The organism is Patiriisocius marinistellae, from assembly GCF_009014635.1.
GTDB classification, from domain to species: domain Bacteria; phylum Bacteroidota; class Bacteroidia; order Flavobacteriales; family Flavobacteriaceae; genus Patiriisocius; species Patiriisocius marinistellae.
In genome coordinates this window covers 57,672-115,342 of sequence record NZ_BKCF01000006.1, presented here as the reverse complement: position 1 = coordinate 115,342, position 57,671 = coordinate 57,672, and the positions used below count along the sequence as shown (strand labels likewise).

The following is a 57,671-nucleotide window of genomic DNA, read 5'->3' as shown; positions in this document are numbered from 1 at the left end:
TTGCAGAAAGACCACCACAAAGGTATTCACTTAGAACTGCAATCCCTTCTTGTAACGCATCATAGTTTGCTAAACCTGATGATAGTTGACTTAATGGTTGTTGTGCACCATTATAATATGTGAGGGCATGAGTGCCTATTTCATGCTGTATGAGGGCTCTTGCCCCTTTTCTTGTCATTGTATAATCTGATGGTAAATATAACTCACCTTTACTTACCATCATTATATTAACATCATCACGAATATGTACGCTACAGCCAAAATTTACATCTTGAGATTTAAAATACTCAAATTCATCTTGAGCTAGTTGCCCAAATTCTTTACTTGTAATATGTTCTTTTTTTTCTTCTTCATGATCTTCAGAAATATTCTGTAAAATCAACTCGGCTTCTGCTAAAACTTTTTTATCTAAGCCGTTATATAGCCTTACGCTACTATAAAAAAAATTTTTAGAACCACGCTCTTTAAGCATTGTTAACTCATGATCAATTTCTTCTCTTTTTTCATCGAAAAGATATGAGAGTGCTGGATCATCTATTTCGTCAATACGTAAATTATAAAGTTTTCTCTTAAGTATATCAGGATCGACAGGTAATAATCGATAATGATATTTATCTAATTTTTTAAAATGAGATTCAAAAAATTGATTTTTTAAAGATTGAATATTGACTGGAGCAACTAACAATAAAAATTGGTAGCTATTTTCTATTTGAGTTAATTGTTTGTCAATTTTAAATACTTCTTTATGAATTTCACGTTTTCCTAGTGCTTTATAATTATTTAAATTTGATGTGGTTTGAACCCTAATAAATTCGAATACGGCTTGTTGAATAGCGATTGTAAATTGGTCTCTAAACTTTCTAAAATAAACGGGATATACAGCACCTTCATCATCTTTATATACTGTTGGAACTTCTAACCCAATAAAAGTAGCTCCACAATTTTTCATTTCTTCAATATCAAAAAATGAATATTCTTCTTTAGGTGTTCTTTTTTTAGTTTGCTTTATATGAGCATTTAGAGTTACGTTATATTTTCTACTCTTAATGTTTTCTAGTCGTTCTTTTAGCACATCGAGGGATACAGGTAATTTATGGGAGGGACCTCTAATTATAAAGGAATTATTTTTATGCTCAGAACTATATATTTCTAATACAATGAATGCTCCAAATTTTTCAGACATTTTTCTTGTAAGATCGAGTACAAATTTTTTATAATATTCAAAATCTTCACGGCCTACTATCAAATACGACGCTCCACTCTTGACAAGTCTTCTTGTGGCTGTGTCATCTGAGATATCTCTGTAAATTAATAGCGAAGGGACATCGTGTTCTAAAAAAAGGTGTCCTCCAAATGGTAAAGAAACATTTGTTCTTTTTCCATCTTGAAGTTGTGGAATTAATGTGGCAATATCTGGAGCTGTATCAACATGCTCAATAGATGTGCTCATAAATGAATGCTTTTTGAAATGAAATTTTAAGATAAAAAAAACAGCCTGTTTCCAGACTGTTTTTTAGGTATGTTTAACAATAGAGTATTATAGTTTGTGATTTGTTTAGCGGTATTTAAATAGTATTCATATTTTTTTAAAAATTTAAGACTTTATAATTTTATTACTATTTAATTGTAATATAATCTTTCCGCTATTATTTATAAGCCTCATCGTGCACATTCGCTACAGCTCTTCCGCTAGGGTCATTCATATTTTTAAAACTTTCATCCCAGTCTAATGCAACTTGACTGCTACATGCAACACTTGGTACAGATGGTACCGTTAACGCGGCTGCATCACTTGGAAAATGTTCCTCAAAAATAGTACGATAATAAAACTCTTCTTTACTCTTTGGCGTTTGAATAGGGTAGCGGTATGCCGCGTTTGCTAATTGTTCATCCGTTACGTTGCTATTTACCATTTCTTTTAAAGTATCAATCCAACTATAACCCACGCCATCACTAAATTGCTCTTTTTGTCTCCACGCAACTTCAGCCGGCAGCATATCACCAAATGCCTCACGTAACACCCATTTTTCCATTGCTTGTCTATCTGTTGGACTAGACTGTCCTGCAATTATCATTTTGTCAGCCGGATTTAAACGCATTGCAACATCCATAAAATCTTTGTCTAAAAATGGAACTCGACCTTCAATACCCCATGAAGCTAGAGACTTATTAGCACGCAAACAGTCATACATATGCAGCTTATCTAATTTTCTTACATTCTCTTCATGGAACTCTTTAGCATTTGGAGCTTTATGAAAGTAGAGGTATCCACCAAAAATTTCATCAGCACCTTCACCGCTTAATACCATTTTAATTCCCATTGCCTTAATTGCACGAGCTAATAAAAACATAGGAGTTGAGGCTCTAATTGTAGTAATATCATACGTTTCTACATGATAAATTACGTCTCGTAATGCATCAATTCCTTCTTGAATGGTAAAATGGATTTCGTGGTGTACCGTGTCTAAATAATCAGCAACTTTTTTTGCTGCAATAAGATCTGGCGAACCTTCCAGCCCTATGGCAAAAGAGTGTAAGCGGGGATACCACGCACCTTCAGTATCACCGCTTTCAATACGTTTATCTGCATATTTTTTAGCTAATGCTGATGTGATTGAAGAGTCTAAACCTCCCGAAAGTAGTACTCCATAAGGTACATCACTCATTAATTGTCTATGTACGGCAGCATCAAGCGCATCTCTTAATTCTGAAATATTAGTCTCATTATCCTTTACATTGTCAAATTCCATCCAGTCACGAGTCCACCATCTTTTTAACTCGCCATCACGGCTATCCATAAAATGTCCTGGAGGGAATAATTCAATTTTAGTACAAACTCCCTCGAGTGCTTTTAATTCACTAGCAACGTAGAATGTGCCATCTTTGTCCCATCCCATATATAATGGTATAATTCCCATGTGGTCACGAGCAATTAGATACGAATCATTTTCAACATCATACAAAGCAAAACCAAAAATACCATTGAGCTCATCAAGAAAAGCTGTTCCTTTTTCTTTGTATAAGGCTAAAATTACTTCACAATCACTTTTTGTTTGAAACTTATACGTTCCTTTAAACTGTTCTCTTAAATCTATATGGTTGTAAATTTCACCATTAGCAGCTAAAACTAAATTACCATCTGCCGAGAACAAAGGTTGTTTTCCAGAAGTAGGATCAACAATAGCTAATCTTTCATGAGCTAGAATTGCCTTGTCATTATTAAAAATTCCACTCCAATCTGGTCCACGATGTCTAAGACATTTTGACATTTCTAATAATTGAGGGCGCAACTCCTCTGAAGATTTTTTTAATTCAAAAGCGCATACAATTCCACACATAATATTTTTATTTAGGTTAATTAGTTTTTGTTTAAAATACAGCAATAAAAAAACCGCCAAGTTTACAAAAACTTGGCGGTTCATTTTAGAGTACAAGTTTCTGTTACGTCTTTGCGTTGTTATTATTAAAATTATTATTTATAATAAACTGTAACATCTACTTTTTATATTCTAATTATAGTTTAAATGTAAATAATTATTATTAATTACAAGCGACTTTAAGTAAGAATTAATTTTTTAAGAGATTTTCATTCACCTTGTTTTCTATACGAATAGTACTGTTTATAGAGTTTCCAATGAGTTGTATGTTTGGTTTTGTTTCATTATTTCTATAATTAATAAGGTACTTTCCAGAGTCCATATTATTATTCTTAATTATTATTTTTGAAATACCACCTCCATTTTTTGAATTAAACCAGACTAAACTAGAGTTTTCATCTACATTTTTTAATTCATTGTTTTGAATAGTAACTTCACCTAAAGTATATTTTGCTGATGTGTTAGTAAAGTTGACAAACCTGCACATAGCGTCATGTAGTGATCTTATTTTCTTTGGATTTTTAAAATCATTCACTTCATTTCCTTCAATTAAAACAGGGCCAGTATTAAATGTTAGATTAATACATCCAGGGTATCGAATACCTTGAAATTTATTATTTTTAATAATCGAAATTTTAGTAGAAATAGAATCTTTACTTGTAGTTCCTAATTGAATAAGCTTTTGACCAGCATTTTTAAAATTGTTATTTTCAATTATAACTTCATTATTTCCGCCAGATATAAATCCATTTAATTTTTGATCAACCACTTTTTGTTGGTCATATGTATTATTTGTAATAAACCACTTTTGTTTAGATGAAGATTTGTCAGCAATTATATAAGAATTTCCATCACCTTTTATATTATTAAATGTATTCTTATCACAAAATAAGGTGCCTGAACTACTATAAATTACCGAGGTCATCACGTTAGAATTAATATTTTCTATTAGGTTATTTTTAAAATGTGTTTCCTTTAAACCGGTGCGCAACAATACTCTTACAGATTTTGTGCCGCTCATGCAACCATCAATTTTGTTATTTTCAAAATAGGTGTAGTCACTATTTTTGATTGCAATCACAAAAGATTTAAAATTTTTAATCACATTATCTTTCATTTCTAGTTTACTAGTGCTTAACTCTTTTGCAGCATAAAATACTGTGGTATTAGTAAATGAATTATAATTCATATCTATTCCTGCTATGTGTTGAGAACCCGTAGCAAGTATTGCATAATTTTTAGCGACTGGGGTTTTTGAAATATCAGCATGAATATCACAATTCAATATTTTTACTGTATCATAATTATCTTCTCCAATTAAATTAAGAAAAGGAGGGTTTGCTTTTACTTCGGAAATTGTAATGTCATTGAAATTTTCAAACTTAAAAAATGAATTTTCAGTAGCTAAAATTTCGGCTTTGCCTTGACCTTGAAATGTGATTACATTTTTATTTCTATTAATTAATGATGCTGAAATTTTATGCGTTTTTTGTAATATAACAGTACCATTACCATCATCTAACGCGCTTTGTATCGCTTTTGTATCATCTTTAATACCGTCTCCAATTGCTCCGTAATCTTTTACAAATTTTGTTTTTCCAAAATATTTTTTAGGCTTTACATCTTTATTTGATATAATTGTATTGTTAGTTGTAATACTTATTTTGTCTTTAGCTTCACCACAGTTAAGGAGCATTAATGTTATGAAAATGAATGTTATTTTACTCAAAATATAAGGATATTAAAAAGCCTTTCGTTTTATTTCGAAAGGCTCTTAGTTAAAGATATTATTAATTTTCAAAAACACATTAGTGTTTGAAAAACGCTTTTTTATTTATTCGCATTCATAAACGCAGGCAAAGCAGATGCACTTACCATTTTTCCATTTGCATCAAGGTAACTAGATTTGTTTGCATCATTAGCGTTATAAACTTTATATACTGTTTTATCTGGATTAAATAATGTGATTACATTTACTTTATCTTCACCATTATTAACTTTTGATTTAATAGAGGAAGGTAATGAAGCTATTGGAGTTAGTTGTGCATACATAACTCTTAATCCATTAATGTTATAATATGCAAAACGATTAGCTTGACCTTCAAAATCAAACTTAGCCATAAAAATTTCATTACTTAATGCTCTCCACTCAGTATTTGAGGAAGCGGGAAAATAGAAATTATGATTATCTGTAATAGACTCTGGAACTTCAATGTCTGTTGAAGTCATTACTTCTTGCGATATAGCAGTTGTTACAAAAATGAGTAACGTTAAACAAGTGATAATTAGATGTTTCATTTTTATGAATTTTTAAATTTCGGAATAAATATAATCAAATTGTAGTAATAAAAATTATGTTTAGTACTATCTTAACTTAGGGAAATCACTAGGATTTGCTTCATGCATCATGTCGTAAACTTTTTCAAAAATATCTTCTGCACTTGGTTTACTAAAATAATCTCCGTCAGTTCCATATGCTGGTCTGTGAGCCTTAGCTGCAAGTGTTTGTGGTTTACTGTCTAAATATTTGTAGCCGTTTTGATTGTCTAAAATTTCTGATAATATATAAGAGCTTGCCCCTCCTGGAACATCTTCATCAATTACTAAGAGGCGGTTGGTTTTTGCAACACTCTTTACCATATCTTTATTTAAATCTAACGGTAATAATGATTGAACGTCAATTACCTCAGCATCAATACCTACTTGTTGTAATTCCTTGGCAGCCTCTTCAACGATACGAAGTGTGCTTCCGTAAGAAACTAGAGTAATGTCATTTCCTTCTTTGATAGTCTCAACAACACCTATTGGAGTTTTAAACTCCCCTAAGTTTGTTGGCATCTTTTCCTTTAAGCGGTAACCATTTAAACATTCAACAATTAACGCAGGCTCATCGCTGGCTAATAACGTATTGTAAAATCCAGCAGCTTTAGTCATGTTTCTAGGCACTAGAATATACATTCCGCGGAGTAAGTGAACCAGTCCTCCCATTTGAGAACCACTATGCCAAACACCTTCTAATCTGTGTCCTCTTGTACGCACAATTAACGGCGCTTTTTGTTTTCCTTTTGTTCTATAACGTAATGTTACTAGATCATCGCTCATAATCTGTAACGCGTATAATATGTAATCAAGATATTGAATTTCGGCAATAGGGCGGAGGCCTCTCATTGCCATCCCTATTCCTTGACCAAGAATGGTTGCTTCCCTAATACCAGCGTCGCTCACACGAAGCTCGCCATACTTTTCTTGCATTCCTTCGAGCCCTTGATTTACATCACCAATCTTCCCAGCATCTTCTCCAAAAATGAGTGCCTCAGGATGCTTATTAAAAATAGCATCAAAATTGTCACGTAAAACCAAACGCGCATCAACCTCTTCGACATTTGTGTCGTAGGTTGGTTTTACTTCTTGAATTGTTTTTGCATTATCATTTTGCTCCGAATATAAATCTGAAGAAAATTTAGGTTGTATTGTTTCAATATAATTATTAATCCAATCTTGAAGTTGTCTCTTTTCGGCTGAATCCTCATTAGTTACATATCTCAATGCTTTTCTAGCTGAAGATGCAATGTTACGACGAAGAGGCTCTTTTTCATTAACTAATTCATTTTTAATCTTCTCAATAAAATTTTTATTTGTTGAAGATTCTGCAAGATTAGTTAATAAGGTTACCGCCTCGTTTTGTTCTTGTTTTTGAGGAGATAAAAATGCTTCCCAAGCAGCTTTTTTACCATCGCGAACTTGTTTTTTAATATCTTTTTCAATGGCAGTCAATTCATCCTCAGTTGCCATGTTATTTTCCAACATCCATATTCGCATCTGGTTGTTACAGTCGTATTCTGTTTCCCAAGCAAGACGGTCTTTACTTTTATATCTTTCGTGCGAACCACTAGTAGAATGTCCTTGTGGCTGCGTTAATTCGCGCACATGAATTAAAACAGGTACATGTTCTTCTCGTGCAATTTTTGAAGCTTTTTGATACGCTTCAATAAGCGCTGGGTAATTCCATCCATTTACACGAATAATCTCATATCCTTTTCCAACTTCATCACGCTGAAACCCTTTTAAAATTTCAGAAATATTTTCTTTTGTCGTTTGGTGTTTTGCATGTACTGAAATTCCGTATTCATCATCCCAAACATTGATTACCATAGGTACTTGTAAAACTCCGGCAGCATTTATGGTTTCCCAAAAAAGACCTTCACTTGTACTAGCATTTCCAATGGTTCCCCAAGCTACTTCATTTCCTTTTTCTGAAAAGTGACTTAAATTATCCAGTCCGTCTACGTTTCTAAAAATTTTAGATGCTTGTGCTAATCCTAGAAGTCTAGGCATTTGCCCAGCAGTAGGAGAGATATCTGCGCTACTATTTTTTTGAGCGGCAAGATTTTTCCAGCTACCATCTTCATTTAAAGAATGTGTTGCAAAATGACCTCCCATTTGGCGGCCTCCACTCATAGGATCTGCATTAATATCAGTATGCCCGTAGAGTCCAGCGAAAAACTGTTGTATTGTTAATTGACCAATAGCCATCATAAAGGTTTGATCGCGGTAATATCCACTACGCCAATCTCCATTTTTAAATGATTTAGCCCAAGCGAGCTGTGGCACTTCTTTACCATCCCCAAAAATTCCAAACTTTGCCTTACCCGTAAGTACCTCACGGCGTCCCAACAAACTACATTCCCTACTTGTTACGGCTATTTTATAGTCGTTTAAAACCTCGGTTTTGAAGTCTTCAAAAGATAAGTCGCTGTTGGTCTGAGGGTTTGTTTGCATAGTTTAAATTTATGTCATTTGATTACTCACAAAAGTAGCTAAAAACCACACAAAAAACAACGTTAAAATGTTGCAGTATTCTTAAAATTATAGCGTTAAATTTATTATTTTTTATTAAAAGCCCCTAATTTCAGCAAAACGATACGGATTAATAAAATAAATGGCGCTCCGTGTAATAAAACATCAAACCAGTCTTTGAGAACCATACCTTCTGCACCGCCAGCAATCCATTTGAGCTTTCCCCAAATATGTGGCTCTGGAAAAAATGGCGCTAGTCCTAATGTGAGACAAAGTAATAAGATAAGTTTTGGGTTGTTGAGCATTTTTGGGGAGGTTAAATGGTTGATCGAAATTTTGCATTTATTTTAAATTTCGTCAAGTCTTAATTTTTTTTTTGTAAAAGTACATTTATCTTTAAATATTTAATGAATTATATATTTTGCGCTTATATTTTGAAGCTATTTTAATTTTGAAACGGGCATGATAAAAACATAATCAGGGTACTTTAGTGTTGCTTCAAGTTCTAAGCATATAATTATAGGTTTCTTATTATTCACTTCTTTATACCTTATAACTTTTTAATTGTTTTGAATTGCTTCACTCAACTTTATTTTTTAAAAACTACTTTTAAATTTAGCTTCAACATATTTTTTTAACATCGAAATAAATAATCTGGATATAAAGTAATTTCAATATAACCTCCTTTATTTTTTTTGATTATAAATACTCTAATCTAGCAAGAAAGGTTGTAAATAATTAATATTTCCGAAGAGAATAACTAAAACAGACTAATACCACTCACGAGTAAACAATCCTAATAAAGTTTTAGGACTCAGCGTAACGGTAAAACGTATTTTCTGGTCGTAATTAGGCATGCCAGGTTCCCAACCTAAGTTTGAATATAGTGGGAAGTAGAGTTCAAAATAATCTTGTACTAAGTTGATACGAATCCCAGAATCAAAAACAGCTTTTGTGCCGCTCTGTGTGTTGTTTACTAACCCGGCATCTCCATAGACTAATATCCATCTCCAGATATTTGTACTTGCATTGATAGTTGTAATCCAGTTATTTGCAAATGCAGGCTGTAGTTGTGATTTAAAACCACCTTCAGCAACTATTAATTGCTGGCTAAAAATACCAGTGTCTTCACTTCTTCCGTAATAATTGTACTCAAAAAGATAATCTGTTGGGCGGTCTAAAGAGAAACTAAAAAAGTCCTCGCGCTCTCTTGTATCATTGAATAAAAAGGCTCCTGCAAATAGGCGAACGTTTAATTGACGGTTGTTTACAAATAACTTTCTGTAGTCAAAAGTGACAGATGCTTTTGAGAATTTTGATGAAATTTGATAATCAACAACTCCTCTAAAATAATTAATTAGGTTAGGGTTGCTATATACATATTGTGCATTAAAAACACTGTAATTAGGTTCTTGATTTGGGTCGTTTTCATTCTCATCTCTATAAACATTTACGGCTCTTAAATTTATATATTGCTTTTCATTATTTCTTAAATCCTCATTTCTGAAAGCAAACGTCATGTAAGGTGTATACCTGCGGTAAAATAGGTCATCATCATAGGAGTAGTAACTTCCGCTTAGGCCGTAGCGCATCGCATTTAGAGGACCACTGTCAAATTGATTTGTGTATTGAATATTTCCGTTTCCTATTAATTTTTTTGAGCGATACCCATATTGTGGTTCTAGTTTGTAATGAATATTTTTAGGCAACAAGGTTTTGTTGTATAATTTCATTCCGGTAGTGAATCCATCGTATAAGTTGAATTCAAAAATGGGCATAAAAAACAATTGATTGTACCGGTGATCTTCAGCATCTTGAAAAAGTCTAAACTGAAAAGGTCTATTAAATAATCCTGATACTTTTTTTGTATTGTTACGTCTATTAAATTCGGCTATTTCACCGTCGCGGTTTAGTTCTAAACTTCTTATTCCTTGGCTAGGTACTGTAATTGTTGCGATACTATCAATAGGAGAAGTCCATTTTTTGAACAAAACGGTATCTTTGTTTACACCATATATAGAAACAGGCATCACTGTATTTCGCTTATTTAAAATGGTAACATCTAGCGAGTCGCCCCTTTTTTTAATTTTTTTAATCTTAAAATCTATCGTGGAGCGTTCATTTACATAATCATTAAAAAACCACGAAACATCTTTATCTGTTTGTTGAGAGATTATATCTCTAAAATTTGAAACGTTTGTAGGCTTTAATTTGTACGTATCAAAATAAGACTTTATGCTTTTACCTAGCGTGTTATCCCTTAAAAAGTCTTTTAAATATTCTAATCCTTTTCCACCATAATAATCATTCGCAATATTCATATTAAATTTTACTAAAGAATCCCTAGGTGTTGTTAAAGGTTGATGAATATTGTTGCGTGCCATATTCATATACAACAATGGGTACTGGTCATTAAATTCTAGGTCAGAAACGTGTGACCATTTAATAATCCAAAAATCACTTAATGCGCCTAAAATTTTCATATTAGGATAATACGTATCCACGTATTCCATCATTAGATGAATTTGAATAGCGCCAATTAACCAAGATTCTTCTCGTTGGTTAAGCAATAATGTATTTTCAATATACTCACGGCTCATTGTTTTAAATTGCGCAAGGTCGTATTCAATCCCATTAGGAAACGGGCTTAAAAAACTAGGCAATTGATTGAGTCCATATACAGGATTGTTACGATTGTCTTCATCACTTACTACAATTTTTTTAAAAGGATATTCACCCAGCTTTTCTTCAAGAAAATGGACCACACGATCTACCATTATAGCGCGCACCGGTGGTGTAACTTTGCGTTGGTAAATATTTGTAACAACTTCAACTTTATCTGTAACTATTGATTCAAATAATGGTTCTTTGTTAATGAAAATTTCGGCTTTTATTCTTTGGTTGCTTTTCAGCGAAAATGTGGTAACGCCACGCACCGTTGTTTGATTAACCACATCTAAATTTGAAGTTAACTGTAGCCCTGACGGAATTCTAAATTTTACATCAAAGTTTGAAGGTTGTGTAAAAAGATCCTGTGTGTTTTTATTACTAAAAGCTTTCCAAGTTCCATCAAAAACTGCTGGCGAAATATACCAATAACGTAGTTTGTAATCTCCGTTATTATCAACCCCAAAACGTGTAAACTTGTCATCTGGTGCTTTTACACTATATTCAAATTTAAAAACTGAAGAGGCCCCAGGAGCAATTGGTTTTAATGGGATTACTTTTAAAATATCAACGGCTTCGCCCCGTTGCCACACTAAGCTTGTGTTTCCAGAATTAGTTACAGTGTTAATTGTTGTTCGACCACGATCCTCATCTCTTTCAAAATGAAATGGGGCATCATAATTTTCAGCAAATCTTATTCCCAATGGTGTTTTTTTGTGGCTAAAGCTATTTGCCCAATCATTGAAATAAATAGTATCTAACGCTTTTGTTGATGTATTTACAAATTCAATTTCTTGTATTATTGAAATTGTATGGTTTGTATGGTCAAGGGTTGCGTCTATAATAATAGTATGCTGCGACCACAAAGAAGAAGTGGTAGCGACAAGAATAATGCTAAGAATGTGATAGATGTGCTTCAAAAAGTCTTCAAGAATTTAATAGTTTGGGTGGAAGACTGGTTGTTTGTTAGGTAATAAACTCCTTGCGGAAGATGCGCTATGTTAATAACGGTGGTTGTTTGATTTTTATTTGATGTTTCGGTAATTTTCTGCCCTAAAGTATTATAAATACTAAATGTAATATCTGTATCACCCAAGGTTTCAATTTCTAAAATTTCAGAAACTATTGTGCTTTTTAAAATAAAATTTGTTGCAACTTCATTAACAGGCGTATTTAAAATAACAATTTCTTTATTTGTTTCTAGGCTCATTACTACAGGTAAATGGTCACTCATATTGTATAAACTACTGCGCAATTGTAAACTAAATTCGCCATCGCACTCAAAGGCATCAATACGATTGTTATAGCAATTTGCATTATTCCCAAAGGATTTGTAAGTGCCTTCAACATAGCGCAAGGTAGGGTTTGTTTGCATAGATTGAGACATTAAGATAAAATCAAACCTGTCATCAAGGCCACCTCCAGCACCAGCACCAAAACCACTTGAGCTTATTCGTGTACTTTGGGTGTGAATACCCGCAAAATCTTCGTTATTATTCCAAGAGCCTGGTGTGTCAATTGGGTCAACCATTACCACATTGTTAGTAGGGTTTAATAATGCACCATAGGCAGGTTCAGTTGACGTGTAAAGGTTAAAATCTCCCGCAAATAACACAAAAGCATTGGGGTCGAGTGACTCAATATCTTCTGTAAATTCTTGCACCATTTCAAGTCGTAGTGTTTGATTTGCACTACCTTGACTTGATTTTAAATGTGTAACATATGTATTAATAATTACTGGGTCTGTATCTCCATCTAGAGTGCTCAATTTTAGATCATATCTGTTAATATCACGCACTGGAGTTGTTATAATTGCTGTATTCTCTAATGTGAACATATTTTTACGATAGAATAATAATTGCTGTAAATCTGCACCGCTAGATTGATTTTCAAAATAAGGGGCTGCTGCAAAATCACTATCTTCATCATTAAGTGAGCTATTTAAAATTAAATCTGCTCCTTCTTGGCTCTGCAACTCGCAAATCATAAAAACATCTGGGTTGTATTCATTAAGAATATCCTTTAAAATAGCTTCTCTATTTTGGGGTAGTGCTTCAGGAAACTCTAGCAGGTTGTAAAACATTGTTTTGATTTCGGTTTGCCCAAAACTTAACAATGATGAAAAAACTAATGCTGTTGTAAAAATAAATTTTAACATTGAATAGGGGAGTTGTACTATTAAAAATTAGGGCTTAAATTATATTCATCATAGAAACTATTTAAAATTTCTAAAACTTCATCTTCAGTATCTACAATGTGTATCAAATCTAAATCGCCAGGGCTTATATTGTTATTTTGTTCAAGCACGGTATTTTTAATCCAGTCCATTAACCCAGTCCAAAAAGAAGTTCCTACAAGTATAATAGGAAATTTATCAATTTTATGTGTTTGTATCAAAGTAAAAGCTTCAAAAAACTCGTCTAGTGTTCCCATACCGCCAGGCATTACTACAAATCCTTGAGAGTATTTTACAAACATTACTTTACGAACAAAAAAGTAATCAAAATCAATACTTTTATCGCTGTCAATATATGGATTGTCGTGTTGCTCAAAAGGTAATGTAATATTTAATCCTACAGAAGTTCCACCTGCAAGGTGTGCACCTTTGTTTCCCGCTTCCATAATCCCAGGACCACCACCAGTAATAACTCCATAACCGCTTTCGGTAATACGTTTTGCAATACTCTCAGCTAGTTTATAATATTTATGATCTGGCTTTGTACGCGCAGAACCAAAAATTGAAACACAAGGTCCTATACGGCTCATTTTTTCATAGCCATTTACAAATTCTCCCATGATTTTAAAAATCGCCCACGAGTCATTTGTTTTTACTTGATTCCAGTTTTTTGGAGTTTGTTCGTTTCTCATACTAACTTCTTATTTCTTTTTTCTTCTGAAATATATCAGAATTAAACTTTATTTTTTAGTTAACAGCAACATGCATTTCCTTAGCTAAGAACTTAGCAGTGTAACTTTTTTTATTTTTGATTACTTGTTCAGGAGTTCCTTTTGCCATTACAGTTCCTCCATTTTTTCCACCCTCAGGCCCAATATCGATAATATAATCGACAGTTTTTACAACATCTAGATTATGTTCAATGATTAAAACTGTATTTCCTTTTTTAACAAGTTTTTGAAGTACAATCATTAATACTCTAATATCTTCAAAATGAAGTCCTGTGGTGGGCTCATCAAGAATATAAAATGTATTACCAGTATCTCTTTTAGAAAGTTCAGTTGCAAGTTTTATACGTTGTGCTTCACCACCAGATAAAGTTGTGCTTTGTTGTCCGAGTGTAATATAACCTAAACCTACGTCTCTAATTGTTTTTACTTTCCTAAAAATTTTAGGAATAGCTTCAAAAAAGTCGCATGCGTCATTAATTGTCATTTCGAGTACGTCAGATATCGACTTTCCTTTATATCTTATTTCTAATGTTTCTCTATTAAAACGTTTTCCTTGGCAGGTTTCACATTCAACATACACATCTGGAAGGAAATTCATTTCAATAACTCTTAATCCTCCACCTCGACAAGTTTCGCAACGACCACCTTTTACATTAAAACTAAAACGTCCTGGTTTGTAGCCGCGTATTAATGCCTCGGGCACTTTTGCAAAAAGGCTTCTTATTTCAGAAAATAAACCTGTGTAAGTAGCTGGATTTGAGCGCGGTGTTCTCCCAATGGGGGATTGATTAATATCAATTACTTTGTCAATATGGTCAAGCCCTTTAATTTTTTTATAAGGCATTGGTTTCTTAACACCGTTAAAGTAATAGGCGTTTAAAATAGGGTAGAGGGTTTCATTAATCAATGTAGATTTTCCACTTCCTGAAACCCCTGTGACTCCAACCATAACTCCCAGTGGAATTTTAATCGAAACATTTTTTAAATTATTTCCGGTCGCTCCAGTGAGCTCTAAAAATTTCCCGTTTCCTTCGCGTCTCTTTTCTGGAATCTCAATTTGTTTTGATCCATTTAAATACGCAGCAGTAAGTGTGTTGTGTTTTAAAATTTCAGCAGGTGTTCCTTCGCTCACAATTTCGCCACCATGTTTTCCAGCAGCAGGACCAATGTCAATGACGTGGTCTGCACTTTCAATCATATCTTTATCATGCTCCACAACAATTACAGAGTTTCCAATATCACGCAATGAAATTAACGAATTTATCAATTTTTGATTGTCTCGCTGATGTAGCCCTATACTAGGCTCGTCAAGAATATAAAGAACTCCCACGAGCTGAGAGCCTATTTGCGTTGCAAGTCGTATGCGTTGTGCTTCACCACCTGAAAGAGATTTTGAACTTCTGTCAAGAGCCAAATAGGTTAATCCTACATCAACTAAAAATTGTAAACGAGTACGAACTTCTTTCACAATTTCGCTTGCTATCTTTAGTTGCGTTTCGCTTAAATCTGCTTCAATATTTTCAAACCATGCTGCTAATTCTACAACATCCATGTGAGCAAGCTCGGCAATATTTTTTCCGTTTACTTTAAAATAAAGGGATTCTTTACGCAAGCGGCTTCCTCCGCATTCTGGACATTTAATTTTATCCATGTACTCTTTTGCCCATCTCTTTAAAGATGTTGTTTCTGCAGCGTCGTAAGTGTTTTGTAAAAAAGTTGCGACACCCTCAAACTCTATTTTATAATTGCGAGTGATGCCTAAGGTTTTTGATTCAACATCAAATTTGTCATTTCCGCCATGAAAAATTAATGTTTGTGCTTCTTTAGGGATTTTTGAAAAAGCATCTGTCAATTTAAACTTATAGCGCTGTGCAATTAACTCAAGTTGTTTGAAAATCCAATTATTTTTTTGAGGTCCGTGGGGTGCTAAAGCTCCATTTTTAATAGAAACAGAATCATCTGGAACAACTTTACTTAAATTAACCTCGTGTAATTCTCCTAGTCCTTTACAATTGGGACACATTCCTTTTGGAGAGTTAAAAGAGAAATTATTGGGTTCAGGATTAGGGTATGAGATGCCACTTTCAGGACACATTAAAGAGCGACTAAAAAATCGTGCTTCGTTTGTATCGTTATCAAGTACCATTAAAACATCATCGCCTTGATACATAGCTGTTGTAATACTTTCAGACAGTCGTTTACCATCATCACCATCTGTTGATGGAGTTATGGGTATTTTAAGACGGTCGATTACAGTTTCAATATCATGTGTTTTGTAACGGTCAATTTTCATCCCCTTTACAATATCTAGCACTTCACCATCAACTCGTACTTTGACAAATCCTTGTTTGGCTATTTGCTCAAAAAGCTCACGATAATGTCCTTTCCTTGAACGAATAATAGGAGCTAGAATACTTATTTTTTTGCCAGCAAACTCAGTTAAAATGAGTTCCTTAATTTGGTCATCGCTATAACTAACCATTTTTTTACCCGTATTGTAACTGTAAGCGTCACTAGCACGTGCATATAAAAGACGGAGGAAATCGTAAATCTCTGTGATTGTTCCTACTGTTGAACGCGGACTTTTACTCGTCGTTTTTTGCTCAATAGCAATTACGGGAGAAAGCCCCTCTATTTTATCAACATCTGGGCGCTCTAGACTACCTAGAAATTGTCTAGCATAGGCAGAGAAAGTTTCAATATAACGGCGTTGGCCTTCTGCATAAATTGTATCGAAAGCAAGTGATGATTTTCCACTACCAGAAAGTCCTGTAATAACTACAAGTTTTTCACGGGGAATAGTGACATCAATGTTCTTTAAATTATGAACACGTGCCCCTAAAACCTCAATAACATCTTCGTTTTTTGCCATAGCGTGCAAAGGTACTATTTATAGACTGAATTAAAAATGAGACAGTGTGTTAAGAAAGTGGGTTTTATGTTAAAAATAAGCATTGTTTTCTATTACTAAACAAAGAAGAGAAAGTTGCTATTAGTAAAACATTTGATAGGGGAAATTACTACTATTTAGTATGGAAATTTAATTTCTTTAATTTTTTAAAATTTCAGAAATAGAGAAAATTATTTAACCTTTTTATTAAAAATATAATTTACGGCCCAAGTACTTTTATAGAATAATAGGCTTATAATAATAGCATATGAAATTCCTAATACAATAGCAGGTAGTGATAATAGAATAGTAATTAATGGAATAATAATTCCTATTAAAACGATCATGGCAAATAAAATATAGAGAATTTCAATAGCGTTAGGCATCCCATTAGATTTTCTGTTTTGTATTTGTAATAATTGAGGGATGATTTGCTTGTTTATATGTTCGCCAAGTTTAGATAAAAAGACTTCATTAAAGGAAGAATCTTCAAAAACATTACTATCAATCTCATTAGCGAGAACTAAAATTTTGTCTTGATGGCGTTCAAACACTGCTTCTATATCAAAAACTTCTTTATAGTCGCCAAATCTATACCCAAAGTAATACCATAATCCACTACCGCATTTATGTTCTTGCCACTTTTTGAGAATTTCAACTTTATATTCTTCTGGAAGAGAATTTGTTTTGATGATTTTCTTTTGTTTAGGATCTTCTAATAGTAAAGATTTTAATTCTAAATAAAGTGTTTCTGTATCATTAAAGCTTTTTTTTTCTTGTAGGAATTCAATGGCAAGTTTTGATTTACCTCGATAAAATTCTTTTACTTCAAAATAGGTCAATCCATAGAACTCTTTATCTATAAACTCTTTTATTCCTGGGAGCCATATATTGCTGTCAAGCAAAATTTCAATAATAGATTGAACCTTATTCATTTTTTTAACTAGACTGGCAAAATCATTACTTGAAGAAATTTTATCTATATGTTTTGTATAAAGAGTAAAAACCAAATAACCAAAAACAATAGCACTCACAGATATACTTAATCCTATAAAAATAGGCGCTATGTCTTTTAATAATAAAATGAAAGCCTCCTCTTTTTGAATTTTCTGATAAAAAAGATAAATCAATACAAAGCATAATAGCCCTGATAATACTAATGGTATCAAGGATAGAACTTTTTTACTCAGTGCTTTGTTTTTCATAAGCGTATTTGGGGAAAGCGCTATATTGAATAATTATGTAATTTTAAGTACTCCAAATTTTAAGATGTGGAGAATACTGCAAATGTGTAGTATTTTACTTACATAAAGGGTGTGGTGAGTTTCTTTTAGTTAAAATGCGTGTTTTTTAGGATTAAACACAATAATTATACCTTTTTTTAAAAGCCTACAGCAGTATCATCACCTCTTTTATCAGCGCCACCTTCATAAGTCCCATCTGGTAGTGCAAGAATTGCATCAACTTTTCCAATAATGGGAGCAGAATTTTCATCAATAAAATAGCCATATTTTTCTAACTCGGTAAGAATTTTTTTATCAAAGCTTTCAGGTTCAAATTGAATAATATCTGGTAGCCATTGATGATGAAATCTAGGTGCATTTACTGCGTCCTGCATGGACATATCATATTCATAAACATTTAAAATTGTTTGTAGTACAGATGTGATAATTGTAGAGCCACCAGGTGTACCTACACTCATCCAAAATTTACCATCGCGTTCCACAAGTGTAGGTGTCATTGAGCTGAGCATTCTTTTTTGAGGTTCGATAGCATTTGCTTCGCCGCCAATTAACCCAAACATATTAGGCTCTCCTGGTTTTGCGCTAAAATCATCCATTTCATTATTCAAGAAAAAGCCAAGTTCTTTAACATATAATTTTGAGCCAAAAGCTGCATTAAGAGTAGTTGTTACCGCAATGGCATTACCAAACTGGTCTACAATAGAATAATGTGTAGTTTCCATACTTTCATAACCAAGCAATGAACCATGAGAAATTGTAGTAGAAGGAGTTGCTTTTTCAAAAGAAAAATTGTCCATTCTGGCTTTAAGATAATTTTTGCTAATTAGTGAATCAATTGGAATTTCAACATAATCTGGATCACCTAGAAAGTGACTTCGGTCTGCATATGCGCGGCGTTCAGCTTCAGTAATAACCTGAATCGCTTTTGTACTATTGTGTCCATAATCTGCGATGGGATAGGGTTCTATTGCTTTTAAAATTTGAGCAAGACAAATACCTCCGCTTGATGGTGGTGACATTGATATTACTTTTAAATCTTTGTAATTGAAAATTATAGGTTCACGCCATTCTGCTTCATAAGCATTAAGATCTTTCATATAAATAATGGCATCTCTTTTTTTTAAAAAATTTACTAGCTTCTCACCCACATTACCATGATAAAAAGCTGCTCTTCCTTTTTCTGAAATTTCTGTCAAGGTTGCTGCGAGTGCTTCATTTTTAAAAAGATCTCCGGTGTTATACGTTTCGGTATAAATAGAAGACTCACCATTTACTTCTTTAAATATAGGACCATATTTATTAAAGCGTATTGCTTGATCCTCAGTTAAAATAAAACCTTCTTTGGCGAGTTTAATTACAGGAGTTAAGATTTCTTCTATTGGTAAGGTCCCAAATTTTGAATGCGCTTCAAAAATACCAGCAATTGTACCTGGAATAGCGACGGCTAGACTTCCTGTCTTGCTTTTGCTAGCCATATAATTTCCATCATCATCAAGATACATATCTTTAGATGCTTTAATAGGCGCTTTCTCACGATAATCAAGTGCGCCAATCTCCCCATATTGTGTGCGATAAACCATAAAACCACCACCTCCCAGATTTCCTGCATAAGGATAACAAACAGCCAGCGCCATCTCTGTGGCTACCATAGCGTCAAAAGCATTTCCACCGTTTTTCATTATATCACTACCTATTTTTGAAGCTTCTTCTCGTGCCGAAACTACCATTGCATTTTTAGTGATTAATCCTATTTGAGGCTTATTTTCTTCGGAAATTTGTGCTGTTTCCTTTTGTTTACAATTTCCGAAGAAAATAAAAAATGGAAGTGCTATAAAAACTATCTGTTTAGTATTCATAACTGTTGTAGTTTATTTTTTGAAAAATCCTTTAAGTCTTCAAAAAAAGATGTGAACTCTGTTTCAAACTCGGTATAAAATTCTTCTAGCTCGATTACGGCAAAATTCATTCTTGATTTTCCTTTTGTGCGCACATTCATTCCGTCAAGTATTTTTGAAATTCCAGGGATTGTGGCGTAACTCAACAACCAATTGTCTGATACCATATATGGCATCAATCGTTGTATGCGCGTGGGTAATATTTCATAATTTTTACTGAGCATTTCATAAAAATCCTGTACATATTCATCTAGTGGTTGGTCATGATAGGTTTTCCAGTTTTTTGCTAAAAAATGATCATATAAAATATCAACGATGACACCGCTATAATGTCCATACTTATGATGGAGCCTTTTTGTGCTTTCACGTACAGTGGGATGATGATCTGTATAGCTATCTATACCACGGTGTAGTAGAATGCCTTTTTGGATTTGTGGCGGAAATTTAAGATATTTTTTACCTTTAATACCGTCAGCAATAAAATTACCAATGGTGATACCTTCATCTTCACCAGAAAGATAGATGTGTGCGAGAAAATTCATCTCTCAAAATTACAAAATAACGTACAACATTTTTGCTCAAAAAAACTATATTTGTCGCGTGTCTTAATTCACTTTAGTCCATTGATTTAATAGGCTTTAGCGATTATTTTGAGTAATTAAAAGATACGATTTTTACATAATTAAATATAAAACACACAATAGTAAATGACATTAATAAAATCTATTTCAGGAATTAGAGGAACCATTGGAGGAACTCAAGGAGATAACTTAACCCCTATTGATGCGGTAATGTATGCAGCGTCTTATGGTACATGGGTAAAACAACAACGTGATAAAAAAGAATATAAAGTTGTTGTAGGTCGTGATGCTCGTATAAGTGGTTCTATGGTACAGCAACTTGTAATGAATACACTAGTAGGGATGGGCATTGATGTGATTGATTTAGATTTATCAACAACGCCCACAGTGGAAATGGCTGTGATGATGGAACATGCAGATGGAGGTATAATTTTAACAGCAAGTCATAATCCTAAACAATGGAATGCACTTAAACTTTTAAATAATAAAGGAGAGTTTTTAAATGCAGCTGCGGGACAAGAAATTTTAGATATCGCTGCGGCTGCAGATATCAATTTTGCAGAAGTTGATGATTTAGGAGAAATATCTCGCAACGATGCTTATATAGATTTACATATAGACGAAATTTTACAATTAGACTTGGTTAATAAAGAAGCCATTGAGAAAGCAAATTTTAAAGTTGTTGTTGATGGAGTTAACTCTACAGGAGGGATTGCAATTCCTTTATTATTAAACGCTTTAGGGGTTGAGCCTGTAAAACTTCATTGTACGCCTAACGGCGAGTTTCCTCATAATCCAGAGCCTTTAAAAGAACATTTAGGTGATTTAATGAAAATGGTTGTTGATGAAAATGCAGATTTTGGAATCGTAGTTGATCCAGATGTGGATAGACTTGCATTTGTTGATGAGAAGGGAGAGATGTTTGGTGAGGAATACACACTAGTTGCCGTGGCAGATTACGTACTTCAAAACACTCCAGGTAATACTGTTTCAAACATGAGTTCTTCTCGGGCATTACGTGATGTTACTCAAAAATTGGGAGGGACATACACAGCAAGTGCTGTGGGAGAAGTGAACGTTGTTCAAACAATGAAAGATACAAAAGCTGTTATTGGTGGTGAAGGTAACGGAGGAATCATCTATCCTGAGTTACACTACGGAAGAGATAGCCTAGTAGGTGTTGCTCTTTTCTTAAGCTATTTAGCCGAAATTAAAACTTCTGTGAGTAGTCTTAAAAAACAATATACTTTATACTTTATGAGTAAAAAGAAAATTCAATTAACACCAGAAATTGACGTCGACGCCATTTTAAAAGGAATGGAAGAACGTTATGCTGCTGAAGAAATTAATACAGTCGATGGGGTTAAAATTGATTTTGATGAATATTGGATACACCTGAGAAAATCAAATACCGAACCAATAATCCGTATATATACAGAAGCTCAATCACAAGAAAAAGCAGATAGCTTAGCAGATGGAATTATAAAAGAGATTAAAGAAATTGCAGGAATTTAAATGAATGGATTTACAAGAGATTTTTTATTAATTATAATTTTACTCATTTCGGTAAGTGGTTTTGCCCAATTTAAAAAAGGGTTTATACATCTCAAAAATGGAGATACTTTAAATGGTTACGTAAAACTTAGAGAGAAAAATGTTGTTAAATTTCGGTTAGAAAAAAACGGAGAAACTGAGGTTTATGGCCAAGAAACTTTAAAAGGTTTTCATTACAACGATTTTGATAGAGATAAAACTTTTGAGTTTCTTGACATGAATGGAAGAGGTAAAATTAGATTGCTGGAGCGAATTTCAGAAGGTAAGATTTCTCTTTATGGCGTGCCTCGTGATAATTTGAGAGGGGCATCAGGTGGGGTTTATGGAACTTCTAATGGAGTTATTATTAACTCTCAGTCAACTTCTTCTTTGAAAGAGTTTAGAGCGTTTTATGTGCCAGATGATGATGGATATGAAAAGGTAAGTGCTCGTTTTAATGATGAGCATTTAGGGTTTTTAAGAGGCTGCCCAAAATTAGAAGAAGCATTTAAAGAATATAGAAAGTCAGATTACGGAGTAATTGAGGCTTTTGAGTATTATAACAATAACTGCGGAAATTGAACAACAACCAATTATGGAAGCTACGATACCCAAAACTGCTTTAGAAACTTATTTTGAGAAATACCGAAATAATATTCTAGGTATTGATCAATCATTTGTTTCACCTTATGGAGAGAAAAAGATAGTTTATACAGATTGGACTGCTAGTGGTAGGTTATATAGACCCATTGAGGAGAAGATGCTACATCTTTTTGGACCTTTTGTAGCAAATACCCATACCGAAACTACCGTAAGTGGGACCACAATGACCCGTGCATATCATGCAGCAAGAAAAATTATAAAAAACCATGTTAATGCTGGCGATAACGATGTTTTAATAACTACAGGAACTGGAATGACTGGCGTTATAAATAAATTTCAACGCATACTTGGTTTAAAAATTCCTGAAAACATGCGGGAGTATACAAATATTCCAGATTATTTAAGACCCGTAGTTTTTGTTACTCACATGGAGCACCATAGTAATCAAACATCATGGTTAGAAACAATAGCAAAAGTAGAAGTAATTCCATGTGATCAAGAAGGACTTTTTTGTATGAAAGAGTTTAAGATTTTAATAGAAAAATATAAGGAACACCCATATAAAATTGCATCAATCACAAGTTGTTCAAATGTCACAGGAATTAAAACGCCATACCATGAAGTTGCAAAAATAATGCACCAAAATAATGGTCTCTGTTTTGTTGATTTTGCATGCTCTGCACCATATATAAATATTGATATGCATCCTGAAGGAGATCCAGAAAGTTATCTGGATGCTGTATTTCTTTCTCCTCATAAATTTTTAGGCGGTCCAGGTACAAATGGTGTTTTAGTGTTTAATAAAAAATTATATAAAAATTTAATTCCAGATTGTCCAGGCGGCGGTACCGTAGCATGGACAACTCCTTGGGGTACTCATCAATATATAGAAAATATTGAAGAACGCGAAGATGGAGGAACTCCTGGGTTTTTACAGGTTATTCGTACTTCTTTGGCAATTAGGTTAAAAGAAGAGATGGGAGTTGATAATATTTTGAGAAGAGAAGAAGAATTATTAGAAATACTTTTTGAAAGATTAGGTAGTGCTAATGGAATTTCAATTTTAGCACCACATGTTAAAGATAGATTAGGAGTAATTTCGTTTAATGTAAATAGCTTGCATCATGATTTAACAGTAAAAATATTAAATGATAGATTTGGCATTCAATCTCGTGGTGGTTGTAGCTGCGCTGGCACATATGGTCATTATTTATTAGAGATAGATCAACAACGCTCTACAGAAATTATTGATTTAATGAATCAAGGATCTTGTGATTTAAAACCAGGTTGGGTGCGTATATCAATTCATCCCACAACCACTACGGAGGAGCTTAATTATGTGATTGATAGTATTATATTGTTATCTAAAAACTCAAATGAGTGGAAGGATGATTATAAATTTAAAAGCACAAAATTTGTGCACCACAATGAAACTTCAGAAAATTCAAGTGCGTTATGTGACTCGTGGTTTAATTTTTAAATTCTAAGTTTCCATCTTTTGTGCGACCATAAATATAGATGAGGAACTTCTTTAATTTGAGATTCTAAAAGGTTATAAAACTTTCTTGTAATTTCAAAATCATTCATTGTATTTGCATGTTCAGCAATTGTTTTAAAGGTTACTGCATAATAGCCCCTTTTTACTTTTTCAACATGTAAATATAATACTGCAAAATCTAGTTTTTTAGCTAAGTCCTCAGCTCCTGTAAACATGGGAACATCTATATTCATGAATGTATCTCTGTGTTTATAATGACCATCCTTAGGACTTTGGTCTGATAAGATATATGTAAGCGTTTTTACATCCTTTTTCTTTTTGCGGTAGAGCATGGGCACCACTAATTTATTAGAGACAATTACACCGCCAAAACGTTGTCTAATTTTTTTGACAACTGCATCCATTTGTTTGTTTCTCAATGGTTTGTAAACCGCATGCGCTTGATGATCCATCATGCGGTTGAGAATGCCACTCCATTCCCAGTTTGCGTAATGTCCAGCCATTAGAAGAATACTTTTATTAGCATCATAATATGGTTTTAAATGTTCAATATTAGTGACATTAAAACGTTTTCTAATTTCTTTTTCTGAAATCGTAATACTTTTAATAGTTTCGGCAATAATGTCACAAAAGTGAGCGAAGAATTTTTTTGAAATTGCATTAATTTCCGAAGTGCTTTTTTGAGGAAAAACTAATTTTAGGTTGTTAATAACTACTTTTTTTCGGTAGCCAATAACATGATAAACAAAAAAAAATAGAATATCACTTTTAAAATAGAGCCACCACATAGGTGCTAAGGAACTTAACCAAAAAAAAGGATATATTATATAATAAAGAAGCCTTTGCATAGCGTGCTTTTCTACAAATCTACTTAATTTTAAACCAAGAATTATTGTAGATGGAGTAGAGATTTTAATTTATACCCATCTTTGTAATGCTATTAAAATTTCAGAAATATGCCAAACATTGATATTGCAACATTAGTCATTATTGCAGCCAACGTGCTAATCTCTATTAAAGGATTTAATGACCATTATTTTTTTGACAAATATAAATTTAACATAGCCGCAATTAAAAAAGGGGAACAGTTACGAATGGCAACTTCTGGCTTTTTACATGCAGATTTTAATCATTTGCTTTTTAATATGCTTACGTTGTATTTTTTTGCTCCAGTTGTTGTGATGTATGTGGGTGAAGTAAAGTTTGTAGCAATATATTTAGCTAGTTTGTTATTAGGTAGTTTGTTATCGTTTTATTTTCATAAAGATGAGCCTTATTATAGCGCTATAGGTGCGAGTGGTGCTGTGACAGGTATATTATATGCTGCTATATTATTTGAGCCGTCGATGAGCTTATATTTGTTTTTTGTGCCCATTCCTATTCCAGCTTGGCTTTTTGGTGTGGCATATTTGTTGTATTCTATTTATGGTATGAAAAGTAGGGCGGGGAATATAGGTCATGATGCTCACTTTGGTGGTGCTATTGCTGGTTATATAATGGCATTAGTATTTATGCCAACAGTATTAACAAACGACTTATGGATTGTGTTATTATTGGCAGTCCCTATTGTGTTACTTTTTGTGTTACATAAATTAGGTAAAATTTAAAATCACAGCTATGAAATTACTCACATCAGTACTATTAATCTTAACAACCACATTAGTTATGGGACAACAAACACAAAAACCATCAATAGACGTAACAGGAGAAGGTATTGTTTCCATAATTCCAGATCAAGTCACCATTAATGCTAGAGTTGAAAATACTGGCAAAGATGCTAAAACCGTTAAACAACAAAATGACGCTGTTGTTAACGAGGTTTTTACAATGCTAAAAAAAATGGGGATTAAAGAAAAAAATATTCAGACAGATTATATACGATTGAATAAAAATTATGAATACAATAGTAAAACCTATAATTATGCTGCAAATCAAGCTATATCCATTAAACTAACTTCTCTAAGTGATTACGAGAGTGTAATGAATGGATTATTACAAAGTGGTATTAATAGAATTGATGGCGTAAATTTTATTTCATCAAAGCAAAAAGAATTAGAGCAAGAAGCACGTAAAAATGCAGTTATCAATGCAAAAATGAAAGCAAATGATTATGCTGGAGTTTTACAACAAAGCGTAGGTAAAGCGATACAAATAAGCGAGTTTCAACAAAGTTCAAGTCCGAAGCCTATGTATCGTGCAATGGCGATGGATGGCGAAATGGCCGGAGGTCAACAAACTATTTCGCCTGGTGAAATGGAAATTAAAGTAAGTGTCAATATTAGTTTTGAATTACTTTAAATAAAAAAGCTTATCACATAAGAAACCCATCTAATTTAATTAGATGGGTTTTTTATTACTATTTAAAATATCATTTAATCAAGTAAAGAAGCAATTTTTCTTCCTAGTGCAGGGCCTCTTAAATTTTTTGCGATGATAGTTCCATTTTCATCCAATAAAAAAGTAGCTGGAATAGAACGCACACTATAATCTTTTGCAATAGGGTCTTGCCATGCCATTAAGTTTGATACATGATACCAGTCCATTTTATCGTCGCTAATTGCTTTTTTCCAACGGTCTTCTTGGCCAGCCTTATCGAGTGATACACTTATAATATTTAATCCTTTATCATGATACTGGTTATACACGTTTACAACATTAGGATTTTCTGCACGACATGGTCTGCACCAAGAAGCCCAAAAATCTATAATAGTATATTTACCCATGGCATCCTTTAGAGCTAATTCTTTTCCGTCAGGAGTTTTTGCTGAGAAAGCAGGAGCTTCGCCACCTATATCGCTATTTTTAATATTTGCTGCAACAGCTTTAATTTCTTTAGCCATATCTGTTGCGGCAATTTTTGGAGAAAAATTGTTAACTAATTCGGCAGCTTCAACAGCATTGATTGTTTTCTTGTTTAACATTTCAGAAACAAGCATTAGAGCAAATATTGAATTTGGATTTTTCTTTGCAAAGTTGACGTCTAGCTCATTTTGTTCATCTCTTAGACCTAAACTTTCACGCTGTAACCTTGCGATTTCTGCATTATCATTAGCAGTTCTTGCATTTTTATAATCTGTTTGTATTTTTTGAGCACGTTTTGCAAATGATATTTTTTGATTTCTAAAATCAAGGTATGCTGCGTTTTGAGAATTTCCAGATACAAACGAAGCTTGAATGCTATCTTTGTAAATAGTTGCAGTTAAATCTTCTGTTTCTGGGAAATATAATATACTACTATTGTTAATCATTAAATAGTGAACTGAAGGTGTTTCAGATTTTATAAAGTCGCCAGAAAATTTTCCGTTTTTAATAGTTAATGTATCAAGTATTGTAGTTTGATTATCTTTGATGGTGTAAACCATAACTGGTGTTTCATCAACAAAACCACTTGCTGTTCCTTGTAGGCTGTAGGTGTCACTATTGCCTGCGCAAGAGATAAGAGTGATTGCCGAAATGATAAATAATAGAAATTTCATAATATTCAATTTTCAACAAAAATATAGTATTTTTTCTGAAATATAATAAACATCAAAAATTTGTTAATTGTAGGCAAATCGTACTAAAATCCTATAATTTTACATACATTTAATAGAATAAAGAATTGATAATGAAGACAGAAGAACAACAGTCCCCACTAAAGATTGAAGTGAGCTTTAAAAAAGTCTTTGACCAGTACAAAGGAAGGCTCTCCTCAGACAATGCACTCGTGCAACAACGAGCAGTTTCTGTCTTAGAAATTGCGGATAAATTTCCTGAACTTTCTACGGGTATTTCTGATTTGTCTAAAATAGGGAATTATAAAAATCAAATTGATTTAGTAATGGAGGATATGTTTTCTTCAATTTTAGAAAACAATGAAATAAAAATAGCAACAATACCTTATAATGATTTCATTTTTAAGACTTCAGAAAGATTTCAGAAAATAATTAAAAATGCTGGTCCAGATTTTAAAGTTCAACTTAATAACTTTACTGAGGATGAATATTATATTTTAGGTTGTGTTATTATAATGAATTTTTGCTACGGGTTTAAAGCAGATTTTAGTAGACCATTGTATTTTAAAATACCTTCTGAAAACGGTATTACAAAACATTACCGCTTGCTTTATAATGCAGACTTTGTTGAAATAATAAAAACAAAAAAAGCGCCAAAATTTGTTGAAAGTGATTTTGAAGAATTACTAGATAATTTTGATAAAATTGCATTGTGGAAAGAAAAATTTCCTCCTGGAAGCTATATTTTTAAAGGCTTTATATTAGCTAATATGTTTGATGCTACTGCAGATGTTAATATTTCAGACTTTAAGGCTAGTTTAATAAACGATAAGGCTAAAAAAGAAATGAACGAGGATAATTTTAGAGGCATTTTTGCTTCTGTTTTTAATTGTCCAGATTTAAGAATAGGATTTTCTGAATATAATACAGAGGATAATACTTTGGATCAAATTGTAGAAAATACAAGCATGTCTAGTTTTATTTTATGTGGTAAAAAATCTCTCGTTAGTGAAGACGCGCTTTGCCAAGTTTCATATTATACATTATTTAAACAAAATGAATTTTATACAGTTTCAAATGCTTCGAGATATCATGAACTTTATCCAGATAACTCACTGTATAGAAAATTAATGGATCAAGAAATTGAAAGTGCCATTTTCGCACCTATCGTAGATAATGGTAAACTTTTAGGAATTATGGAATTAGTATCTCCAACTAAAAATGCTTTAAATTCTGTAAATGCAAATAAGCTGAGAGACATGATGCCGTTTTTAAATGAATACGTGATCCAGGCAAAAGAAAATGTTGAAAATGAATTAGAGTTAATTATACAGGAAGAATGTACGTCAATACACAAAAGTGTTCATTGGAAATTTAGAAAAGAGGCTAAAAGATACGCTAGATCTATAGCTCTTGGAAATCAAGCAACATTTAGAGAAGCTGTGTTTGATGATGTATATCCATTATTTGGACAAATTGATATCAAAGGTTCGTCTGAAGCTAGAAATCTGGCTGTAAAAGATGACTTGGAATTACAATTGCATCATGTAGAAAAAATTGTTAGACAAATTTATGTTCTTGAAAAATTACCAATTTATGAACAGTTATCTTATAGGATTGATAGTTTTTTAAAAGACTTACAAGAAAATTTCCAAGTAGATAGTGAGCGTTCTGTTCTTAAGTTTTTAAAATCAGAAATTATCCCCCTTTTTAAGCATCTCTCAAAAAAGAATGAAACTCTTAAAACACTCATTGCAGAATATAATGAACTCGTTGAGAGTAACACTGGTTTTGTTTACAAACACAGGAAAGATTATGATGAGTCTGTAATGCAAATAAACAAGCGTATGGCAAGTGTTATTGATCGAAACCAACGAGACGCACAGCAAATGTATCCTCATTATTTTGAGCGCTTTAAGACTGATGGAGTTGAGCATAATATGTATATAGGTGAGTCTATTACGAAAGAGAAGAGCTTTAATAAAATCTATTTATACAACCTGCGTTTATGGCAACTTCAAGTAATGTGCGAAATGGAGAATAGTTACTATAAAATGAAAGAAACATTGCCAATTCCGTTAGACGTTGCATCAATGATTCTTGTATTTAATTCATCTTTAGCATTACGATTTAGGATGGATGAAAAGCGTTTTGATGTAGACGGTACATACAATGCTCGTTATGAAGTAATAAAAAAGCGTGTTGATAAAGCAAACGTAAAAGGAACAGAAGACCGCATTACTCAAGCAGGGAAAATTGCAATTATCTATTCTCAAAAAGAAGATGAAAAAGAATATTTAAAATACATTCAATTTTTACAAACTAAAAAGCATTTAGATACAGAAATTGAAATTCTTGAATTAGAAGACCTGCAAGGTGTAACAGGGCTTAAAGCAATTAGAGTTCCTATTTTATACACTCGAGGAGGTAAAGAGAAATCAAAAGAATATTATACATACGAAGATTTAATTGAACAACTTAATTAATTTTATCAATATTTTAAATTGTATTTACTTCATGTAAATGGGTTGTAATTTTTATTGAAACCTTATCATTTCTATAACTTATTAAAAACCTAAAAACGATAGCTTTGCAAAAAAGGCGAAGGAACAAATTGAGTTTAGAAAAAGAAAAAAAAGAAGAATCCCCTAAGAGAAAGAAAAAGTATAGAGCCCTTCGCATTTTTGCAAAAATAATGCTAGGTATCTTAATTTTTTTATTACTCCTCGTATTATTTATTCGTAGTGAATGGGGGCAAAATATAATAGTTAATAAAGCGGTTAATTATGTAAGTGATAAGACCCAAACTAAAGTTGCTATTGATAAACTTTATATCACTTTCGATGGAGATATTTTATTAAAAGGACTTTATCTCGAAGACAAAAAAGGGGATACGCTTGTTTACTCAAAATCTTTAGAAGCAGACATCCCGTTGTTGCCCATCATTCAAGGTAATGGTATTGGCGTGGAATCTCTTGATCTGGAAGGATTGCGCGCAAACGTTATTCGAAAAGACACTATCGAAGGGTACAACTTTCAATTTTTGATTGATGCATTTGTAACTGCAGATCAAACTCCAGCAGCTCCACAAGAAGAATCACAACCTCTAAATATTATCCTCGGAAATTTTAATCTCAAAACAATTAATGTTGTTTTCAATGATGCCGTACTTGGTATTGACAGTCATTTTGTATTCGATGAACTCCAATTAGAAATGGAGGAAACAAATCTAGAATCGATGACATTTAAAGCAAATGATATTGCGCTTAAAAATGCTCAAATAAAATTCCATCAGTTTCCTATTCCTTTAGATCCCAATGCAGACCCTGCACCTATGCCCATATTAGCTGTAGATAATCTATTATTAGAAAACACATATGTAGATTATCAATCATTAGGTGATCGCATTGCCGCAACATTTGATGTTACAAAAATGGAGATGAGTATGCCATTAGCAAATCTTGTAGACACAAATATTGATATAGCGTCATTTAATTTATACGATTCTAAAATTAGCATCCATACCGAAACTGAGACTAACGCCATCACAGAAAAAACAGAAGAGGTTGTTGAAGAAGTAGCACAAGACATAAAGGCTTTTGAGTGGCCAGAGATTGTATTTAACATTGATAAATTTAATTTAGAAAGAAACAACATTCAATATTATGTAGGAAATACAAAGGCAGAAAAAGGTGTTTTTAACCCCAACGCGATAGTTTTAGAGTCATTTATTCTAAAAGGAAACGACATTTTCATCAAAAACAAAGAGGCAGGACTAACTATTACCGAAACTAATTTCAATGAATTTTCTGGATTTAATATTAAGGAATTTGGTGTTGCTGTCAATGTCACAGACACGCAACTTTCAATAAAAGACTTAGCTGCAAGGGTCAACAACAACAGTATATCTGGGCGCGTTTCAATGCAATATCCATCCTTGTCTCAATTAATTTCTGCGCCAGATGCTTCAAAGATTGATGTAAACATTTCTAACTTTAAACTAGATTTAAAGGAGGTTTTTAAATTTCAACCAGATTTAAAACAGAATCAATATTTTAAAACACTAAGTACTAAAATGCTCTTCGGAAATGTAACTGCATCTGGATATCTTTCAAATATTTCTATACCTAGTGCAAATGTAAAATGGGGAAACAACACTAAAATTTCTGCCAACGGAACCATTAAAAATGCGACAGACACAGAAAAAATGGAATTCAAATTTCCGAAGATAAAAGCAAATACTTCTAAGAATGATATTTTACAATTCGTAGATGAAGCAGCATTAGGAGTATCATTACCAGATGATGTTGCTTTAATAGCTGAAATTGATGGTACTGCCTCAAATATGTATGCAGATGCCACTCTTACAACTACTCAAGGAGTTGCTACTGTAAAAGGAACTTATAAAAATGAAGAGCGCATAGCTTTTGATGCCATTGTAGGGATTGATAATTATGCAATGGGGCAACTTCTGCAAAATGAACAATTAGGTAATTTAAGCCTCAATATTACCGCCAAAGGAAAGGGAAATAGTATTAATGATCTTGACGCTGTAATTGATGCTACAGTAAGTTCATTTGCTTTTAATGATTATGAAATTAAAGATTTAAAGCTCAACGGAATTTTTAAAGAAGGAACAGGAGCTATCACTTCTAATTATAAAGATGAAAATATTAATGCAGATATAGAAGCACTTGTTGTACTAGATTCTATAGCTACAGAGGCAGATTTAAAGCTTAATCTTATTGGCGCAGATTTACAAGCTCTTGGATTAATGCAAAGAGATGTGAGAACAGGTTTAATATTAACAGCTAACTTTAAAGGAAACACAGAGCGTTTTGATGCATCTGCTTTTCTTGAAAATGGACGTGTTGTTTACGATAACAAAACATATTTGGTAGGTGATTTGACGGCAAAGGCTAGTGTGCGAAAGGATTCTACAGCATTTTCAATAAAGAATAGAATGGTGGACTTTGAGCTAGAATCTAATACAGATCCTCAATCATTTGCAACCGCATTACAAACACATGTGGCGAGTTATTTTTATAGAGATGCTGTAAGGCAGGATACACTTAAAAACCCTGTGAAATTAAAGGCTAGAGGCACCATTAGTGAAGCACCTTTACTAAAGGAAGTTTTTTTAGTTAATATTCAAGAACTAGATACAATTAATATAGCGGTTGACTTTGACGAAACCTTGCGAGAGTTAAAAGCAAATGTAACCGCACCTCTTATTAATTACGGCGGGAATAAAATAGATAGTCTTGCTTTTTCTATGGATACAGATAAGGACAAATTTATTTTTGACTTAGGGTTTAAAAATATCCAAGCTGGCCCTATTGATATTCAACGCACGTTGATTTCGGGTAATCAAATTAACAATGAATTAGATTTAGACTTTATTGCATTTCAAAATGACTCTACTTTAATAAAAATAAAGTCACAAATAACCGGAGATAGAGACCGTTTGCGGTTTCATGTAAATCCAGATAGTTTAATAATACAGAAAAAAAAGTGGGATACTCCACAAAATAATGAGATAGTTTTTAGTAAGATTAGTGATGTGTATTCATTAGATTTTAATGATTTTAATTTTAGTAGAAACACGCAATCAGTTTCATTTAAAGATGATTTGCCATCAATTTCAAAAGAGCATATCGCGGTTAATTTTCAGAATTTTAAACTTAGTGAGTTTTTAAATTATTTAAATCCGGATGAAAAATTTGCTAAAGGGAAACTCTCTGGTGATTTTATTTTAGAAGAACCCTTTGGTGCTACAGGAATTATAGCAGATCTTACCATAGAACAATTAAACTTACTTGATGTTGAGTTAGGAACAATGACTGTGGATGCAAAATCTTTAGGTGGTGCCTCTTATGATTTTAACGCAGCAATTAAGGGGGGAGAAGTTGATCTTGATCTAACAGGTGATTATAAAGCCAACGACGAAAGTCCATTACTTAATTTAGACCTAGCACTTAATAGTGTCAACATGAACGCTTTTGAAGGATTTTCATTTGGAGAAATTACAAATACAAGTGGAACCATGCGTGGTAACTTTAATGTTAATGGAACACTAGCAGCACCTAAATATGATGGAGAAGTTATATTTGACAATGCTGCATTAACCATAAAAAAACTTAACGCCCCATTTAAATTTGTCAACGAGTCAATTACAATTAATAATGAGGGTTTACAGATGGACTCATTTACAGTTCGTGATGAAAACGACAATACATTTATTGTAAGCGGTCAAGTAGGCACAGAGAGTTTTTTAAATCCCACGTTTGATTTACAAGTTGAAGCAGATAATTTTCAGTTAATAAATGCAACAAAAGAAGATAATGATTTAGTTTATGGACAAGCAACAGTTAGTGCAGATCTTACTGTAAAAGGAGATTTACAAATCCCCAAAGTCGATGTAACTGCTTCGATAAATGAAAATACTAATGTTACATATATTTTACCCTCTACTGCCGTAAATATTGAAAGCAGAGAAGGTGTTGTAATATTTGTAAATCGTGAAAATCCAGATGCAATTTTAACGCGTACACAAGAGGAAACAGCAACCCTTGCAGGTTTTGATATTAAAGCAAAAATTAATGTAGGGAAGAATGCAAAGTTGAATATTATTATTGACGAAAACACAGGAGATAATTTTCAAGTGTATGGTGATGGTGATTTTGATTTTAGAATTAATCCTAACGGAAATATGACACTTTCAGGTATTTATACTGCTGCTGGAGGTCATTATGAGATGAATCTTTACAATTTAGTCAACCGAAAGTTTAAACTAGTATCTGGAAGTAAAGTCACATGGGTAGGAGACCCATTTGATGCCAAACTTGACGTACGAGCGCTATATGATGTAGAAGCATCTGCTTCGCCATTAATGGCTTCTGTAACATCTGGATCAGATCCAAGTGTGCAACAACGATTTAGACAAGTTTTACCTTTTCAAGTATTTCTTAATATTGATGGTGAGCTTACTGCACCAGTAATTGATTTTAACCTTGATATGGAAGAAGATGAACAAGGGGCAATAGGAGGTCAAGTGTATGGTAGAGTACAACAATTAAATAGTCAAGAAGCAGAACTTAACAAACAAATATTTTCATTACTAGTACTTAATAGATTTTACCCAGAGCCCGGAAGCGATGGAAGTAGAGGTGGAGTTGCAAGTATCGCACGAGATAATATTAATGATGCATTAGCAGATCAACTTAATGTTTTTAGTGATAAGCTATTAGGAGATACAGGAGTGGAGTTAGATTTTGGTCTTGATAGTTATACAGATTATCAAGGTGATAGTCCACAGGAGCGAACCCAATTAGATATTGCTGCACAAAAAAAACTATTTGATGATCGGTTAATAGTAAGAGTGGGGAGTGCTGTAGATTTACAAGGAAGTAGTTCTACTTCTGAAGCTACACCACTAGTAGGTAATGTGAGTTTAGAATATTTATTGACAGAAAACGGTCGTTATCGCTTAAAGGGTTTTAGAAGGAATGAATTTGAAAATGTGATTGATGGTCAAACCATTGTAAGTGGTCTTGCATTGATATTCACACAAGAGTTTAATCAATTTAGTGAATTATGGGATGCTATGTTGCGCTCACAAGCTGAAAGGGAAGAACAAAAAAAACAGAAAGAAAAAGAAAAAGAGACTAAGGAGAAAATTAAAAAAGAATCGGGTGATAGAATCAAAGAGACACCTGCACCTGAAAATAATGAAACAATCAAACAATAACAATCGGTGAATTTTAAAATTTTATATAATAGTTTAGTTTACACAGCAATTTTCTTATTCATACAGGCGTGTAGTGTTCAAAAATACATTCCAGAAGATGAGTTGTTGTTTGATGGATATGAGGTAACTGTTGCAAGTGAAAATGATTCTTTACCTATAAAAAACAAACCTCAGTTAAAGGCAGCTCTAGAAAATGTATTACTACCCGAAGCAAATGGGAAATTTTTAGGGATGTACCCTGGTCTTTTCTATTTTTATAAGGTACAGGATTCTACACCAGGCTTTTTTAATAAGTTTATGTTTAGGCAAATAGGAGAAAAACCAATATACAAGAGTGATGTAGAGAGTTATGAAATTGAACAACTTTTGCAAAATAGATTGAATAATCGTGGTTTTTTCTATAGTACAACAACTTCAAATTTTATTGACGATGAAGAAAATAAAAAGTCAAAAGTAGATTATAACGTAACAGTAAAACAACCTTATGAGATGGAAACGTATCAAATTGATTCATTACCATCACCACTAGAAAATGAGATAAAAGAGATTGTAGCTGAAAGCAAATTTGAGAAAGGCTCACGATTTGATTTATCAAATATGAAACTCGAAAGAGAGCGTATTGACGGAGAATTAAAGAAAAGAGGCTATTATAATTTTAATCCAGGATTTTTAATTTTTGAGGCTGATACTAATCAATATAAAAATAAGCGTTTTGACTTATTTTTAACGCTTAAAAAAGATGTGCCTAAGAAAGCAGTGATTCCATATATGGTCACAACAATTAATGTCTATACTAATTATGATTTAAAGAAAGATAGTTTAGAGCTTGAAACAGTTGAATTTAATAATAAAAATTATATAAGTGACGAGTTATTTTTCAAACCAAAATATTTAGACCCATTTATTACATTAAAAGCTAATTCACTTTATGATCCTGTAGCTTCAAAAAATACAGCGCGAAGGCTTGCAACAATAGGTTCATATAAATTTGTGAATATACAATACAGGGAAATTGAAGATGAGGATCAAGATAGTATAGGTAAATTAGAAGCAAGTATTTATTTATCACCTTTAAATAAGCGCGCCATTAGAGCAGAATTGCAAGCTGTTACTAAATCAAATAATTTTGCGGGCCCCGCACTGGGTCTCACTTTTACCAACCGTAATTTATTTAAAGGAGGAGAAACTTTAAACATATCTGCTACTGGTGGATATGAAATTCAAGTTTCGGGAGGTGATCAAAGTGGTTTGACTAGTATTGAATTAGGCTTGGGTGCAGAGTTGTTTTTTCCGAGAGTTATATTTCCGTGGAAAATAAATACAGATTTTTTTGAGTATGCAATTCCTAAGACTAAAACAGGAATATCATTAGATTATTTAAGCCGAAGCCAATTATATACATTATTGTCTGGCACGGCAACCTTTGGTTATGTTTGGGATGCAAACCGTTATGTTACGCACCAAATTAATCCTATATCTGTGAATTATACGAAGCTTTCAAATACAACTGAGGAGTTTCAAATGATTTTAGACCAGAACACATTTTTACAACGTAGTTTTGAGCAACAATTTATCTCTGGATTAACTTACTCTTTTACATATAATGGCATGGTTGATACTAATAAAACAAATCAGTTTTACTTAAATGCAACGCTTGATGTTGCAGGAAATTCAATTAGTTTGTTTGCAAAAGAAGAGACTCCAGGTGAGCCAAAAACTTTTCTTGGAACCGAATATGCACAATTTGCAAAAGCCGATGTTGATTTGAGGTATCACTTTAATTTTGGTAATGATCAAAAGATTGCAACACGATTATTTGCAGGATATGGTTATGCCTACGGAAATAGTGAAGTACTACCTTTTATAAAACAATACTATTCTGGAGGCCCTTACAGTGTGCGAGCATTTAATATTAGGTCTTTAGGGCCGGGGACATTTGATGGTACTATTAATGGCGATGATACTTTTTTTGACCAATCTGGAAATATTAGACTCGAAGCAAATGCAGAATATAGATTTCCCATTTTTGGTTTTGTGAAGGGAGCTATCTTTGCAGATGCTGGAAATATTTGGAACTCTATTGATAATCCAGATATTCCTAACGATACTTTTTCAAGTAGTTTTTTGAGCGAGTTAGGTATGGGCGCAGGTTTTGGGGTTAGAGTTGATGTACAGGGGTTCGTAATTAGATTAGATTTAGCAGCACCTTTTCACGATCCTTCGCTACCCAAAGGTGAGCGATTTGATTTTCAGATTGATAAGCCAGTGCTAAACTTTGCAATTGGTTATCCTTTTTAATTAATAGTGACATTTATTGGCCAGTAATCATCATTTCTGCCATTTCAGTTAAGGCTTCTTTTGTAATAGGTTTTACAACATAATTACTTACGTTTTGATAATTTTTAGCCCTTTCAAAATCAGCAGGATCAATAGATGATGTAACTATAAAAATAGTAGTACTTTCCTTACTCGGGATTTCTATAAATTTATCTAAAAATTCCCACCCGTCCATTATAGGCATATTTAAATCCAATAGAATCAAATCTGGTAATTTACTTCCAGATTTAATTATTTCGGTCAAGCCTATAATGGCTTTTTCACCATCATTGTAAATTAGAAAACTTGAGCAAAAATCTGCCATTTTCATTATTTTTTTTGTACCAAAAATAAAAATGGGATCATCGTCAATAATACACGCAGTATTAATTTTTGTCATATTTAATTGAATTTTATTTTTTTCTTATTCCTAATGTCTTTAAACTTCTATACATTCTCGCTAAAATAAGATTTGGCTTTTGCTATAAAAAGACCAATATCTCTTGCACCTTTAATTTTATATACATTCCAAAAAGCTTAAAGCCGAATCTCTTTAAATCAATTCTTAAAGTATTACCTTTTAATGATTAAACTACATATTTTTTGTAGTCTCGATTGATACTGTGATGGTGCTGTCTCAATCACTTGATCGATATTTTGAACCGTTTGAGATAAAGTTATATAAAATAATAGCAAAATAATAATGAACACAAACGATTTTAAAAAAAAAGAATCATTTATCGACTCCTATTTATTAATAGTTACTTGATTTAGGAACGTTTTTTTGTTTGCAAAGAAATAGTACTACTAGAGTGTAAATAATAAAACAGAAAATTGTATTTAATTTTTTCTCATTGGATATTTACTATTTTTAAATTAGTAAATATCCAAATCTGCTTTTAATTTACCTCAATAGTAGGAACTTCAACGGGGTGTCCAGAAATATAAAATGAAATTCCAAAAGATATGATGGAAATAATTGTTCCAATTACGAAAATTGTATATGTGGTCCTTAAAATACGGTATTTTCGGTCTAATACTTTTCCGAGGAAATATAAATCTTTGGTTAAAGAAGAATAGATGTATTCTCTATCTTTAAGTAATTCTTCCATGGCCCATTCAAATTGAGAAAGTTCCATTTTATGAAAATTTCCGAAGAAAGCAAGATTAACACTTTTATTTGCTACATCTTCTTTAGTAAATTCACCACGAGTTACGTTAGGTCTCGTCGCAATGACAGATAATATCATCGTGGTCGCACTTGACAAAACAAATATTGCCGTAGGAATAACTAAGAAATCGTTTGAATCTAATTTTGATAATAGGTTAGATAATACTAGTGATATGATAATCGCATTTACAGATAATAAGATGTTAGCTTTTGTATCTGCAATATCACTCAACTTAATATGATTACGCAATGCTACTCTATAAAAACTTTGAATTCCTCTATCTGGACTAGCCTCTTTATACTTAGCCTTAAGCTGGGCTTTCATGTCCTCTTTCTTGCGAGTTTTTTTTAATTTTTTCTTTTCTTTAATTAGATTCGCTAGATTTTTTTCCTTTTGAGGCTGCCATTTATTCATAGCGTACTCACTATAATATTGATGTTTCTTTACAAGAACATTAATATTCTCATTTCTCCACTCATTAGCGGTATATTCTTTTATACCTTGTAATTTATATTCTTGCCTTAAAAATTCGCTTGCTTCATCAAAATATTTTTTACCAAAATGGCTTGAATCTGCATCTTTAATCATCTCCTCCATAGAATCCTTAGGATCTACGTCAAATTTTGTAGCAATAATGCATTTTACTACGCCTTCAATAATTTCTTCATCAACGTTTTGCGATTTTAAAAATTTTCTAGCGATTTTAGCACTTACTTCTTCATGACCATCTCTAGTCTCGGTATATCCAGTATCATGTAATAATGCAGCTAACTTTAATACTGTAGCATCTTTAACATTAATTTGTGACTCTTCGATAATATCGTTTATACTTTTATACACTCGTTTTGAGTGTGTATAGTTGTGATATACAAAATTGTTAGGTAGTTTATCTTTAAAAAGATTCATTACAAAAGCATCTGTACTATCAATAATATCGCTCATAAATTATAGGAATTAGTCAACCAAATTACTAAAAAAAATAGTGACGTTTTTTTTTACTTTAAAAATTAACATCAATATAACTTTTTTAGCATCTTGCGATCACGATAATACTCTTAATGCCATTTATGTATAATAAAATTTTTACTATTTTTTTGATTTCATATTTTTTGGTTTCTTGCGCGACCTATGAACCACAATATAGAAATCCAGAAGCAGTTTCTGTTTTTCCGTCTAATAAAGAAATTGAAAAAACATTCTACCTCATTGGTGATGGAGGAAAATCACCTGACGGAACTTTAAGTAAAGGACTACAAGTTGTAGAAAACTATTTAAAAGAGAATCCAGTTAAAGGAGATTATGCTATTTTTCTTGGTGATAATATTTATCCAGATGGAATGCCTCCACTTGGAGCAGAGGATCGAAAACACTCAGAGTATCAGCTTGATGCTCAAGTTAAATCTTTAGGTAATTTTAATGGTACCATGTATTTTATTCCAGGAAACCACGATTGGTATAATGATGCACTTGTAGGTCTCAAAAGAGAAGAGGATTATTTAACCGAAATTTCTAACGGAAAACGATTGCTCCAACCAGAAGATGGGTGTCCCATTTCAAGTGTTAAAGTGACAAAAAATATCCAACTCATCATGATTGATAGTCAGTGGTATCTCGAAGATTGGAATTTTTTACCTACTGTAAACGCATTATGTGAAATTAAAACACGAGAAAAGTTTTTTATTGAACTAGAATATGAAATAGAAAAGCATCAAAATAAAACTATTGTTTTTGCAATGCACCATCCTATGTTTACTAATGGAACACATGGAGGTTATTTTGCATTAAAAAAACATTTATATCCCACACAACGTAATTTGCCATTACCTGTTTTATCATCTCTAGTCACACAAATTAGATCACAAGGCGGGGTTTCAATACAAGATAGGTATAATGAATTGTATAATAATTTAATGGTAAGACTAGGTGCTATTGCTAAAAAACATGAGCGTCTTGTCTTTGCATCTGGGCACGAACATACATTACAGCATATAGAAAAAGATGGGCTCATTCAAATTGTTACTGGTAGTGCAGCAAAGGAATCTGCAGCATCATTAGGTAAAGATGGTGTTTTTAGTACTGGGGCTCAGGGGTTTGCTGTGATGGACGTTTTTAAAGATGGTTCATCTTGGGTACGTTATTTTATAGCTGGAGCTAATAATGAACCCAAAATGGTCTTTCAAAAAGAAATTATCAAACCTATAAAAATGTATGATGTTAGCGCTCTCAATACAGCGTATGCAGATGAAGTAAGTGTGCCAGTTTATACCAAAGATAGCATTAGAGAAGCACTTTTTTTTAAGACAATTTATGGGCAAAAATACAAAGAAGCTTATGAAACCCCAGTAACTGCAAAAGTTGCTTTGTTAGATACATTATATGGTGGATTAACACCAGTTAGAGAAACAGGGAAAAAAGATTATAAGGCCTTACGACTTAAAGATAAAAATGGAAGAATTTATAGAATGAGAGCATTAGCAAAAAATTCTTTCAAATATTCACAACCCATTGTATTGACAGATGCTACAACCGAAACCACTCAAAAAGATCAAGTTGCCGAAATTACGGTGCCAGATAATTTTAATTCAGACTTCTACACTGCAACACACCCATATGCAGCATTAAGTATTCCAACTCTTGCACAACCTTTAGATATATTTTTTACAGTAAACGAATTATACTATATACCTAAACAACAAATTTTAGGGAAGTATAATGAAAGTTTTGGAGGAGAATTATATTATATCGCTATTGAACCAGCGGTTGAAAATGAAGGAGAACAAATATTTAGTTATCCTGTAGATATTGAAACTACTGATGATATACTAATAAAATTACGTAACAACCCATCTGTATTGATTGATGAAGAAAGTTATATTACATCAAGACTGTTTGATATGTTGATAGGTGATTGGGACCGCGAACCAGACCATTGGAGATGGGCTGAGTATTTAAAGAAAGGCGGTAGTTATTATGTACCTATACCTAGAGACCGTGATGATGCTTTTTCTAGCTTTGATGGAAATATAATTGATATAGCCCGCTCCATATTTAGCGGAAGTAGAGAAACCCATATTTATAGAGATGATTTTAGAGATATTCAATGGTTTAATGAAGAGGGAATTATTCTTGATCGTGCTATTTTAAAACGCTCGGGAGCTAAGCAATGGATTTTTGCTGCACAAAGAATTCAAGAAAAATTAACAGACGAGATTATAGATCAAGCTTTTGCTAAAATACCTAAGGAAGTGTCTAATCAATCATTAGAAGATATTAAAAACACCTTGAAAAAGCGAAGAGATAATCTTGCAGATATTGCAGAAACACACCACAAATACGTAGCTAATTTACAAACCATAACAGGAACAGATGAGAGTGATTATTTTGAAATTACTAGACTACCTGGAGGGATAACAAATGTAAAAACGTATGAATATAATGGAGGTTTAAAAGCATTTATTGGAGAGAAAAATTTTGACCATAACATCACGAGAGAAGTCTGGGTTTATGGGCTTGATGGTGATGATACTTTTGAAGTAAAAGGAGTAGATAATGATCTCATTTACTTAAGGGTTATTGGTGGTCGGGGTACTGATTATTTTGATTTAAAAGATGGGCGAAGAGCAAAAGTATATGATACAGAAGACCAAATATCTGTCATTAAAGAGAACGATGGAGGAGAACTTATATTTACAAATCTTTATAATTTAAACACTTACGATTATCGTAAGCAAATAGAGCGAAATACACGCTACGCTCCTGCATTAGGGTACAATCCAGATGACGGCTTTAGGGCGGGTTTACAATATGTTTATACGGTTAATAGTTTTAAAAGAAATCCATTCTCTAAACGCCATGTTATTACTGGTGGATACTACTATGAGACTAACAGTTTTGATGTTGAATATAATGGTGAATTTGCGAATTCGATTGGGGATAGTAATTTGAGCATTGGTTTAAGATTAACGAGCCCTAATTACACAGTAAATTATTTTGGCTACGGAAATGAAACCAATAATCCAGAAGACGTCCTTGGCTTTAACTACAATCGTATAGAATTGCAAAATAATACGGTATATGCAGGACTTATTAGAAACTCTAGCTTTGGTAGTGTATTCTCTTTAAAAGCAAAATTTGATAGTTACCGTTTACAAAGTACAATGAATAATTTATACCAAGATAAAGGGGAGGTTTTACTTGAAGACACAGACTATTTTGCAACTATTGAAGGTAAATATGATTATAAAAGTTATGATAATCCATTAAATCCAGCTCGTGGAATGGTATTTAATTTAACAGCAGGATTGACTGATAATTTAACGAGTTTAGAACGTGTTTTTGGATATTTAAAATCCAGTATTACATTTTATAATGCTTTAACAAGTGATGAAAAACTTGTGTTGAAAAGTACTGTGAAATCCCAATTTAATTTCGGAAATAAATTTGAATTTTATCAAGGAGTAAATGCAGGGGCAAATAATGGTTTAAGAGGGTATAGAGAGGAGCGCTTCACGGGTAAAAGTGCTTTAGTTTCGGGAGCAGATTTAAGATATAGCTTTAGTGAATTTGACATTGGTCTTTTCCCCATACAAATAGGAATTTATGCTGGAGGAGATTTAGGTCGTGTTTGGACTCCCTCAGATAACTCAGAGCAATGGCATAATGATTATGGTGGTGGTCTTTGGATAAATGGAGCTGGAGGTTTTGGTACAAACGTTAGTGCATTTAGGTCAAAAGAAGGAACACGTATTTCCTTTGGAGTAGGATTCAACTTTTAAAACTTCAAAAATAATCTTCAATTTACGATTAATAAATTCTGTGACATTACTCTAAAAACACCTATGAATATAAAATTACTTATCCCTACCTTAATATTCTTGTTATGTATTAATTGTACAGTACATAAAATGGTCATTGCAGATGAAATTAATAACCCTATTGAAAGAAACCCTACAAAAACAGCACAGGTTTTTTATATTGTTGGAAATGCCTCTACAACAAAGGCAAAAGCTGTTCCCGTACTAGATGCAATGCAATCTCATATTGCCAAAACAAATCCTACTAATCCACAAATTATATTTACTGGTGATAATATAAATGGAAGCAAAAAAGATACTATTTATGTTAAAAAACAATTGGACAGGCATCTAGATTTTATCAATAAGGTTGATGGAACATCATATATGATTCCCGGGAATTATGACTGGGATTTTAATAAAACAAGAGGGTTAGAATTTGTTGAAGAATATTTAAATAAAAATGCAAATCAAGAGGATATTCTAGTACCAAAGAACGGTGCCCCGCTTAAAAGTATTGAAGTTAACGATGCCGTTCAAATGATTATCGTAGACAGTCAATGGTATATTTTAAATTGGTATTTAAATCCAGAAATGAATGACAAAAGCGAAATTAAATCGCGAGAAAAACTACTGTCAGAGATTAAGGGTGAACTAAAAAAAAATGCAAATAAAACCATTTTGTTTGTGATGCATCACCCCATGTTTACAAATGGATTACACGGTGGTCGTTTTTCATTTAGAGACCACATATTTCCATTAGGTGGAGATATTCCGTTGCCGGGGATTGCTACACTTATTACGCAAATTCGCTCTCAAGGAGGTATAGCAATTCAAGATAGATTTAATGCAAAGTACCGTGAGTTAATGGAAGAGTTACAAATTATGCTAGATAATCCAGCGTTGAGGACGGTATTAATATCTGGACATGAAGAGAATTTACAATATATTGAACAGGGGAATATAAAGCAAGTAATTTCGGGAGCTGGGAGTGATGTGAAGCCAGTGAATGTAAGTGATAACGGGTTGTTTTCTTATGGACAGCAAGGATTTTCCACCCTTGAAATTTCAGAAGAAAATAGTGTGTTTGTTAGTTTCTTCGGAAATGATATGAACGGAAATTACGAGCTATTGTTTAAAAAAGAAATTTTACCCAAAATAGTAGCTCCCAATCTTGATAGTCTGCCTGAAAGATTTCCTAAATCGTTTAAAGCATCGGTCTATAAACCAGAAGAAACAGAAAAAACAGATTATTTTGAGTCCTTTTGGGGTAATCATTACAGAGCGGTTTATGGGACTGAGGTAACAGCAAATACGGCTATTTTAGATACGCTTTATGGAGGTCTAGAGGTGATGCGAAAAGGTGGAGGTCATCAAACAAAATCACTACGTCTTAAAACAAAAGATGGAAAAGAATACAATATGCGTGCACTTAAAAAAAGTGCTGTACAATTTTTAGAAACTACTACCTTTCAGGGTATTGATGGAGAGGTTTATTTTGACAATACTATTCCAGCAAATTTAATATCAGATTTTTACACAGCGGCACATCCCTACGGAGCTTTTGCTATTCCTACACTTGCAAAAGCTGCACAGGTATATTATACCACACCAGAGTTGTTTTATGTGCCGCAGCAAAAGGCATTAGGGAAATTTAATGAAGAATTTGGAGATGCTTTATATATGATTGTGGAACGCCCGACGGATGATTATTTAAATAAGAAAAATTTTGGCTATCCAGATGATGTGGAAAGTACAGATGACTTATTAGAAAAATTGCGAAGAGATGAGAGTTACACAGTTAATGAACCTGCATACATAAAAGCACGTATTTTTGATATGCTTATAGGTGATTGGGACAGGCATAGTGATCAATGGCGCTGGGCAGAAATAGAGGTTGGTAACGATAAAAAAGAATTTTTACCCATTCCTAGGGACAGGGACCAAGTTTTTGCAAACTTTGATGGAGAGTTTTTAGATGCGTTGAGGGCGATGATGGGTACTGTAAACCAGTTTGGTGTTTATGGTGAAGACATTGGCGATATAAAATGGTTTAACGAAGCAGGATCAAAATTAGATAGAGCACTTATCAAACGAAGCGGAAAAGAGGTATGGATAGCACAAGCAAAATTTTTACAAAATGCCATTAATGAAAATATTATTGATGATGCATTTAGTGCTTTGCCAGAAGAAACCCAAGGAAAAACGACTCAAGAGATTAAAGAAAAATTATTACTTCGTAAAGCAAACTTGGTAAACATTGTAGAGCGATATTACACGCAGTTTTCAAAATTTCAAATGTTAACAGGAACAGACAAAGATGACCTATTTGAAATTGAAAGAAAAAGTGATGGAGTGACTAATATTTCGGCATATAGAATTAAGGATGGCGAAAAAGGAGATGTATTGTTTGAAAGAAGTTTTTCTTCAGAAACTACTGAGGAAATATGGTTGTATGGCTTAGATGATAAAGATGTTTTTAAGGTAAGCGGTGATGGTAATAATCTAATTAAAATGCACGCAATTGGTGGGCAAAACAACGATACATTTGATGTTCAAAATGGAAAGAAAATCTATATTTATGATCACCGAGCAAAGAAAAATACAATTGAAAAAAGAGGTGGTGCAAATGTGCGATTGACAAAATTTTATGAAGCTAATATTTATGACTACAAAAGATACCCAACAGAAAGTGGTGGTGTAGGATTAGCAGCAAACTACAACCCAGATGACGGTACTCTGATTACTGCAGAGTATAGCAAAGAAAAAAACAATTTTTTATTAAACCCTTACAGTAGTAAATTTTATTTAAAAGCGGAATACGCTTCATTAACGCAGGGTATTGATGTTAGCGCTGCGAAATATTTTGCTTCTATTTTTTCAGATTTTAATTTAGTAATTGATGGAAGATTTACATCAAAAAATTATACAGAAAACTTCTTTGGCTTCGGAAATGAAACTAACAATTTTGATGAGTTACTTAGCATTGATTTTAATAGAGTTAATTTAAGTAGATATAAAGCAGGAGCAGGAGTAGAGCGTACTTCACAATATGGAAGTTATTTCCAAATAAAGTTTGATTTTGACGCTGTTGAATTTGTAGAAAATGGTAATAATTTTATTAAACAATCTAATACTACAGTTCTTGGAGAACGTTCTTATTATGCAATACCTTCTATGACCTATGTGTACAGTAATTTTGATAATACAAGTTTTACAAGTAAGGGTATGGAGTTTCGTTTAAAGGGGGGAGGTATTGATGATTTAAATGATGATATTCTTACAGGCTTTATAGATAGTCATGTTTCGTTTTACAATTCATTATTGAGTAATAATAAGTTGATCTTGAATACGCAGGTGCGCTCACGATATACCTTTGGTGATCGTCCTCAATTTTTTCAAAATGCACAATTGGGGGCAGATAATGGCTTGAGAGGTTACAGAAACCAAAGATTTACTGGAGATGGTAGCCTTGCAGGAAGAGCAGATTTAATCTATAATTTTGAGAAAATTAAAACATTTTTATTTCCTCTAACATTAAGTGCATATGTGGGTTATGATATAGGAAAAGTATGGGTTGATAATCAATCATCAAATGAGTGGCATGATGATTATGGCGGAGGTTTTGTGCTTAAATGGACAGAAGCAATCCAAGCTAAAGCTCAATACTTTCAAAGTAAGGAAAGTGGCAGATTTGAATTTGGATTTGCTTTGAGATATTAGATACGAGTGCTCCTTTTATAATTCAATAAGATTAAAACTTTATCTAATTTTTATACTCATTGACTTATTCTTATTTCAATTTTAATTCTTTACTAATATCTAAAAGATAAAGATTACCACCTTGAGGGCCGTTTCTTTCATCGGCAATATAAATATGAGTTTTATCTTTAAATGTTACACTTTCTTTTTGTGATTTATGATCTAGTTTAATTTCGGTTACTTTTCCGCTAAAAAAATTATCCCCTTTGTAATTGCTAAGCACCCAAAGTTTATTGTAACTTAGTAAGATAATGTCTCCTGTTTGATGATTTATAGTTGCCGAAGTTACTTGACAATCATCATCATCATTACATGTTTTAAAAGTATCAATTAATTGGGCAGTATAGTCTCCGGGTGTAGCTGGTAGTTTGTAAACCTTGGTTGTTCCGTCAAAGTCTTTACTGCGATTTCGGGTAAAGAGATAAAGGTTTTCTCCTTTGTTAAAGAAGGCTTCAATGTCATAATTGCGATCTTTCTTTTTAGGTGGGTAGTCTGTTTGATCGCTTAATTTAAATGTAATTTTTTGGGTAGCTGTATCTTGACTTGCAAGATTAGCGATATCATTAATTTTATAGATTGTTAAATCTTTGCGTTTGCTAGCATTATTTCCAAAATCACCTATATATAAATTCCCTCTTTTGTCACTTGCTAAATCTTCCCAATCAACATTTTGAGCATTTTTGATAGTAAATTGCTGTGCCATTTTCTTTTCTTTTAAATCGTATGACATAACAGTAGCATCACTACCACTGTCACTAATAAGCCAAAGAGATTCATTATTTGGTATCATTTCAATACCGCTTATTTCGGCAAATTCATCAGGGAGTGAAGTAATAATCTCCATTTTTCCAAAATCTTGCTGTCCGCAACTATAAAGTGAAATAATAAATAAAAGGAATGAGATGTTTTTCATAATCAAGAAAGGTGAAAATTAAAAGACATTTAAATTAAATCCAATAGAATTTAACTTAAATGTCTCTAATATAAAATTTTATATTTATGCTTCTGGGTGCGAATCTTTTCCACTCATTGACCATGCGTCTAACATCCAACTTGTTTTTTCAAGGTCACCTATATATCCACCTATCATATCAATAGTACCTTCATCTTTCGCTTCATCAGCGACATCAACTACGGTGCGCATTTGTTTTAGTAATTTGCCATGATCTTCTAACAAAATTTTTACCATTTCAGTATCTTTTGTTTCTGACTTGCTTTCTGATATACTAGATTCTTTTAAGTAGTCTGAAAAATTACTTACAGGCTGAAACCTTAACGTCAATATACGTTCTGCAATTTCATCAACTTTTAATTTTGCATCATCATACATTTCTTCAAATTTTACGTGTAAGTCAAAAAAGTGCTTCCCCGTTATATTCCAATGAAAATTACGTAACTTTTGGTAATACATGTGATAATCAGCTAAGAGGGTGTTAAGTTCTTTTGCTGTTTTAGTAATTTTTTTCTTATCTAGGTTTAGGTAATTCATGGTTTTATGTTTTATTTCAAAGTTATAATGATTTGATAATCCTACCAATTTTATAAAGTTGTTTAGTTTTTATTTAACTTAATTATCATAAAAAATTTGAATTTGAAATGCGATATAAAAAAGTCACGAAGTCTAATCCTGTATATTTGTAATTTAATAAAACTAACTAAATGCAACAACTTCTAGAAACGGCAATTAAAGCAGCAATTGATGGCGGAAAGGCTATATTAAAAATATATGTAACCGATTTTGAAGTGTTGTCAAAAGACGACGCCTCTCCTTTAACACAAGCAGACAAAAACGCTAACGATATAATCAATAGATATTTAGTGGACACAAAAATCCCTATTATCAGCGAGGAAAATAAGCAACTTGCATACGAGGAGCGTAAAGATTGGAGTCGTTGTTGGATAGTAGACCCTCTTGATGGGACAAAGGAATTTGTTAAACGTAATGGGGAGTTTACTGTAAACATTGCGCTTGTTGAAAATGGCAACCCTATTCTTGGGGTTATTTATGTTCCTGTTACGAAAGAGTTATATTACACTACTGCAGATGCTAGAAATGCGATGAAAGCTACTTTAGTTTCAGAAGAAGAGGATACGATTGAAAGTATTTTAAATAATGCAGAAATTATAAGTCCTTCGGAAATTTCTGTTGATGAAAACTTCGTTATCAAAATTGTAGGAAGTAGGTCGCACTTAAATGATGAAACAAAACAGTTTATTTCAGAAATAGAAAAAAATAACACTGTCGAAATTGTAAGTAAAGGAAGTTCTTTAAAGTTTTGTTTAGTAGCTGAAGGCGCAGCACATATATATCCACGTTACGCACCCACAATGGAATGGGATACTGCCGCAGGACAGGCTATATGCCAAGCAGCAGATGTTCAAGTAATAGATAATGAAACAAAAACACCTCTTAAGTACAATAAGGAAAATTTGTTAAATCCTTACTTTTTAGTAAAAAAATAAGTGCGCGATTCATCACATAAAAGACATATTGCAAAAACCATTACTTGGCGCTTTGTAGGAACAATTGATACAATTATTCTTTCTTGGATAATTACAGGAAATCCATTAACCGGGTTAAAAATAGGGCTCGCAGAAGTTATTACAAAAATGATTTTATACTATTTACATGAACGTATTTGGTTTAAAATAAACCTCTCAAAAAATGGAAAAATTTTAACAAGCCGAAAACGACATTTAGCAAAAACGTTAACTTGGCGAGCAATAGGTACTGTTGATACCATGTTATTATCATTTATTATTACTGGAAATCCAATGACAGGTCTGAAAATAGGCATTGCTGAAATGATAACAAAAATGATTTTATATTATTTACATGAACGTTTCTGGTACAAATTAGATTATGGATTACAACCACGTCGTTAATAAAAGTGAACAATGAAAAACATTATTCCTCAATCGTTTAATATTTCGGCAGAAAATAGACGTACTTTAAAAAAGCATAAACCTTTATTATTGTGGTTTACGGGACTTTCTGGGTCTGGTAAATCTACAATAGCGAATGCGGTTGAGCAGGCATTATTTATTAAAGGAGTTCACACGTATGCCCTAGATGGCGATAATGTGAGAGGAGGTTTAAATAACAATCTAACATTTTCTCCTCAAGATAGGAAAGAAAATATACGACGTATTGCAGAGGTGGCTAATTTAATGATTGATGCAGGACTTATTGTCACAGCATCCTTTGTTTCTCCGTATAGAGAAGACCGAGAAAATGTTGAAAGGATTGTTGGAGAGGCAAACTTTGTTGAGATATTTGTGAATACACCTATTGAAGTGTGTGAGAGACGAGATGTGAAAGGATTATATGCAAAAGCACGCGCAGGAGAAATAAAACAATTTACAGGAATTGATGCGCCCTATGAGGCTCCTTTAAATCCTGCAATTGAAATAGACACGACAAAAACTTCCATAAATGAATCGGTTGCTTTAATTTTATCCCAAATCAATTCACATTTAGCTTTAGAAAAATGAGCAAATACTATTTAAATTATTTGGACGAACTAGAGAGCGAAGCTATTTATATTCTGAGAGAAGTATGGGCGCAATTTGAGAATCCAGTGATTCTCTTCTCTGGCGGGAAAGATTCAATCTTAGTGACACATTTAGCTCAAAAAGCCTTTTATCCCTCAAAGATTCCGTTTCCCTTAATGCATGTTGATACGGGGCATAATTTTCCTGAGACCATTCAATTTAGAGATGATTTAGTTAAAGAACTAGGCGTTGAGTTATTGGTTGGCTCAGTTCAAGAAGCTATTGATGACGGACGTGTTGCAGAGGAAAAAGGAAAAAATGCAACAAGAAATACATTACAGATTACCACACTTTTAGACGCTATTGAAAAGAATAAAGTAGATTGTGCCATAGGTGGAGGAAGGCGTGATGAAGAGAAGGCACGTGCTAAGGAGCGTTTTTTCTCGCATAGAGATGATTTTGGACAATGGGATCCTAAAAATCAACGTCCCGAATTATGGAATATACTAAACGGAAAGCATTTTGAAGGAGAGCATTTTAGAGCATTTCCTATTAGTAACTGGACAGAGATGGATGTTTGGAATTATATTTTAAGAGAGAACATTGCAATCCCATCATTATACTTGGCGCATCAGCGAGATGTTGTTTGGCGAAGTAATAGCTGGATTCCAGTTTCAGAATTTCTGAAATTAGACGCGGGAGAAAAAGTTGAGAATAAAAAAATACGTTTTAGAACATTGGGTGATATTACCATTACTGGTGGATTAGAAAGTGATGCTGATACTTTAGAAAAGATTGTGGCCGAAGTTTCGGCAATGAAACAAACGGAGCGAGGTAATAGGACTGATGATAAACGTAGTGAAAGTGCTATGGAGGATAGAAAGAGGCAAGGTTATTTTTAGATAACGACGTTAAAGGGATTATTAAAATTTCAGAAGAAAAAATGGCAATAGATAACAACCAACTACTAAGATTCACCACTGCAGGGAGTGTGGACGATGGAAAAAGTACGCTAATAGGCCGACTTCTATATGATAGTAAAGCAATCTTCGAGGATCAACTAGAAGCTGTTACAGTAACAAGTAAGCGTAAAGGACACGAAGGTGTTGACTTGGCATTATTTACTGATGGTCTTAGAGATGAGCGTGAGCAGGGGATTACTATTGATGTAGCATATCGCTATTTTACTACTCCAAAGCGGAAGTTTATTATTGCAGATACCCCAGGGCATATTCAATATACCCGTAATATGGTTACGGGTGCGTCAACAGCAAATGCAGCATTAATATTAATCGATGCTCGCCATGGTGTCATTGAGCAAACTAAACGCCACGCATTCATAGCCTCTTTATTACAAATTCCACACGTCATTGTGTGTGTGAATAAAATGGATTTAGTAAAATATGATGAAACTGTTTATAATAATATTGTATCGCAGTTTGAAGAATTTTCATCAAAACTCTATGTAAAAGATGTGCGTTTTTTACCTATGAGTGCCTTAGATGGTGATAATGTAGTAAACCGAAGTACTAATATGAATTGGTTTCAAGGAGCTCCATTATTACATACGCTTGAAACATTACACATAAGTAGTGATGTAAATAAAATAGACGCACGTTTTCCAGTCCAAACGGTGTTACGCCCGCAACGTGATGGATTTATTGATTATCGCGGCTATGCAGGACGTATAGCCAGCGGGATTTTTAGACCAGGTGATGACATTGTTGTGATGCCTTCAGGGTTTAACTCAAAAGTTAAAACAATTGATACAGATAAAGGAACACTAGAAGAAGCTTTTGCTCCTATGAGTGTTTCAATCACTCTTGAAGATGATATTGATGTGAGTAGGGGAGATATGATAGTTAAATTAAATAACCAAGCAAAAGCTGTTCAAGAATTTGATGCCATGATTTGTTGGTTTAATAACAAAGCGGCAAGACCTCGAGCTAAATACACGATTGTTCATACATCAAATGAACAAAAAGCAATGATTAAAAATGTGGTTTATAAAATTGACATTAACACATATTCACGTATTGAGAATGATAAGGAGCTCACGATGAATGACATTTCTAGGGTGACTATCAAAACAACACGCCCCATTATGGCAGATGAATATAGAGACAATAGAATAACGGGTAGTTTTATATTAATTGATGATGCAACACATGAAACTTTAGCTGCAGGGATGATTGTTTAATTAAATTTATTTAAATACATAAAATTAAATACCTTTGCCGAATGCAAAATAAAATTGAATTTTTACTTGAAAAATTAAAAAAGAAAAGAGAGTGGCACGATAAGCCTGTTTTCTGTTTTACTAGTGATATAGACTGGGCTTCTGAAGCTGTAATGGAAGAATATTTTAACATTCTTAATCCTCACAATTTAAAACCTACACTATTTGTTACACACGAATCTAAACTTATTGAACAAAATTTTAAAGCAGGAAAATTAGATAGAGGTATTCACCCTAATTTTTTAGCAAATAGCTCACATGGAGAAAACTTTCAAGAGATAATTGAAACTGTTATGAGGTTTGCTCCAGAAGCTAAAGGGTTTAGAAGTCATCGTTTATTCGATGTGACAGATATAACTCACATGCTTAAAGATAAATTTGGGTTTAATTATAATTCTAATCTCGGAACTATAATGAAGACTGAAAGCTATCCAATAATCCATGAATCTGGATTACTTCATTATCCTATTTTCTTTGAAGATGGAACTCATTTGTATAACAAGTTGAATCTTGACTTTAAAGTATACGAAGAACAATTTAGAACTCCAGGAATTAAGATTATTAGTTACCACCCAATGAATTTTGTATTTAACTCACCTAATATGCCTTTTATGAGAAATATAAAAGATTCACTCTCTAGAGAGGAATACAATAATATTTCAGCAGAGACAATTGAGAAAATGAAAAATACAACAGAAAAAGGTATAGGCGATACTATTTTAGACATTGTATCTTTTGTAAAAGAAAACAATTACTCTATCATGTCGCTTGATGAAATCTATAATGAAACTATACGATAATTTACCATGTCTAGATTAAATTACTTTGCGCATAAATCCTCGTTTGTTGATGATGGATGTATCATAGGCGACGGTACAAAAATTTGGCACTTTTCTCACATTATGTCCAATTGTACTTTGGGTAAACGATGCAATATAGGTCAAAATGTTGTGGTTTCTCCAGACGTTATTTTAGGAGAAAATGTAAAAGTGCAGAATAATGTTTCAATCTACACAGGTGTGATTTGTGAGGATGATGTTTTTCTAGGTCCTTCAATGGTTTTTACAAATGTAATCAATCCAAGAAGTGCAGTTAATAGAAAAGATGAATATGCTAGAACACTTGTGAAAAAAGGAGCTTCTATAGGTGCAAACGCAACTATTATCTGCGGAAATGATATTGGAAAGTACGCATTAATTGGAGCTGGAGCAGTTATTACAAAACCAGTTAAAGATTTTGCTCTCTTAGTAGGTAACCCAGCAAAACAAATAGGGTGGGTTAGTGAATATGGGCATAGACTAAGCTTTAATGAAGAAGGTGTTGCACATTGTCCAGAAAGAAACGACGAATACCAATTAAAAAATAACCAAGTACAGAAAATCAAATCATGAAAAATTTTGCACTCATTGGAGCCTCAGGATATATCGCACCACGACATATGCAGGCTATAAAGGAAACAAATAATAATCTAGTAGCAGCTCTTGACAAATTTGATAGCGTGGGTGTTATTGATAGTTATTTTCCTAATGCTGCCTTCTTTACAGAGTTTGAACGCTTCGATCGAGAATTATCAAAGTTAAAGCATGAGAAGGGAACTCAAATGGATTACGTTAGCATTTGTACTCCTAATTATTTGCATGATTCTCACATACGTTTTGCATTAAATCAAGGAGCAGATGCTATTTGTGAAAAACCATTGGTACTTAACCCATGGAGCGTCGATTCTCTTAAAACTATTGAAAAAGAAACTGGGAAGAAAATTTACAACATTCTTCAACTAAGAGTGCATGAAAGTATTATTGCTCTTAAGAAAAAAATTGATGAAGGACCAAAGGATAAAGTGTATGATGTAGATCTTACATATTTGACATCTCGCGGAAGTTGGTATTATACATCTTGGAAAGGAAATGAAGACAAATCTGGAGGTATTGCTACAAATATAGGCGTGCATTTTTATGATATGTTATCTTGGATTTTTGGTGGGGTAAAAGCAAATATAACACATGTTTATTCTCATGATAGAGCATCTGGATATTTAGAATTAGATCGTGCTCGTGTGCGCTGGTTTTTATCTATTAATGATGAGGTACTTCCTAAAGAGGTGGTAGAAAAAGGACAACGCACCTATCGTTCTATTACAGTAGATGGCGAAGAACTAGAGTTTAGTGGTGGATTTACAGATTTACATACATCGAGTTATAAAGAAATCTTAAAAGGGAATGGCTACGGAATTGAAGATGCGCGTCAAGCCATTGAAATTGTCTATAATATAAGAAATGCAACTCCCATAGGGTTAAAAGGAGATTACCATCCTTATGCTAAAAAACCTTTGTCTATTCACCCTTTTAGAAGAAAATAAAATGAAAATTATTACCATTATTGGCGCACGACCGCAGTTTATAAAGTCAGCGGCCATTAGTAAAGCCGTTCTTGAATATAGTGCGCAGCATCCTAAAGCTCCTGTAGAAGAAATTATCGTTCATACGGGACAACATTATGATGCTAATATGAGTGGTGTTTTTTTTGAACAAATGAACATCCCTAAGCCCAAATACCAATTAAACATAAATGGTCTTTCTCATGGGGCAATGACGGGGCAAATGCTGGAAGCCATTGAAAAAATATTAATTAATGAACAACCACAATGGGTTCTTGTTCATGGAGATACAAATTCAACACTTGCAGGTGCATTAGCAGCAAGAAAGTTGCATATCAAGGTTGCACACATTGAGGCTGGACTTCGTTCATTTAATGAGCGAATGCCTGAGGAAGCTAATAGAATCTTAACAGATAGAATGAGTACGCTGCTATTTGTTCCTACAGATAGCGCAATAGAAAATTTGAAAAAAGAAGGCTATGACTATATAGGCACTAAGGTAGTAAAGAATGGAGACGTTATGTTGGATGCAAGTTTAGTATTTACTCCTTTTGCTAAAAAACCTTCTGACAACTTACCAGAAAACTTTATCCTTTCAACAATACATAGGGCAGAAAATACAGATGACCCTAAGAGGTTGAATGGCATTTTTAATGCACTTAATAAAATTGCTGAGAAAGATGCTATCGTGATTCCATTACACCCCCGTACTAAGAGTTTTATAGAAAAATACGCTATTACACTTCATAAAAACATTTTTTGTATTGAACCTGTTGGTTATTTAGAAATGCTTTATCTTCTAAATAATTGTACTTTAGTTATGACTGACAGCGGAGGATTACAAAAAGAAGCTTTCTTTTTTAAGAAGTTCTGTTTAACTATGCGCGATGATACTGAGTGGGTTGAGTTAGTCAATAATGGCTATAACACTTTAGTAGGTGCAGATACAGATAAAATAATTGCAGCTTACACGAGTGCTGGTAATACATCATTAGATTTTTCAAAAAACTTATATGGTACTGGAGATGCAAGTCAAAAGATAATTGATGGGCTAGTTAATTTTACCAACTAAATAGTGCAAAAAATTTTTAATAAACTAATGATGCGCTTTGGGGCAGGAGGGAGTGTAAAATCTCTCCACCTCGCAGTATCACAAAGTTTTGTTGCAGTTCTATTTGTTTTAGTTGACTATTTTTTTTCAAAGGAACTTTCGGTAAAACAGTTTGGACTATGGAAAGAGGTTTTTTTTATCTTCAATCTAGGAATTCCTCTAATTACATTTGGATTACCAGAGGGTTATAAATATTTTATAGCTAAGAATAAAGACTATTCAGGTTATTATAAAAGCCTAACGAGAGTACTTTTTTTAATTGCGCTTTTTGTTTTTTTTATAGCTCTTGTTACTAATGTATTACATTACAGTTGCCTTATTAACTTAGGTTCTTATTACCTAATAAGTTTGTTGTTTCCATTGCCATTACTGGCTTTTATTACAAATAAGTCATTACGCTACACTTACATAAATTTAGACAAGACCGAAGTTCTAACAAAGTTATCTTTCTATGGAGCCATAGGAAGTTTACTTGTAATTTTTTGCGGGGTTTTTTTCTTCAAGTTTACTAATGGATATTTTCTAGTAATCCCTATAGTGGTTTATGCAGCGATTTTTGGATTACCTTCCTTTTTCTACTATATAAAATTACCTTTTAAAACGAGTACAGAAACCGTCTCTAAAGTAAAAGTGAAAGAAATGCTTCACTATGGTTTTCCTCTTTATTTAGCAACATTTACAGGGCTAATCAATGGATATTTAGACAAGCTAATTGTCAACGTTTTTGAAAACGAAACAACATTTGCAATATTCTCAGTTGGAGCTTTAGAAATACCCATATTTGCTATGTTAAGTGCTGCCTTTTCACAACAAATATTTCCTTCAATGGTTGCGAATATTGAGGCTGGGAATGAAGCTAAAGCAAAATCTATTTGGGTAAATACTACAAAAAAAGTATCATTATTGACCTATCCCATTTTGTTAATATGTATGTTTTTTGCAGAAGAAATTATTTTCTTTGTTTATTCTGAAGCATACGCATCATCAGTTATTTTGTTCAAAACCTATCTTTTAGTAGCCTTGTTCAGAAACAATAGTTATGGAATTCTATTAACAGCTAAGGGTGAGACAAGGTTTATCACTAAAATAGCAGTTTTTATGCTAGTATTAAATGTTATCATTTCTATTTTATTGTATTATTACTTTGGTATTACAGGAATTGTTTTTGGC

At 33.0% G+C, this 57,671-nt stretch carries 39 protein-coding genes (2 of these 39 cut by a window edge); 20 read left to right on the top strand and 19 right to left on the bottom strand.

Going from position 1 to position 57,671, the window contains the following annotated elements; translation table 11 throughout:
* The 13 genes from GB234_RS13745 to GB234_RS13685 form a co-directional block, all read right to left on the bottom strand.
* Nucleotides 1-1,450, bottom strand: the 5' portion of a protein-coding gene (locus tag GB234_RS13745) for a peptidase MATCAP family protein (protein WP_151895159.1). 401 nt of this gene lie to the left of the window's left edge; only the first 1,450 of its 1,851 coding nucleotides appear in the window; the start codon lies at nt 1,448-1,450; the stop codon falls past the left edge of the window.
* 196 nt (nt 1,451-1,646) lie between these two features.
* Nucleotides 1,647-3,338 (bottom strand): asparagine synthase B, encoded by a 1,692-nt coding sequence (gene asnB, locus GB234_RS13740; RefSeq protein WP_151895158.1) that lies wholly within the window; start codon nt 3,336-3,338, stop codon nt 1,647-1,649.
* A 229-nt stretch (nt 3,339-3,567) separates the two neighbouring features.
* The gene (locus GB234_RS13735) at nt 3,568-5,073 is read right to left on the bottom strand and encodes a pectate lyase family protein (protein WP_208997331.1); all 1,506 of its coding nucleotides are present in this window, start codon (nt 5,071-5,073) and stop codon (nt 3,568-3,570) included.
* Between the two features lie 134 nt (nt 5,074-5,207).
* Complete coding sequence (locus GB234_RS13730) at nt 5,208-5,675, bottom strand: hypothetical protein (RefSeq protein ID WP_151895156.1); 468 nt, start codon at nt 5,673-5,675, stop codon at nt 5,208-5,210.
* A 66-nt stretch (nt 5,676-5,741) separates the two neighbouring features.
* Nucleotides 5,742-8,156 (bottom strand): alpha-ketoacid dehydrogenase subunit alpha/beta, encoded by a 2,415-nt coding sequence (locus GB234_RS13725; RefSeq protein WP_151895155.1) that lies wholly within the window; start codon nt 8,154-8,156, stop codon nt 5,742-5,744.
* A gap of 104 nt (nt 8,157-8,260) precedes the next feature.
* Nucleotides 8,261-8,479: a hypothetical protein gene (locus GB234_RS13720; protein WP_151895154.1), complete on the bottom strand. Its 219-nt coding sequence runs from the start codon at nt 8,477-8,479 to the stop codon at nt 8,261-8,263.
* A 465-nt stretch (nt 8,480-8,944) separates the two neighbouring features.
* Nucleotides 8,945-11,761, bottom strand: a complete 2,817-nt coding sequence (locus tag GB234_RS13715; protein WP_235906144.1) for a gluzincin family metallopeptidase — start codon at nt 11,759-11,761, stop codon at nt 8,945-8,947.
* The gene (locus tag GB234_RS13710) at nt 11,758-12,999 is read right to left on the bottom strand and encodes a T9SS type A sorting domain-containing protein (protein WP_151895153.1); all 1,242 of its coding nucleotides are present in this window, start codon (nt 12,997-12,999) and stop codon (nt 11,758-11,760) included. Before GB234_RS13710 ends, GB234_RS13715 begins: the two co-directional genes overlap by 4 nt.
* A gap of 20 nt (nt 13,000-13,019) precedes the next feature.
* The gene (locus GB234_RS13705) at nt 13,020-13,709 is read right to left on the bottom strand and encodes an LOG family protein (protein WP_151895152.1); all 690 of its coding nucleotides are present in this window, start codon (nt 13,707-13,709) and stop codon (nt 13,020-13,022) included.
* A 55-nt stretch (nt 13,710-13,764) separates the two neighbouring features.
* Nucleotides 13,765-16,620 (bottom strand): excinuclease ABC subunit UvrA, encoded by a 2,856-nt coding sequence (uvrA, locus tag GB234_RS13700; RefSeq protein WP_151895151.1) that lies wholly within the window; start codon nt 16,618-16,620, stop codon nt 13,765-13,767.
* A 209-nt stretch (nt 16,621-16,829) separates the two neighbouring features.
* On the bottom strand, nt 16,830-17,843 hold the full coding sequence (locus tag GB234_RS13695; RefSeq protein WP_151895150.1) for a hypothetical protein: 1,014 nt from the start codon (nt 17,841-17,843) through the stop codon (nt 16,830-16,832).
* Between the two features lie 176 nt (nt 17,844-18,019).
* Nucleotides 18,020-19,738, bottom strand: coding sequence for a gamma-glutamyltransferase (ggt, locus tag GB234_RS13690; protein ID WP_151895149.1), 1,719 nt, complete (start codon nt 19,736-19,738; stop codon nt 18,020-18,022).
* The gene (locus GB234_RS13685) at nt 19,735-20,319 is read right to left on the bottom strand and encodes an acyl carrier protein phosphodiesterase (RefSeq protein ID WP_151895148.1); all 585 of its coding nucleotides are present in this window, start codon (nt 20,317-20,319) and stop codon (nt 19,735-19,737) included. Before GB234_RS13685 ends, ggt begins: the two co-directional genes overlap by 4 nt.
* A 165-nt stretch (nt 20,320-20,484) precedes the next feature.
* Here GB234_RS13685 and glmM point away from each other — a divergent pair, with 165 nt between their 5' ends.
* From glmM to GB234_RS13670, 3 genes are read left to right on the top strand one after another with little or no spacing between them, the layout of a single operon-like run.
* The gene (gene glmM, locus GB234_RS13680; RefSeq protein WP_151895147.1) at nt 20,485-21,873 is read left to right on the top strand and encodes a phosphoglucosamine mutase; all 1,389 of its coding nucleotides are present in this window, start codon (nt 20,485-20,487) and stop codon (nt 21,871-21,873) included.
* On the top strand, nt 21,874-22,473 hold the full coding sequence (locus GB234_RS13675; RefSeq protein ID WP_151895146.1) for a hypothetical protein: 600 nt from the start codon (nt 21,874-21,876) through the stop codon (nt 22,471-22,473). It begins immediately after the preceding gene.
* Nucleotides 22,474-22,486: 13 nt separating this feature from the next.
* The gene (locus tag GB234_RS13670) at nt 22,487-23,974 is read left to right on the top strand and encodes an aminotransferase class V-fold PLP-dependent enzyme (protein WP_151895145.1); all 1,488 of its coding nucleotides are present in this window, start codon (nt 22,487-22,489) and stop codon (nt 23,972-23,974) included.
* Here GB234_RS13670 and GB234_RS13665 read toward each other — a convergent pair.
* Nucleotides 23,971-24,840 carry a lysophospholipid acyltransferase family protein gene (locus GB234_RS13665; protein WP_151895144.1) on the bottom strand — a complete coding sequence of 290 codons (870 nt, stop codon included), beginning with the start codon at nt 24,838-24,840 and terminating at the stop codon, nt 23,971-23,973. The two genes, GB234_RS13670 and GB234_RS13665, sit on opposite strands and share 4 nt — an antisense overlap.
* A gap of 108 nt (nt 24,841-24,948) precedes the next feature.
* Between GB234_RS13665 and GB234_RS13660 the strand changes: the two genes are divergently transcribed.
* Together GB234_RS13660 and GB234_RS13655 are read left to right on the top strand one after the other, a co-directional pair.
* A complete protein-coding gene (locus tag GB234_RS13660; protein ID WP_151895143.1) occupies nt 24,949-25,599 on the top strand; it encodes a rhomboid family intramembrane serine protease in 651 nt (216 codons plus the stop codon).
* A gap of 10 nt (nt 25,600-25,609) precedes the next feature.
* On the top strand, nt 25,610-26,290 hold the full coding sequence (locus GB234_RS13655; RefSeq protein WP_151895142.1) for an SIMPL domain-containing protein: 681 nt from the start codon (nt 25,610-25,612) through the stop codon (nt 26,288-26,290).
* A 74-nt stretch (nt 26,291-26,364) separates the two neighbouring features.
* Here GB234_RS13655 and GB234_RS13650 read toward each other — a convergent pair whose 3' ends face one another.
* Nucleotides 26,365-27,468: a TlpA disulfide reductase family protein gene (locus GB234_RS13650; RefSeq protein ID WP_151895141.1), complete on the bottom strand. Its 1,104-nt coding sequence runs from the start codon at nt 27,466-27,468 to the stop codon at nt 26,365-26,367.
* 131 nt (nt 27,469-27,599) lie between these two features.
* Between GB234_RS13650 and GB234_RS13645 the strand changes: the two genes are divergently transcribed.
* From GB234_RS13645 to tamL, 3 genes are all read left to right on the top strand, one after another.
* Entirely contained in the window at nt 27,600-29,972 is a 2,373-nt protein-coding gene (locus GB234_RS13645; protein ID WP_151895140.1) for a GAF domain-containing protein, read from the top strand.
* Between the two features lie 128 nt (nt 29,973-30,100).
* On the top strand, nt 30,101-35,236 hold the full coding sequence (locus GB234_RS13640) for a translocation/assembly module TamB domain-containing protein (protein WP_235906143.1): 5,136 nt from the start codon (nt 30,101-30,103) through the stop codon (nt 35,234-35,236).
* A gap of 6 nt (nt 35,237-35,242) precedes the next feature.
* Entirely contained in the window at nt 35,243-37,534 is a 2,292-nt protein-coding gene (gene tamL / locus GB234_RS13635; RefSeq protein WP_151895139.1) for a translocation and assembly module lipoprotein TamL, read from the top strand.
* Between the two features lie 13 nt (nt 37,535-37,547).
* On the opposite strand, the gene GB234_RS13630 is transcribed toward tamL, so the two are convergent.
* Together GB234_RS13630 and GB234_RS13625 are read right to left on the bottom strand one after the other, a co-directional pair.
* On the bottom strand, nt 37,548-37,952 hold the full coding sequence (locus GB234_RS13630) for a response regulator (protein ID WP_151895138.1): 405 nt from the start codon (nt 37,950-37,952) through the stop codon (nt 37,548-37,550).
* 499 nt (nt 37,953-38,451) lie between these two features.
* Nucleotides 38,452-39,666, bottom strand: coding sequence for a Pycsar system effector family protein (locus GB234_RS13625; protein WP_151895137.1), 1,215 nt, complete (start codon nt 39,664-39,666; stop codon nt 38,452-38,454).
* A gap of 152 nt (nt 39,667-39,818) precedes the next feature.
* Between GB234_RS13625 and GB234_RS13620 the strand changes: the two genes are divergently transcribed.
* Nucleotides 39,819-43,499 (top strand): metallophosphoesterase, encoded by a 3,681-nt coding sequence (locus tag GB234_RS13620; RefSeq protein ID WP_172966897.1) that lies wholly within the window; start codon nt 39,819-39,821, stop codon nt 43,497-43,499.
* A 63-nt stretch (nt 43,500-43,562) separates the two neighbouring features.
* Nucleotides 43,563-47,240 carry a metallophosphoesterase gene (locus GB234_RS13615; RefSeq protein ID WP_151895135.1) on the top strand — a complete coding sequence of 1,226 codons (3,678 nt, stop codon included), beginning with the start codon at nt 43,563-43,565 and terminating at the stop codon, nt 47,238-47,240.
* 70 nt (nt 47,241-47,310) lie between these two features.
* On the opposite strand, the gene GB234_RS13610 is transcribed toward GB234_RS13615, so the two are convergent.
* Together GB234_RS13610 and GB234_RS13605 are read right to left on the bottom strand one after the other, a co-directional pair.
* Nucleotides 47,311-48,192: an esterase-like activity of phytase family protein gene (locus tag GB234_RS13610; RefSeq protein ID WP_151895134.1), complete on the bottom strand. Its 882-nt coding sequence runs from the start codon at nt 48,190-48,192 to the stop codon at nt 47,311-47,313.
* An 84-nt stretch (nt 48,193-48,276) separates the two neighbouring features.
* Entirely contained in the window at nt 48,277-48,768 is a 492-nt protein-coding gene (locus GB234_RS13605; RefSeq protein ID WP_151895133.1) for a Dps family protein, read from the bottom strand.
* 170 nt (nt 48,769-48,938) lie between these two features.
* Between GB234_RS13605 and cysQ the strand changes: the two genes are divergently transcribed.
* The 10 genes in view from cysQ to GB234_RS13555 are tightly spaced (at most 41 nt apart) and all read left to right on the top strand, a layout consistent with a single transcriptional unit that may run on beyond the window.
* Nucleotides 48,939-49,742 (top strand): 3'(2'),5'-bisphosphate nucleotidase CysQ, encoded by an 804-nt coding sequence (cysQ, locus tag GB234_RS13600; protein WP_151895132.1) that lies wholly within the window; start codon nt 48,939-48,941, stop codon nt 49,740-49,742.
* On the top strand, nt 49,743-50,165 hold the full coding sequence (locus GB234_RS13595) for a DUF2061 domain-containing protein (RefSeq protein ID WP_151895131.1): 423 nt from the start codon (nt 49,743-49,745) through the stop codon (nt 50,163-50,165).
* A gap of 12 nt (nt 50,166-50,177) precedes the next feature.
* Nucleotides 50,178-50,774 carry an adenylyl-sulfate kinase gene (cysC, locus tag GB234_RS13590; RefSeq protein WP_151895130.1) on the top strand — a complete coding sequence of 199 codons (597 nt, stop codon included), beginning with the start codon at nt 50,178-50,180 and terminating at the stop codon, nt 50,772-50,774.
* Entirely contained in the window at nt 50,771-51,676 is a 906-nt protein-coding gene (cysD, locus tag GB234_RS13585; RefSeq protein WP_151895129.1) for a sulfate adenylyltransferase subunit CysD, read from the top strand. Before cysC ends, cysD begins: the two co-directional genes overlap by 4 nt.
* Before the next feature lie 41 nt (nt 51,677-51,717).
* Nucleotides 51,718-52,974 (top strand): sulfate adenylyltransferase subunit 1, encoded by a 1,257-nt coding sequence (locus GB234_RS13580; RefSeq protein WP_151895128.1) that lies wholly within the window; start codon nt 51,718-51,720, stop codon nt 52,972-52,974.
* A gap of 41 nt (nt 52,975-53,015) precedes the next feature.
* On the top strand, nt 53,016-53,813 hold the full coding sequence (locus tag GB234_RS13575; RefSeq protein ID WP_151895127.1) for a polysaccharide deacetylase WbmS family protein: 798 nt from the start codon (nt 53,016-53,018) through the stop codon (nt 53,811-53,813).
* 6 nt (nt 53,814-53,819) lie between these two features.
* Nucleotides 53,820-54,404, top strand: a complete 585-nt coding sequence (locus tag GB234_RS13570; RefSeq protein ID WP_151895126.1) for an acyltransferase — start codon at nt 53,820-53,822, stop codon at nt 54,402-54,404.
* The gene (locus tag GB234_RS13565) at nt 54,401-55,372 is read left to right on the top strand and encodes a Gfo/Idh/MocA family protein (RefSeq protein ID WP_151895125.1); all 972 of its coding nucleotides are present in this window, start codon (nt 54,401-54,403) and stop codon (nt 55,370-55,372) included. Before GB234_RS13570 ends, GB234_RS13565 begins: the two co-directional genes overlap by 4 nt.
* Before the next feature lies 1 nt (nt 55,373).
* Nucleotides 55,374-56,462 (top strand): non-hydrolyzing UDP-N-acetylglucosamine 2-epimerase, encoded by a 1,089-nt coding sequence (wecB, locus tag GB234_RS13560; protein ID WP_151895124.1) that lies wholly within the window; start codon nt 55,374-55,376, stop codon nt 56,460-56,462.
* Nucleotides 56,463-56,465: 3 nt separating this feature from the next.
* Nucleotides 56,466-57,671, top strand: partial view of a lipopolysaccharide biosynthesis protein gene (locus GB234_RS13555; protein WP_151895123.1) — the 5' portion only. 141 nt of this gene lie beyond the right edge of the window; the window shows 1,206 of its 1,347 coding nt (coding positions 1-1,206); its start codon is at nt 56,466-56,468; the stop codon falls past the right edge of the window.

Coding starts and splice junctions, on each gene's coding strand:
- asnB (WP_151895158.1), bottom strand. CDS start 3,338: ATGTGTGGAATTGTATGCGCTTTTGAATTAAAAAAATCTTCAGAGGAG.
- GB234_RS13735 (WP_208997331.1), bottom strand. CDS start 5,073: ATGCTCCTTAACTGTGGTGAAGCTAAAGACAAAATAAGTATTACAACT.
- GB234_RS13730 (WP_151895156.1), bottom strand. CDS start 5,675: ATGAAACATCTAATTATCACTTGTTTAACGTTACTCATTTTTGTAACA.
- GB234_RS13725 (WP_151895155.1), bottom strand. CDS start 8,156: ATGCAAACAAACCCTCAGACCAACAGCGACTTATCTTTTGAAGACTTC.
- GB234_RS13720 (WP_151895154.1), bottom strand. CDS start 8,479: ATGCTCAACAACCCAAAACTTATCTTATTACTTTGTCTCACATTAGGA.
- GB234_RS13710 (WP_151895153.1), bottom strand. CDS start 12,999: ATGTTAAAATTTATTTTTACAACAGCATTAGTTTTTTCATCATTGTTA.
- GB234_RS13705 (WP_151895152.1), bottom strand. CDS start 13,709: ATGAGAAACGAACAAACTCCAAAAAACTGGAATCAAGTAAAAACAAAT.
- uvrA (WP_151895151.1), bottom strand. CDS start 16,620: ATGGCAAAAAACGAAGATGTTATTGAGGTTTTAGGGGCACGTGTTCAT.
- GB234_RS13695 (WP_151895150.1), bottom strand. CDS start 17,843: ATGAAAAACAAAGCACTGAGTAAAAAAGTTCTATCCTTGATACCATTA.
- ggt (WP_151895149.1), bottom strand. CDS start 19,738: ATGAATACTAAACAGATAGTTTTTATAGCACTTCCATTTTTTATTTTC.
- GB234_RS13685 (WP_151895148.1), bottom strand. CDS start 20,319: ATGAATTTTCTCGCACACATCTATCTTTCTGGTGAAGATGAAGGTATC.
- glmM (WP_151895147.1), top strand. CDS start 20,485: ATGACATTAATAAAATCTATTTCAGGAATTAGAGGAACCATTGGAGGA.
- GB234_RS13675 (WP_151895146.1), top strand. CDS start 21,874: ATGAATGGATTTACAAGAGATTTTTTATTAATTATAATTTTACTCATT.
- GB234_RS13670 (WP_151895145.1), top strand. CDS start 22,487: ATGGAAGCTACGATACCCAAAACTGCTTTAGAAACTTATTTTGAGAAA.
- GB234_RS13665 (WP_151895144.1), bottom strand. CDS start 24,840: ATGCAAAGGCTTCTTTATTATATAATATATCCTTTTTTTTGGTTAAGT.
- GB234_RS13660 (WP_151895143.1), top strand. CDS start 24,949: ATGCCAAACATTGATATTGCAACATTAGTCATTATTGCAGCCAACGTG.
- GB234_RS13655 (WP_151895142.1), top strand. CDS start 25,610: ATGAAATTACTCACATCAGTACTATTAATCTTAACAACCACATTAGTT.
- GB234_RS13650 (WP_151895141.1), bottom strand. CDS start 27,468: ATGAAATTTCTATTATTTATCATTTCGGCAATCACTCTTATCTCTTGC.
- GB234_RS13645 (WP_151895140.1), top strand. CDS start 27,600: ATGAAGACAGAAGAACAACAGTCCCCACTAAAGATTGAAGTGAGCTTT.
- GB234_RS13630 (WP_151895138.1), bottom strand. CDS start 37,952: ATGACAAAAATTAATACTGCGTGTATTATTGACGATGATCCCATTTTT.
- GB234_RS13625 (WP_151895137.1), bottom strand. CDS start 39,666: ATGAGCGATATTATTGATAGTACAGATGCTTTTGTAATGAATCTTTTT.
- GB234_RS13615 (WP_151895135.1), top strand. CDS start 43,563: ATGAATATAAAATTACTTATCCCTACCTTAATATTCTTGTTATGTATT.
- GB234_RS13610 (WP_151895134.1), bottom strand. CDS start 48,192: ATGAAAAACATCTCATTCCTTTTATTTATTATTTCACTTTATAGTTGC.
- GB234_RS13605 (WP_151895133.1), bottom strand. CDS start 48,768: ATGAATTACCTAAACCTAGATAAGAAAAAAATTACTAAAACAGCAAAA.
- cysQ (WP_151895132.1), top strand. CDS start 48,939: ATGCAACAACTTCTAGAAACGGCAATTAAAGCAGCAATTGATGGCGGA.
- cysC (WP_151895130.1), top strand. CDS start 50,178: ATGAAAAACATTATTCCTCAATCGTTTAATATTTCGGCAGAAAATAGA.
- cysD (WP_151895129.1), top strand. CDS start 50,771: ATGAGCAAATACTATTTAAATTATTTGGACGAACTAGAGAGCGAAGCT.
- GB234_RS13580 (WP_151895128.1), top strand. CDS start 51,718: ATGGCAATAGATAACAACCAACTACTAAGATTCACCACTGCAGGGAGT.
- GB234_RS13575 (WP_151895127.1), top strand. CDS start 53,016: ATGCAAAATAAAATTGAATTTTTACTTGAAAAATTAAAAAAGAAAAGA.
- GB234_RS13570 (WP_151895126.1), top strand. CDS start 53,820: ATGTCTAGATTAAATTACTTTGCGCATAAATCCTCGTTTGTTGATGAT.
- GB234_RS13565 (WP_151895125.1), top strand. CDS start 54,401: ATGAAAAATTTTGCACTCATTGGAGCCTCAGGATATATCGCACCACGA.
- wecB (WP_151895124.1), top strand. CDS start 55,374: ATGAAAATTATTACCATTATTGGCGCACGACCGCAGTTTATAAAGTCA.